We start from the raw sequence: 56,649 nt of genomic DNA, 5'->3' as shown, positions 1-56,649 counted from the left end.
TGTTACTCGCCTAGGCTGCGCACCGGCTTTTGCACAAAAGTCGCACGCTGTTGACGAGCGGCGCCGAAACCCGCTGGTCGTGGCATAATCCTCGATCTTTCATTTTCATAGGTCCAAAGGGGGGCAATTCCTTGAGTGCTTCAAGCAAAACCTTGCACCTTTTCGGCATTAAAGCCTGCGACACCATGAAAAAGGCGCGCACCTGGCTCGATGAGCACGGGGTGAGTTATGAGTTCCATGACTACAAAACGGCCGGTATCGACCGCGAACACTTGACCCAATGGTGCAATGAGCACGGTTGGCAGGTGGTTTTGAACCGTGCGGGCACCACCTTTCGCAAACTCGAAGACGAACGCAAAGCCGATCTCGATCAGTCGAAAGCCATTGAATTGATGCTCGCACAACCCTCGATGATCAAGCGCCCGGTGCTCGATCTCGGTGACAGAACCCTGATTGGCTTCAAGCCAGATAGTTATTCGGCGGCCCTCAAGTAGGCCAGCCTTCCATTTTTGTAGAGGTAACAGCATGTCCAATTCCCTGTTCAGCCTGGGCTTCGGCGTCGGCACTCAGAACCGCCAAGGTGCTTGGCTGGAAGTGTTTTACGCACAACCCTTGCTCAACCCGTCGGCTGAAATCGTTGCCGCCATCGCACCGATCCTCGGTTACACCGAAGGCAACCAGGCGATCACCTTCACCGTGAGCCAGGCCCTGCAACTGGCCGACGCGCTCAAAGGCGTCGATACCGCCCAGGCCGCTCTGCTCAGCCGCCTGGCTGAAAGCCACACGCCGCTGGTCGCGACCCTGCTGGCCGAAGACGCCGCACTGACCTCCACGCCTGAGGCTTACCTCAAGCTGCACCTGTTGTCCCATCGCCTGGTCAAGCCCCACGGCCTGAGCCTGGCCGGTGTGTTCCCGCAGTTGCCGAACGTGGCCTGGACCAGCCAGGGCGCCATCGACATCAACGAGCTGGCCGAGCGCCAACTGGAAGCGCGCCTGCGTGGCGACCTGCTGGAAGTGTTCTCGGTGGACAAATTCCCGAAAATGACCGACTACGTCGTACCGGCTGGCGTGCGTATCGCTGACGCGGCACGTATCCGCCTGGGCGCGTACGTGGGCGAAGGCACCACCGTGATGCACGAAGGTTTCGTCAACTTCAACGCCGGCACCGAAGGCCCGGGCATGATCGAAGGCCGCGTCTCGGCGGGCGTATTCGTCGGCAAGGGCTCGGACCTGGGCGGCGGTTGCTCCACCATGGGCACCCTGTCGGGCGGCGGCAATATCGTGATCAAGGTGGGCGAAGGCTGCCTGATCGGCGCCAACGCCGGTACCGGTATCCCATTGGGCGACCGCAACACCGTGGAGTCGGGCCTGTACATCACCGCCGGCACCAAGGTTGCCCTGCTGGATGAGCAGAACCAACTGGTCAAGGTGGTCAAGGCGCGCGAGTTGGCTGGCCAGCCAGACCTGCTGTTCCGTCGTAACTCCGAGACCGGTGCCGTGGAGTGCAAAACCCACAAATCGGCCATCGAATTGAACGAAGCGCTGCACGCTCACAACTAAGCAGCCACTCGATGCCACTAGCGGGCCGCACCTTCGGGGCGGCTCGCTTATACGAGTCTTGATCACCATGCTTGTGCCCTCCCCCTGGCGCGCCGACTTCCCGGCCATCGCCACCCTGCAACGGCAAGACCAGACCTATCTGGACAGCGCCGCCACCACGCAAAAACCCCAAGCCCTGCTGGATGCCATCAGTCATTACTACGCCAATGGCGCAGCCAATGTGCACCGTGCCCAGCATTTGCCCGGGGCCCATGCGACCCAGGCCTTTGAAGACAGCCGCAGCAAGGTCGCGCAGTGGTTGAACGCAGGTGACAGCGGGCAGGTCGTGTTTACCCACGGCGCAACCTCTGCGCTGAACCTCCTGGCCTATGGCCTGGAGCACTTATTCAATGCGGGCGATGAGATTGCCATCAGCGCCCTGGAACACCACGCCAACTTGCTGCCCTGGCAGCAATTGGCCAAACGCCGCGCACTCACGCTGGTGGTCTTGCCTCTGGACGCTGACGGCGTGATCGACCTGGACGCCGCCGCCAGCTTGATTGGCCCACGCACGCGCCTGCTGGCGGTGAGCCAGTTGTCCAACGTGCTCGGTGCCTGGCAGCCGCTGCAAGCCTTGCTGAAGCTGGCCCAGGCACACGGCGCCCTCACGGTGGTGGACGGCGCCCAAGGCATCGTCCATGGCCGCCACGACGTGCAGGCCCTGGGCTGCGACTTCTACGTATTTTCCAGCCACAAACTCTACGGCCCGGACGGCGTGGGCGTGCTGTATGGCCGTAATGAAGCGCTGCATCACCTGCGCCACTGGCAGTTCGGCGGCGAGATGGTGCAACAGGCCGACTACCACAGCGCCAGCTTCCGTCCTGCACCACTGGGTTTCGAAGCCGGCACTCCACCGATTGCCAGCGTGATCGGCCTGGGCGCGAGCCTGGATTACCTGAGCTCGCTGGATGCTTCGGCGGTAATCGCCCACGAAGCCGCCCTGCATGACTACCTGCTGCGTGGGCTTAAGGCTCGCAATCGCGTGCGCGTGCTGGGCTCGCCGCAGGTGGCGCTGGTGAGTTTTGTGGTAGAGGGCGTGCACAACGCCGACCTCGCCCACCTGCTGACCGAGCAAGGCATTGCCGTACGTGCCGGTCATCACTGCGCAATGCCGCTGTTGAAGGCGATGAATCTGTCAGGCGCAATCCGGGTGTCCCTGGCGCTCTACAACGATTCCGACGACCTGGAGCGCTTTTTTGAAGCGCTGGACCAGGCGCTGGACATGCTGCGATGAGCTTGCCGCTGGAGGCACACGCCGCACTGGAAGCTTTCCAGGCCGTAGGCAGTTGGGAACAGCGCGCGCGGATGCTGATGCAATGGGGTGAACGCTTGCCCGCCCTGGCTGATGAGGAAAAGGTCGACGCCAACCTGGTGCACGGTTGCGAAAGCCTGGTGTGGCTGGTGGGGCGTTTGCAGGACGGCCATTGGCAGTTTGCTGCGAGCAGCGAGGCGCGGATGATTCGTGGGTTGGTGGCGTTGCTGCTGGCGCGGGTCAATGGGTTGTCGGCAGATGAATTGCACGCGGTTGACCTGCCTGACTGGTTTAATCAACTGGGCTTGTCGCGCCAGCTATCGCCGTCGCGCAGTAATGGTTTGAATGCCGTACTGCAACGCATGCGAGACCTGACGCGTACATAGAAATAATGTGGAAGCTGGCTTACCTGCGATGGCCATAGGTAACCGACGGTAACCACGATGCGAAGCGAGTCGCTCTTGATCTTGATCTGCTTTTGATCTTAAGCGCCCCGTTAAACCACGCTGGCCGGAATTCGACAGGGATTTGGGGGGTAAACCGGCAGGGATGCCGGTTTAGCCGCCCCGCGCCATGGATGGCGCGTGGCGGCGGCCCCCCAAATCACTGGCGGATTACGGGCACACCGAGCCTAAGCGAGGTGCCGAGTGGTGGGGCAAGAGCGTTTTGCTTACTTTTGCGCTTTTCAAAAGTGAGCCGCCGTCAGGGCGGAACCCTAAGTGGCCGTTACCGCAGCAATGGATATGTACACAATCCAACTGTGTTGACTGCCAAGCCGCCTTCGCGAGCAAGCCCGCTCCCACAGTTGGATTGTGGGGTGTCAGGTGGATAGATGTCGGCTGGGAGGCCGTCATCGCAGGCAAGCCAGCTCCCACATTTGGATCGCGGGGGTGTCAGATAGAGATGCGTTGGCTGGCGGGCCGCCATCGCAGGCAAGCCAGCTCCCACAGTTTGGATCTCTGTCGAGTGGTGAGATCTAGGTCGGCTTGATGCGTTCTGAGGGACGACGCACTCCCGCCACAATCTTGTCCACCGCCTTGGTCGCCGCCACCATGCCGAACGTGGCCGTGACCATCATCACCGCGCCAAACCCTCCCGCGCAGTCCAGCTTCACACCATCACCGACAAAACTCTTCTGCAAACAGATACTGCCATCAGGCTTGGGATAGCGCAGCTGCTCGGTGGAAAACACACACGGCACGCTGTAGTGGCGGGTCACGGTACGCGAGAAGCCATAATCGCGGCGCAAGGTAGAGCGCACTTTCGAGGCCAGCGGGTCATTGAAGGTGCGGTTCAGGTCGCACACCTGGATCAGCGTGGGGTCAATCTGCCCGCCGGCACCGCCAGTGGTGATGATCTGGATCTTGCGGCGCTTGCACCAGGCAATCAGCGCCGCCTTGGCGTTGACCGCGTCGATGCAGTCGATCACGCAGTCGATAGTCGGGGTGATGTACTCGGCCATGGTGTCGCGGGTGACGAAATCTGCAACCGCGTGCACGGTGCACTCAGGATTGATACCGCGCAGGCGCTCGGCCATCACTTCGACCTTGGGCTTGCCCACGGTGCTGTCCAGGGCATGCAACTGGCGGTTGCTGTTGCTGACGCAGACATCGTCCAGGTCAAACAGCGAAATCTCGCCCACCCCACAACGGGCAATCGCTTCCGCCGCCCAGGAACCTACGCCGCCGACGCCGACAATCGCCACATGGGCGGCTTTCAAGCGCTCCAGGCCCTCAAGGCCGTACAAGCGGGCGACGCCTGCAAACCGCGGATCTTCTGTACTCATCATCATTACCCCAAAAACCGGCGCGCATTATAGGGCTACGCCGCGACAAGTTCGACGCTTGCAGCTACAAGTAAAGAACTTAAGCGGACTTTCGCAGACTAACGTCCGGCTTTTCTCTGTCTGCTGTACGCTCAGGGAAGGGCCGGTGTAGGATGCGCGCCGTTCGGCGTAGGCCGACACCTCTTTCGTTCCGCACCCTTTGGAACCCGACATAACCATGGCATCGCGTAAATTTGGACTCAACCTGGTGGTGGTGCTGGCAATTGCCGCGCTGTTCACCGGTTTCTGGGCGCTGATCAACCGCCCGGTCACCGCTCCCAACTGGCCCGATCAGATCTCCGGTTTTTCCTACTCGCCGTTCCAGCAAGGCCAGTATCCGCAGAAAGACCAGTACCCTACCGACGAACAGATGCGTCAGGACCTTGCGATCATGAGCAAGCTGACGGACAACATCCGTACCTACTCGGTGGACGGCCCCCTGGGGGATATTCCCAAGCTGGCCGAAGAGTTCGGCCTGCGCGTGACCCTGGGGATCTGGATCAGCCCGGACCTGGAACGTAACGAGCGGGAGATCCAGCGCGCTATCGAGATCGCCAACACCTCGCGCAGTGTCGTACGCGTAGTGGTGGGTAACGAAGCGTTGTTCCGGGAAGAAATCACCCCCGAAGCCCTGATCGTACTGCTCGACCGCGTGCGCGCCGCCGTGAAGGTGCCGGTGACCACCTCCGAGCAATGGCACATCTGGGAAAAGAACCCGCAATTGGCCAAGCACGTCGACCTGATCGCCGCGCACATCCTGCCGTTCTGGGAATACATCCCGATGGACAAGGCCGGCCAGTACGTCCTCGACCGCGCCAAGGACCTGAAAAAAGCCTTCCCGAAAAAGCCCCTGCTGCTGTCGGAAGTGGGCTGGCCGAGCAATGGCCGTATGCGCGGTGGCAATGAATCGTCGCCGGCCGACCAGGCGATTTACCTGCGTACGCTGGTAAACAAGCTCAACCGCCAGGGTTACAACTACTTCGTGATCGAGGCCTTCGACCAGCCGTGGAAGGTCAGCGACGAGGGGTCGGCGGGCGCGTATTGGGGTGTATTCAACGCTGCGCGCCAGCAGAAATTCAATTTTGACGGCCCGGTGGTGGCGATTCCGCAATGGCGGGTACTGGCCATTGGCTCGGTGGTGCTTGCACTGCTGTCCCTGACCCTGTTGATGATCGATGGCTCGGCCCTGCGCCAGCGTGGCCGTACCTTCCTGACCTTTATTGCGTTTCTGTGCGGGTCGGTGCTGGTCTGGATCGGCTACGACTACAGCCAGCAATACAGCACTTGGTTCAGCGTGACAGTGGGCGTGTTGCTGGCACTCGGCGCCCTGGGCGTGTTTATCGTGTTGCTGACCGAAGCCCACGAACTGGCAGAAGCAGTGTGGACCCACAAGCGTCGGCGTGAATTCCTGCCCGTGGAAGGCGACTCGGACTACCGTCCAAAAGTGTCGATCCATGTGCCGTGCTACAACGAGCCGCCGGAAATGGTCAAACAGACCCTCGACGCCCTCGCCGCCCTCGATTATCCGGACTACGAAGTCCTGATCATCGACAACAACACCAAGGACCCGGCGGTGTGGGAACCGGTGCGCGACTACTGCGAAACCCTGGGCCCGCGCTTCAAGTTCTTCCACGTTGCGCCCCTGGCCGGTTTCAAGGGCGGCGCGCTGAACTACCTGATCCCGCACACCGCCAAGGACGCCGAAGTGATTGCGGTGATCGACTCGGACTACTGCGTATCACCGAACTGGCTCAAGCATATGGTGCCGCACTTCGCCGACCCGAAAATCGCCGTGGTGCAGTCGCCCCAGGATTACCGCGACCAGAACGAAAGTACCTTCAAGAAGCTCTGCTACGCCGAATATAAAGGCTTCTTCCATATCGGCATGGTCACCCGTAACGACCGTGACGCGATCATCCAGCACGGCACCATGACCATGACCCGCCGCTCGGTGCTCGAAGAGCTGGGCTGGGCCGACTGGTGCATCTGTGAAGACGCCGAACTGGGCCTGCGCGTGTTCGAAAAAGGCTTGTCGGCGGCGTACTACCACGACAGCTACGGCAAGGGTTTGATGCCGGATACCTTTATCGACTTCAAGAAACAGCGTTTCCGCTGGGCGTATGGCGCGATCCAGATCATCAAGCGCCACACCGCCAGCCTGATACGTGGCAAAGACACCGAGCTGACCCGCGGCCAGCGCTATCACTTCCTCGCGGGCTGGTTGCCGTGGGTGGCCGATGGCATGAACATCTTCTTTACCGTCGGCGCCCTGTTGTGGTCCGCCGCGATGATCATCGTGCCGACCCGGGTCGACCCGCCGTTGCTGATTTTCGCGATCCCGCCGTTGGCGTTGTTTGTGTTCAAAGTCGGCAAGATCATCTTCCTCTACCGTCGTGCGGTAGGCGTGAACTTGAAAGACGCGTTCTGCGCGGCGCTGGCCGGGTTGGCGTTGTCCCACACCATCGCCAAGGCGGTGTTGTACGGCTTCTTCACCAGCAGTATTCCGTTCTTTCGTACACCGAAAAACGCGGATAACCACGGTTTCTGGGTGGCGATTTCCGAAGCCCGGGAAGAGATGTTCATCATGCTGCTGCTGTGGGGCGCGGCGCTGGGGATCTACCTGGTGCAAGGCCTGCCGAGCAATGACATTCGCTTCTGGGTGGTGATGTTGCTGGTGCAGTCGCTGCCGTACGTGGCGGCACTGATCATGGCGTTCTTGTCGTCGCTGCCCAAACCTTCGGCGGCGCCCGAGGCCGCACCGGCGGCGTAAAAAGTCACGCAATGCACTAAACGGCGGCCCTTGGCCGCCGTTTTGCTATAAGATAACGGCCCTTTTGCGTGTCTTACACCCATCACTGTAGGAGCGAGCTTGCTCGCGAAAATCGTTAACGATAACGCGGGCATCCTGAATGCACGCGGTGCCCTTGAGTTTTTCGCGAGCGAGCTCGCTCCTACAGTTAGAACGTCGCCGCCTCGATTTCCGGAGTTCCCCCATGACGGCCCATGCCGACCTTTCGCCGACCCTTCAACTGGCCATCGACCTGATCCGTCGCCCATCGGTCACGCCCATCGATGCCGATTGCCAGAAGCTGATGATGCAGCGCCTGGGCGACGCCGGTTTTGCGCTTGAACCGATGCGCATTGAAGACGTGGATAACTTCTGGGCCACCCACGGCAAGCACGAAGGCCCGGTGCTGTGCTTTGCCGGTCACACCGATGTGGTGCCGACTGGCCCGGTACAGGCTTGGCAGAACGACCCGTTCGATGCGTTGATCGATGACAACGGCATGCTCTGTGGCCGTGGCGCGGCGGACATGAAAGGCAGCCTGGCGGCGATGCTGGTGGCAGCGGAACGTTTCGTCACGGACTACCCGGACCACAAGGGTTCGGTCGCCTTCCTGATCACCAGCGACGAAGAAGGCCCGGCGCACCATGGCACCAAGGCCGTGATCGAACGCCTGGCCGCACGCAAGGAGCGCCTGGACTGGTGCATCGTCGGCGAACCGTCGAGCACCAGCCTGGTGGGCGACGTGGTCAAGAACGGTCGCCGTGGCTCCCTTGGCGCCACCTTGACCGTGCGCGGTGTACAGGGCCACGTGGCTTACCCGCACCTGGCGAAGAACCCGATCCACCTGGCCGCACCGGCCCTGGCCGAACTCGCCGCCGAACATTGGGATGACGGCAACACCTTCTTCCCGCCGACCAGCTTTCAGATTTCCAACCTCAACTCCGGTACCGGCGCCACCAACGTGATCCCGGGTGACCTGACGGCGGTGTTCAACTTCCGTTTTTCCACCGAATCCACCGTCGAGGGCCTGCAACAACGGGTCGCGGCCATTCTCGACAAACATGGCCTGGACTGGCACGTAGAGTGGGCGCTGTCGGGCCTGCCGTTCCTCACCGAGCCAGGCGCTCTGCTGGATGCGGTGTCGGCCAGCATCCTGGCGATCACCGGGCGTGAGACCAAGGCGTCCACCAGCGGCGGTACCTCCGATGGCCGCTTCATTGCGACGTTGGGCACCCAGGTGGTCGAACTGGGGCCGGTCAACGCGACGATCCACCAGGTCAACGAACGCATCCTGGCCAGCGACCTCGATGTGCTGACCGAAATCTACTACCAGACCCTGATCAAGTTGCTCGCCTGATGCTCGCCTGCCCCATTTGCAGCGCACCGCTCAATACCGTGGACAATGGCGTGGCGTGCCCGGCCGGGCACCGCTTCGACCGCGCACGCCAGGGTTACCTGAACCTGCTGCCGGTGCAGCACAAGAACAGCCGCGACCCGGGCGACAACCTGGCCATGGTCGAGGCGCGCCGCGACTTCCTCAACGCTGGCCACTATGCGCCAGTGGCCAAGCGCCTGGCCGAACTGGCCGCCGAACGCGCACCACAGCGCTGGGTGGACATTGGCTGTGGCGAGGGTTACTACACCGCGCAAATCGCCCAGGCTCTGCCCGATGCCGATGGCTACGCGCTGGATATCTCCAAGGAAGCGGTCAAGCGCGCATGCAAACGCAACCCGGCGCTGACCTGGTTGATCGCCAGCATGGCCCGCGTGCCATTGGCCGACGCCAGCTGCCAGTTCCTCGCCAGTGTGTTCAGCCCGCTGGACTGGCAGGAAGCCAAGCGCCTGCTCAGCCCCGGCGGCGGCTTGATGAAAGTCGGCCCCACCAGCGGTCATTTGATGGAACTGCGCGAGCGCCTGTACGACGAAGTGCGCGAATACACCGACGACAAACACCTGGCCCTGGTGCCGGATGGCATGAGCCTGGCGCACACTGAGACCCTGGCATTCACCCTGAGCCTGGCCGAGCCCAAGGACCGCGCCAACCTGCTGGCGATGACGCCCCACGGTTGGCGGGCCAGTGCCGAACGCCGCCACGAGGTGATCGAGGCGGCTGAGCCGCTGCAGGTCACGGTGTCGATGCGCTACGATTATTTCGTGCTTCAATGACCGACTTTCACCCATCCGCGAATGGATTTTCGAATCCCGCAACGAGGAACATCCATGCGCCAACCTGATATTGAAATTTACCTGAAGGACGCCGACGTCGACCACAAGGCCATCGCCGCCTGGCTGGGCGCCGCCCTGGGCCCGTGCACCGACTGGGTCCAGAAAGGCCAGACCTACAAGTGCAAGGCCGGCAACGTGCCGGTTACCTGGCTGCCCAAAGCGGTGGGCAAATGGAACAGCCTGTTCCTGGAAAGCGACCAGACCCCGTGGGACGACGACATCGCCTGCGCCCGCGCCGCGTTTGCCGCGCTGAACGTCGAAGTGCGCTGCGCACCGGGCACCTGGGTTGAAGAAGAGGGTGAAGAAAGCGCTGATCGCTGGATTCGCATCAGCGCAGATGGTGAAGAAGAGATCACCTGGAAAACTGCCTGACAGCGGATTGCTAACCCACTCAATGTGGGAGCTGGCTTGCCTGCGATAGCATCACTGTGGTCTGACTGATAGACCAAGGTGTCTGCATCGCAGGCAAGCCAGCTCCCACAGTTGATTGGGTTAGCAAAACAAAGGGGTTACAGGCCCACCACATCCTCAGCCTGCAAGCCCTTCTCGCCGGTCACCACGGCGTATTCCACCTGCTGGCCCTCGGCCAACGAGCGGTGGCCTTCACCGCGAATGGCGCGGTAGTGCACAAACACATCCTTGCCATCTTCACGCTGGATAAAGCCGTAGCCCTTTGCATCGTTGAACCACTTCACATTGCCGGTTTCGCGCGTTGTCATCTGTTCACTCCCACTGGTTTTTTTATTGTTGAGTCGCTCGCATTGAACTGCCGAGTATAAGACAGGCTCAAAAACCATCAACTCAACTTTACATCGCTGCTTTTTTGCCGATTTTCGGCGAATACGGCACACTACCCGCCCGAGCGCCTGCTCGGTTTTTTCCACTTGAAGCAGTTCGCCTATGACCCGCTCCCCGTTCCGCCGTCTGGTGTTTGGCACCTTGCGCCGACTGTTGTACCTCTGGGTTCGCTCGGAGACGATCAACCAGTCGTCCCTCACCCTTAACCTGGACCGCAGTCGGCCGGTTTTCTACGTCCTGCAATCACCTTCCCTCACCGAGTTGGCGGTGGTCGATGCCGAGTGCACCAAGGCCGGCCTGCCGCGCCCAGTGCTGCCGGTGTCGGTAGGGCCGTTGATGGAGCCTGCGGCGTTCTTCTATCTCACGCCGGATCCGGATTGGCTCGGGCGCCAAGACAAGCGTGGCGCGCCGCCCACCTTGACGCGCCTGGTCAATACCCTCACCGAACACGCCGAAGAGAATGCACAAATCATTCCGGTCAGCGTGTTCTGGGGCCAATCCCCCGAAAGCGAGTCCAGCCCGTGGAAGCTGTTATTTGCCGACAGCTGGGCAGTCACCGGGCGTCTACGCCGGTTGTTGAGCATCCTGATCCTGGGGCGCAAGACCCGCGTGCAATTCTCCGCGCCTATCAACCTGCGTGAATTGATCGAGCACAATAAAGGTCACGAACGTACCGTGCGCATGGCCCAGCGCATCTTGCGTGTGCACTTTCGTAACCTGAAGACGGCGGTGATCGGCCCCGACCTGTCCCACCGGCGTAATCTGGTCAAGGGCCTGGTGAATATGCCGCTGGTGCGCCAAGCCATTGCGGATGAAGCCGAACGCGAAAAGATCGCCCCGGAAAAAGCCAAGGCCCTGGCCCTGCGCTATGGCAACGAGATTGCCTCGGACTACACCTACACCGCGATCCGCTTCCTGGAAGTGGTATTGAGCTGGTTCTGGAACAAGATCTACGACGGCATCAAGGTCAATAACATCGAAGGCGTGCAAAAGGTGGCCCAGGGCTACGAGGTGATCTACGTGCCTTGCCACCGCAGCCATATCGACTACCTGCTGCTGTCGTACCTGCTGTTCAAGAACGGCCTGACCCCGCCGCACATCGCCGCCGGCATCAACCTCAACATGCCGGTGATCGGCAGCCTGCTGCGCCGTGGCGGTGCGTTTTTCATGCGCCGTACTTTCAAGGGCAACCCGTTGTACACCTCGGTGTTCAACGAATACCTGCACACCCTGTTTACCAAGGGTTTCCCGGTGGAGTACTTCGTCGAAGGCGGGCGCTCGCGCACCGGGCGCATGCTGCAACCGAAAACCGGGATGTTGGCGATCACCCTGCGCAGTTTCCTGCGCTCCTCGCGCATGCCCATCGTGTTCGTGCCGGTGTACATCGGCTATGAGCGCGTGCTCGAAGGCCGTACCTACCTGGGCGAACTACGTGGCGCGAGCAAGAAGAAAGAGTCGATCTTCGACATTTTCAAAGTGGTCGGCGCGCTCAAGCAGCGCTTCGGCCAAGTGGCAGTCAACTTCGGCGAGCCGATCAAGCTGGCAGAATTCCTCGACGCCGAACAACCGGACTGGCGCGCCCAGGAACTGGGGCCGAACTACAAACCGGCCTGGCTCAATGAGACCACCAATCGCCTCGGCGAACAGGTGGCGCGCCACTTGAACGAAGCCGCTGCGGTGAACCCGGTGAACCTGGTGGCGCTGGCACTGCTGTCCACCACCCGCCTGGCCCTGGATGAACAAGCCATGGCCCGCCAGTTGGACCTGTATCTGGCGCTGTTGCGCCGAGTGCCCTACTCGCCCCACACCACGCTGCCGGAAGGCGATGGCCTGGCGCTGATCAAGCACGTCAAGGACATGAACCTGTTGTCGGAGCAGAGCGATGCCCTGGGTAAAATCGTTTACCTGGATGAGCAGAATGCTGTCCTGATGACCTATTACCGCAACAACGTGCTGCACATCTTCGCCCTGCCGGCCTTGCTGGCGAGCTTCTTTCAGAGCAGCTCGCGCATGACCCGCGAACAGATCCTGCGCTACACCCACGCGCTCTACCCGTACCTGCAATCGGAGCTGTTTATCCGTTGGTCGCAGGAAGACTTGGACAGCGTGGTCGACCAATGGCTGGACGCCTTCGTTGAACAAGGCCTGCTGCGCTTCGAAAATGCCGTGTACCTGCGCCCGGCGCCGAGTTCGCGGCATTTTGTGCTGCTGACGCTGCTGTCCAAGAGCATCGCCCAGACCCTGCAACGCTTCTACATGGCGATCTCGTTGCTGCTCAACAGCGGCCAGAACAGCATCAGCGCCGAGGAGCTGGAAGACCTGTGCACGATCATGGCCCAGCGCCTGTCGATCCTGCACGGCCTCAACGCTCCGGAGTTCTTCGACAAGAGTCTTTTCCGACATTTTATTCAGACGTTGCTGGAGCAAGATGTGCTGCGCCGCGATGAAGCCGGCAAGCTGGGTTATCACGACCTGCTCGGCGAACTGGCCGAAGGCGCGGCCAAACGTGTGTTGCCGGCGGATATTCGCCTGTCGATCCGCCAGGTCGCCTTGCACCGTGTGGACGGTGCAGCCGAGGCCGCCGCCGAACCGGTTGCCGCCAACCCTGAAGAAAACCGCTAGATTGAATGAGGCGCCGGGCGGATTCCGGCGCCGTTGAAAAGGAGTTGCACCTTGAAAAAACTCATCCTCCTGGGCCTGACCGCCCTGCTTGGAGCCTGCCAATCGATGGCTCCAACCCCTAAGGCAAGCCTGGACGGCGAAGTGTTCTACCTGCAACGCATCGCCCTGCCGCCAGCCGCCACCTTGAGTGTCAGCCTGCAGGACGTGTCCCTGATGGACGCGCCGGCCGTGACCCTCGCCGAACAGAAAGGCCCGGTCAAAGGCCAGGTGCCGCTGCCGTTTCATCTGAGCTATGACCCGGCCCAGGTCAAACCGGGCCACACCTATTCGGTCAGCGCTCGCATCGAGCTGGACGGCAAGCTACTGTTTATCACCACCGAGCGGCACACTGTGCAACTCAATGGCCAGGACCCACAACCGCTGCGCCTGCGGGTGGATGCGGCGGCACACTGATCACTCCCACTTCATAAGGAAGCGCCCATGCTCCGCAAATCTCTTCGCCTCACTGCCCTGTGTGCTGGCTTGTTATTCGGCGCCAACGCCATGGCCCTGGATCTGGGCAGCCTGTCCCAGGGCGACGCCAGCGGCGGCCTCAAGGATGCCTTGACCCAAGGTGCACAGATTGCTGTGAAACAACTCGGGACGCCCGGTGGTTTCAGCAACAACCCGGACGTGAAGATCGGCCTGCCGGGCAAACTCGGCAAAGTCGCCGACAAGCTGAAAATGTTCGGCATGGGGGACCAGGTCACGCAACTGGAAACCAGCATGAACAAGGCGGCAGAAACCGCCGTGACCCAGGCCCAGCCGATCCTGGTCAACGCCGTGAAAAACATGAGCGTGACCGACGCCAAGGGCATTCTCAGCGGTGGCCAGGATTCCGCCACCCAGTACCTGAACAAAAGCAGCCGTGAAGAGATTCGCGCCAAGTTCCTGCCTATCGTCAAGGCCGCCACCGACAAAGTCGGCGTGGCCCAGCAGTACAATGCCCTGGCCGGCAAGGCCGCGGCCTTTGGCGCAGTGGATGCCAAGAGCGCCAACGTCGAGAACTACGTGACCGAGCAAGCGCTGGATGGCCTGTTCAAGATGATCGCGCAGCAGGAAGAAACCATCCGCAAGAACCCAGCGGCGGCGGCCACCAGCTTGGCCAAGAAGGTGTTTGGGGCGCTGTAAGCCCTCGGCAGTCACTGAGCCTTACGCAGCAAACACTCCGCGGATGCAGAGTGTTTGCAATGGCCCAATAGCAGACATCAGCGCATTCAGCGGCCGATTTGGGTGTTTGCATTGCTATTCGCGTTGTTGTTCGCGTTGGCAACACTGTTGTTAATCGTGATATGACTGGTCGGCTGGGGAAAATCGTATTTGAACGATTTGAGCGCGTCGGAAAGCTCACGCCGACTGACGGAGTCATTATGGGAATGTTTGGCGCAAGCGCCGCCCATTTGACCGCCGCCCAGCATCATGCCGACCCCCGTGTAAAGTTGTCCCAATGCTTGTAGGAGCATATCTATTTCGCCTCTATGAACGTTCTGGAAACGTTATCCAGGTGATAAAACCCCCGAATAACGTACCTGCGAACAGGTAACCCTGTGTGGCAAGCCTTGAAAAATGGTTCCCACCGGGCCTGCCAAAAACGCTCACTGATCTACTCCTCCTTCTTGATCCTGAACCACGCTGCGTACAACGCCGGCAGGAACAACAGCGTCAACGCCGTCGCTACGATCAACCCGCCCATGATCGCCACGGCCATGGGCCCGAAGAACACACTGCGTGACAACGGAATCATCGCCAACACCGCAGCCAACGCCGTCAGCACAATCGGGCGAAAGCGTCGCACCGTGGCTTCGATAATTGCCTGCCAAGGTGCCAGGCCAGCCTTGATGTCTTGTTCGATCTGGTCCACCAGAATCACCGAGTTGCGCATGATCATCCCTGACAGCGCGATAGTGCCGAGCATGGCGACGAAACCGAAGGGTTGGCGGAACACCAGCAGGAACAAGGTCACGCCGATCAGCCCCAAAGGCGCGGTGAGAAAGACCATCGCCGTGCGCGAGAAGCTGCGCAGTTGCAGCATCAGCAAGGTCAACACTACCACGATAAACAGCGGCACGCCGGCCTTCACCGAGTTTTGCCCACGGGCAGAATCTTCCACCGTACCGCCCACTTCCAAGAGGTAGCCGTCCGGCAGTTCGGCACGCACATCAGCGAGCGTCGGCAGGATCTGCTGCACGAGGGTCGCCGGCTGTTCCTTGCCATAGATATCGGCCCGCACAGTCACCGTGGGCAAGCGATTGCGATGCCAGATGATGCCCTCTTCGAATCCATATTCGAGGGTGGCAATTTGCGACAGCGCCACGCTTTTACCATTGTCGGTGGGCACGGCAAGGCTCGGCAGGCGCGACAGTTCGCTACGCTCATGCACGGTGCCGCGCAGGAGGATCTCGATCAATTCGTTGTCCTCCCGGTACTGGCTGACGCTGGAACCGGTCAGGGAACTCTGCAGGAATTTCGACAGGTTGGCGGTGCTCACACCCAGGGCGCGTGCACGGTCCTGATCGATATTCAGGTAGACGATTTTGCTCGGTTCTTCCCAGTCCAAATGCACGTTGACCACATGGGTATTTTCGCGAACCTTGGCCGCTACTTTGCGCGCCAGGGCACGGACTTCTTCGATGTGCTCGCCCGTCACGCGAAACTGCACCGGGTAGCCTACGGGCGGGCCGTTCTCCAAGCGCGTGACCCGCGAACGCAGTTCGGGGAACTGCTCATTGAGGGTTTCGATCAGCCAGGTGCGCAGGCTTTCGCGCTCCTCGATAGTGTCAGCCAGCACCACAAACTGGGCGAAGCTGGCAGCGGGCAATTGCTGGTCCAGGGGCAGGTAAAACCGCGGCGAACCAGTGCCCGCGTAGGCGACATAATTGTTGATGCCGGCATGCTCCTTGAGCAACGCTTCCAGGCGCTTGACCTGCTCGGCGGTGTTGCTCAGGGAAGCGCCTTCGGCCAGTTTCAGGTCGACCATCAACTCCAGGCGGCCGGAAGCCGGGAAGAACTGTTGCGGCACGAAGCGGAACAGCGCAACCGAGCCGATAAACAGCAGCAAAGTCAGCACGATCACGGTTTTACGCCGCCGCACGCACCACTCCACCCAACGTCTTACACGCTGGTAGAAGGGTGTGCCGTACGGGTCTGGACCGTCGGTGCCGTGCTTGGCGGCGTGAATCTTCGCCAGGTCGGGCAGGAGTTTTTCTCCCAGGTACGGCACAAACACCACGGCCGCCACCCAGGAGGCCAGCAGTGCGATGGTCACGACCTGGAAAATCGAGCGGGTGTATTCGCCGGTGCTCGATTGCGCGGTGGCAATCGGCAAGAAGCCAGCGGCCGTGATCAGGGTGCCGGTGAGCATGGGGAATGCGGTGCTGGTCCAGGCGAAACTCGCGGCTTTGAGGCGGTCGTAGCCCTGCTCCATTTTGATCGCCATCATTTCCACGGCGATGATCGCGTCATCTACCAGCAAGCCCAAGGCCAGGACCAAGGCGCCAAGGGAAATCTTGTGCAGGCCGATGCCCAGGTAATACATGCTGGCAAAGGTCATCGCCAGTACCAGCGGGATCGCCAGGGCGACGACCATGCCGGTGCGCACGCCGAGGGAGAAAAAGCTCACCAGCAAAACAATCGCCAACGCTTCAGCCAGCACCTGGACGAATTCGCCGACGCTGGTCTTTACCGCTGCCGGTTGGTCCGACACTTTGCGCAGTTCCATCCCTGCCGGAAGGTTCTTTTGCAGGCGTGCGAATTGCGCTTCAAGGGCCTTGCCCAATACGAGGATGTCGCCACCGTCGCGCATGGCCACGGCCAAGCCGATGGCATCTGCGCCCATGTAGCGCATGCGCGGTGCCGGTGGGTCGTTGAAGCCTCGGTGAATGTCAGCCACGTCACCGATGCGGAAGGTGCGATCACCCACGCGGATCGGAAAGTTGCGGATCTCCTCCACCGTCTTGAAATTGCCTGAAACGCGCAGTTGCACGCGCTCGGTGGGGGTTTCAAAGAAGCCGGCGGTGGACACCGCATTTTGTTCCTGCAACGCCTGCTGTACCGCGGCCAAAGGCAAGCCGAGGGTGGCGAGCTTGAGGTTGGACAGCTCGATCCAGATCTTCTCGTCCTGCAAGCCGAGCAGCTCGACCTTGCCTACATCCGGCACCCGTTGCAGCTGGATCTGGATACGGTCGGCGTAGTCCTTGAGCACCGCATAGTCAAAGCCGTCGCCGCTCAGGGCGTAGATATTGCCGAAGGTGGTGCCGAACTCGTCGTTGAAAAACGGCCCCTGGATATCCGGCGGCAAGGTGTGGCGGATGTCGCTGATTTTCTTGCGCACCTGGTACCAAAGCTCGGGAATCTGCGCCGAACGCATCGAATCACGGGCAATAAAGGTGACCTGGGATTCACCGGGCCGCGAGAACGACACGATGCGCTCATACTCACCGGTCTCCATGAGTTTTTTCTCGATGCGCTCGGTGACCTGGCGCGAAACCTCCTGGGCCGTGGCCCCGGGCCAGTTGGTCTTGATCACCATGGCCTTGAAGGTAAAGGGCGGGTCTTCGCTTTGCCCCAGCTTGGTGTAGGACAAGGTGCCAACCACGGCCAGCAGGATCATCAGGAACAGTACGATCTGGCGATTACGCAACGCCCATTCGGAAAGATTGAAACCCATGGGGACTACTCCTTGGCCGCCAGATTCACTACACGGTTGGAGCGATCCACCGGGCGCACTGGCTGGCCCTCATGGAGCACATGCACGCCTGCGGCCACCACCCAATCGGTGGCGGCCAAGCCTTCGAGTACCGGCACGGTATTTTCGCCAAACGCGCCAATGCGTACAGGCGTGCGTTTAAGGGTGTTGTCCGGTTGTACGCGCCAAACGTAGGACGCACCGTTCTCGGCACTCAGGGCAGACAGCGGTACCGATAGGGGAATGACACCCTCGGCCTGGATGAAAACCCGTGCGCTTTGGCCCAGTTCGGCGGGCACTTTGCCGCCGGTGAAGGCCACGCGCGCGGCGAAGGTGCGAGACTTGGGGTCGGCGGCAGGAGACAGTTCACGAATGCGCCCGGCGAAGCGTTGCTCTGGCTGGCTCCACAACTCCACCGACACCGACTGGCCGATCTTGAAGCGGCCAAAGCCCTGCTCGGGCAGGCTGATCAAGACTTCACGCTCGCCATCGGTGGCCAGGGTGAACACGGTCTGGCCAGCGGAGACCACTTGCCCCACCTCGACGGCACGCTTGGCGACCACACCGTCCTGAGGCGCGCGCAGCACGGCATAGCCGGCCTGGTTGCTCGACACATCGAACTCGGCCTTGATCTGCTTCAGGCGTGCTTCACCGGCTCGGTAGAGGTTTTCGGAATTGTCGTACTGGGATCGACTGACCATCTGACGGTCCATCAAGGTCTTGTAGCGATCCCGCTCCGCACGTACCAGGCTCAGATTGGCCTCTGCGGCGGCCACTTGGGCACGGGTGGCTTCCAGTTGCAGGCGCACGTCCTGGGGGTCGAGTTCGGCCAGCGGCTGGTTGGCCTTGACCCGCTCGCCCTCCTCCACCAGGCGCTTGCTGACTTTGCCGCCGATGCGAAAGGCCAGGTCCGGCTCATAACGGGCACGCACCTCACCGGGGTAGCTGTCCATCGCCTGTGCCGAAGGCTGCGGTTGCACCACCATGGCCGGGCGCACGGTGGTCTGGGCCGCTTCTTCATGGCCGCAAGCGGCCAACAGGAAGATCAGGCTGACAGGCAAAGCAAGGGGCAGGAAAGCGCTGCGCATGCTGAAGGACCTTTCGCAAATAGAGCTTGGAATAATTATACTGGCCGGTATGTTATTAATACCAAACTCACCAGTCCAGTATTAAAGGTGAAAATGTCCGACAATCCTCTGAACACCGCAAGCCCCGGGCGTCCCAAGGACATGGCAAAACGCCAGGCAATCCTCGAATCGGCAAAATCGCTGTTCTTGGGCAAGGGCTATGCAAACACCAGCATGGACGCCGTTGCCCTGGCGGCCGGGGTATCGAAACTCACGGTCTACAGCCACTTCACCGACAAGGAGACGCTGTTCACCGCTGCGGTGGTGGCCAAATGCGAAGAGCAATTGCCGGTGATGTACTTCGAACTCCCCGAAGGCATGCCCGTCGAGACGGTACTGCTTAACATCGCCCGCGGCTTTCATCGACTGATCAACAGCGAAGAGTCGGTAAACCTGCATCGCCTGATGATGACCACCGGCAATCAGGACGTGAAACTCTCCCAGATCTTCTTCAACGCCGGCCCCATGCGCATGCTGCAAGGCATGGAGCGCCTGCTCGGCAAGATTCACCAGAGCGGCGCCTTGAGTATCGACACACCGCTAAAGGCCGCCGAACACTTCTTTTGCCTGCTCAAAGGCACGGCGAACTTTCGCTTGTTGTACGGGTGTGGCGGGCAATTGAGTGCGCAAGAGGCCGAAGAGCATGTGCAGGACGTGGTGAGGTTGTTTATGCGGGCCTATCGCATCCAGGGTTTCGACACATCTGCGTAGGCGGTAGCGACCAACGGTAACCACGATGCGAAGCGAGCCGCCCTTGATCTTGATCTGCTTGTGATCTTGATCTTAAGCGCCCCGTTAAACCACGCTGGCCGAACGCAGGCTTGAATTCGTGGGTAACCCGGCAGGACGCCGGGTTAGCCGCCCCGCGCCATGGATGGCGCGTGGCGGCGGCCCACGGATTCAAGCCTGCGTTCGGGCACACCGAGCGTGAGCGAGGTGCCGAGTGGTGGGGCAAGAGCGTTTTGCTTACTTTTGCGCTTTTCAAAAGTGAGCCGCTGTCAGAGCGGAACCCTAAGTGGCCGTTACCGCAGGAATGGATATGTACACAATCCAACTGTGTTGACTGCCAGGCCGCCTTCGCGAGCAAGCCCGCTCCCACAGTTGGATCGTGGGGTGTCAGGTGGATAGGTGTCGGCTGGGAGGCCGCCATCGCAGGCAAGCCAGCTCCCACAGGTTGATCGTGGGGTGTCAGGTGGATAGGTGTCGGCTGGGAGGCCGTCATCGCAGGCAAGCCAGCTCCCACAGGTTGATCGTGGGGTGTCAGGTGGATAGGTGTCGGCTGGGAGGCCGTCATCGCAGGCACGCCAGCTCCCACAATTGGATCTCGCCGCACCCGCAAGATGAATACTGCCGCTTACGCCTTAAGCGCCTTCTTGGGATAAATATCGTAGCGGCTGGACTTGCCATCCAACGCATGGCTCGGCTTCGGCCCCTCAATACAGGGTGCCTTGCGCGGCCGCTTGACCACCACACGATGGCTGGCCAGCGCCAGAGCCGCCGCGAGCAATGCCGGTGCATCCGGATCATCCCCTACCAACGGCCGAAACAGGCGCATTTCCTTCTTCACCAGCGCAGTTTTCTCACGGTGCGGAAACATCGGGTCCAGGTAGATCACCTGAGGCGGCTCCCCCTGCCAATTGAGCATCACGTCGATGGAGTTACCCTTGAGCAACTTCATGCGCGCCACAATCGGCGCCACCTCAAAATCCTCGGCAGCGCGGGCCAGGCCATCTTCGAGCAAGGCGCCGATCAACGGCTGGCGCTCGATCAGGCTCATCTCACACCCCAGGCTAGCCAGCACGAACGCGTCCTTGCCCAAGCCCGCCGTAGCGTCCAGCACCCGCGGGCGCACGCCCTGGGCGATGCCCACCGCCTTGGCGATCATCTGCCCGCTGCCGCCGCCATACAACCGCCGATGCGCCGCGCCGCCTTCGACAAAGTCGACCCGCACCGGCCCCGGCGCATCAGGCCCAAGCTGTTGCAACTGCAAACCGTGCTCCCCCACTTGCAGGGAAAAATCCGCATCCGCCACCTGCAGAGGCAACCCCAGCAGCGAAGCCCACTGTTCAGCGCGGGCCTGGAAGCTGTCAGCCAAGGCTTGGACCTGGATGCGGCTGGCCGCTGGTTGTTCGTTCATCAATCGCCACGCTCAAAAATATTAAGGATCGGCAAACAACGGCCGATAAAAATCACAGTCAGGTATTTTGCCAGAGCTGAGCGTCGACCGAGAAAAATGTCAGACATTCTTCCCCTTTCCATCGGTGTACTGCCGACCCACAACCATTACGGCCTGCGCAATACCCAAGCGCTGGCCGGGGTGAGTCATGTGTGGCAGGACTTCTTCGCCCGTGCGTTGGCCGAACAGCTGGGTGAAACGCCAGACGCGCTCGCCGCCAAGGCGCCTGCCCCGGCAGACCCGGCGGTAGAACCCCGCGAAGGCGCCGACCTGCTGGCGCAGATTCTCACCCAGCGTGAGTGCGATGTGAAAGACACCGAGATCGCGCCGCCGGAGCCTTTGTTCCTGCCGATTGCCGAGTTCGAAACCGAGCTGCTGCCACCGGCCGCGACGCCGTTCCCGGAAGAAGAAATAGTCGCCCAGCAATGCCAGCAAGCGTTTGAGAGCGAGTGGGTGCGCCCCATCGTGCTGAGCGCCGGCCAACCGCTACCCGAGCCAGGCCCGGCGCCACAGCCACGCCCACTGCACCTGCCGATTGCCGAATTCGAGCTTGACCTGCTGCCACCGGCCGCCACGCCATACCCTGAAGAAGAATTGCTGGCGCAGCAAAAGGCCCTGGATTTCGATTACTACTGGGCGCGCCCGCTGGTGACCCACAACCTGCGCCTGGCCGCCTGAGCCTTAGCGACACACCCACCAACGCCCCATGTCCAGATGGAAATGGTTGCGATGGGCGGCGTTGTAGTCCGGGCTCAACACCACATTGAAATCATCACAGGCGCCATCGCGTACCAAACGCAGGAAACGCGCGCTGTCGCCCTGCCCTGGCCAATCCTTGAGCACGCTGATGCTGCGCCCATCCGCCAGGCGAAAACCGGCGATATCCAGGGCATTGGCCGAGGCGTGCTGGCTGAGCCTTGCGTCGGCGCGATTGTAGATATTACGGCAGGCAAAACTGCCCAAATGCTCGACGCGGCTCACCGCCTGGCCAAATACGGCCTGGGCCGCCGGTTGCAGGCTGTGGCGCTCAAACAACGCGAACGCCACCGCCAGCGGGCAACTGGCGAGAAAGCTGCTGCTCAACGCCACGTCAGCACCCTGCACACGCAGGACATTGCGCAAGGGGCACGCCGCATCGGCCGATGTATCAGCCTGGCGACTCACACGCAGACCGGAGGTGTTCAGTACCTGGTCACACAACGCTGGATCGTCCTGCAAGCGACTGAGCTTGTAGCGCGTCAACAGGTTGGGGCTGGCCCGCACATCCAAGGGCGCCCAGGGGTTCCACTCGGCCGGCATCGGCACCCAACCGCGCCAGACAGCCAGCGCAACGGCGCCCATCAACAACAGCAACACACTCAACGCCTTGACCACACCCACGGCTCAATCCTCAAAGTAGCCCGAGCTGCTCCGCCACGGGTTCTCGATGCAAGGTGGGCAGCGGCGGCAACCCTGGCAGACGCACCATCAGTTTGGCGTGGAAGCGCAGCGCCAGCTGTGCCGCAAGACGGTTGTCCGACGTGTGCAGGAACATATAGGGCGTGCGGCCTTCTTCGATCCAACTGGCAATCTTTTCCACCCAGGGAATCAGGAACGGGTCATTGGCCTCAAGGTCCGGATGCCCGATGAAGCGCACCTGGGGAAACTGCGTCAATGCCGCTGGGCGCGGTGGCACCCGGGGCTTTTTGGACTGGGCATGCAGCACCGCCTCCGAAGTAGAGGTACAGCTGAACAGGGCACGCGGATCGAGGCAGATGCGCTCGACACCGCGATCGCGCAACAGGCGGTTGAGCCTGCGCTCAGCATCACCCTTGGCGAAGAACTGTTCATGACGCACTTCCACAGCCAGCGGCCGATCGATGCCATCGAGAAATCCAGCCAGCTCCGCCAGGCGCTGCGGCGTAAAGCCCTTTGAGAGTTGCAACCACAGCGGTGAAACGCGCTCACCCAAAGGGCTCATCAAGCCGACAAAGCTTTCTGCCGCCGGCAACTGTTCACGCAAATCGCCAGCATGGCTGATATCGCCGGGGAATTTGGCGGTGAAGCGAAAATCATCAGGCATGATTTCGGCCCAGCGCTGCACAGTGGCGGCCGAGGGGCGAGCGTAAAAAGTGGTGTTGCCTTCAACGGCGTTGAAGACCTGGGAATAGAGCCCGAGGTAATCGTTGGAACGTGCATCAACCGGATACAGGTACTCGCGCCAGGCGTTTTCACTCCAGGACGGGCAGCCGATGTAATAAGGCAAACGCATCAGATATGGATATCGAGACCCAGCACTTCCATATCCCATTCGACAAAGCCGGCAGTGGTCAGGTAGCTGGCCAAGGCGGTGGCAACGCTTTTGCTCATTGAACGGGGAAAGACCATGTCTTGCTGACGGGCAGGAACGCCGCTGATGCGTGCGCTCGCGGCGCCTTGCGCTTTGGAAGGCGTATCGGAGTGTACTTCGATGAAGTCCGGTGAATCCTCGACGGATTCGTCTACCGTCACGCTCGCCTTGCGCGGCTTACGCTTGAGGGGGTAGGACTGTGAGGAAAAACCGTCTATACGCATACATGCAGACTCGGTATCAATGATGGCAATTTAGCGGCACTTTCCATGGCGCGCAAATGCTCTGGTGATAACTAGAACACATAATTTGTAAAAGGTTTAAAAACCCAGGCAAATTCTGACGATTGGCGAAATTTGCCGCGCAATGCCCACATTTCTGGCGTCAAATAATCCCGCGCTCGGCCTTGGTCTGTGCGACTTTATCGCGCAGGTACACCGGTGCTGCCTGGTCCGCTGCAACTGCCTCGCCGCGCTCGAAGGCGAAACGTGCCAACGCCAGCAGGTCTTCGGCGTGGGGCAACATCGCCGCGTCCTGCTCGGCACACGTCACCTTGATGCGTTCGCCATAACCCCAGCCTGTGCCGGCACCGAACCAATCGCCGTTGGCGTCAGCGGGCAACTGCGCCGCTTCGGGAGCCAGCACCGCTTCCGTACCGACCAGGCGCATTTCGCCCGCAGTCTCCCGGTAGCAACCCCAGTAAACCTCATCCATGCGCGCATCAATCGCCGCTGCCACTTGCGACGCACCGTGTTCACGCAACGCGCGCTGGGCCAGTACCGCCAGGTTGGACACCGGCAATACCGGGCGCTCCAGGGCAAAGGCCAGGCCCTGCACCACGCCAATGGCGATGCGTACGCCGGTGAATGCACCGGGGCCACGGCCGAACGCGATGGCGTCCACGGCCGCCAGGGTGGTACCGGCGTCTTCAAGCAGTTGCTTGATCATCGGCAACAACTTCTGCGCATGCAGGCGCGGGATCACCTCGTAGTGGCTCGTAACCTTGCCATCGTGCAGCAAGGCAACGGAGCAAGCTTCAGTCGCGGTGTCCAGGGCCAGCAGGGTGCTCATCGGTGTGGGTGTCCAAGTCGGAAAAAAGTGCGCCAGTATAAACAACAACGGCCCGCAAGCGGGCCGTTGTCTGTGCCGCCGATCACAGGATCAGCTCAGTGCTTGCAGCACCTTGGCGGTGATGGCCTCTACCGAGCCCACACCTGGGATGTGGCTGTATTTCGGCTTGCCCTGAGCTGCGGACAGCTTCTGGTAGAAGTCCACCAGGGGCTTGGTCTGGGAATGGTAGACCGACAGGCGATGACGCACGGTTTCTTCGGTGTCGTCTTTACGCTGCACCAGGTCTTCGCCGGTGACATCGTCCTTGCCTTCGACTTTCGGCGGGTTGTAGACGATGTGGTACACGCGGCCCGACCCTTCGTGAACGCGACGGCCAGCGATACGCTGAACGATCTCTTCGTCTTCAACTGCGATCTCGACCACGGCGTCCAACTCCACGCCCGCCTTCACCAGGGCTTCAGCCTGGGGAATGGTGCGTGGGAAGCCGTCGAACAGGAAACCGTTCTTGCAGTCGTCCTGGCTGATGCGTTCCTTAACCAGGTTGATGATCAGGTCATCGGAGACCAGGCCGCCGCTGTCCATCACGCTCTTGGCGATCAGGCCCAGCTCGGTGCCAGCCTTGACGGCCGCACGCAGCATGTCGCCGGTGGAGATTTGTGGAATGCCGAATTTTTCAGTGATGAACTTTGCCTGAGTACCTTTACCGGCCCCGGGAGCTCCCAGCAGAATGACGCGCATCGATGTGCTCCTCAATTTTTTATAGAGATGACGCTCGGATTCGCCGCGTGGGGCCAATCTCGTAAAAATGTGGTTCTAGGCCGATCAAACGGCCAAAGGCTGATCAAGATACACAGCGGGCCCTCACCATACAAGCCGCCAAAAGTAGGAGAAACCCGCGCCGCGCATGCGTCAGCGCCGGGGTGTGCCTGAGCGCAACCCACCCCCTCAAACGACGACCGCCCGTTTCCGGGCGGTCGTCGCGGTTTATCCGCAAGCCATTGAGTACACGCAAAAAACCTCAACCGGTGTTGCGCAAACCGGCCGCAATACCGGCCACGGACACCAGCAGCGCCTGTTCCAGAGGGCTGTCTTGGGCAGCCTCCTGCTGACGCGAACGTGCCAGCAACTCGGCCTGCAACAGGTGCAAGGGGTCCAGGTAGGTGTTGCGCAGACGGATGAACTCCAGGGTGTCGGGGCTATGGGCCAGCAGCTGCGACTGGCCGGTCAGGCCAAGCACCACGTCGCACGCCTGCGACAATAGGTCGCGTAAGTGCGCACCCAATGCCAGCAGGTCCGGCTGTACCAGGCGCTCATCATAAAGACGGGCGATATCGGCATCGGCCTTGGCCAGCACCATCTCCAGCATGTCGATGCGCGTGCGAAAGAACGGCCACTGCTCGCGCATCTGCCCCAGCAATTGACCTTCACCGCGCTCCAGCGCCTTGCTCAGTGCCGCTTCCCAGCCTAGCCAGGCGGGCAGCATCAGGCGTGTCTGGGTCCAGCCAAAGATCCACGGGATGGCGCGCAAGCTCTCAATCCCGCCCGCACGACGCTTGGCCGGGCGGCTGCCCAAAGGCAAACGGCCCAACTCCTGCTCCGGCGTGGACTGGCGGAAGTATTCGACGAACTGCGGATTTTCCCGCACCACGGCGCGGTAAGCGCTGACACCGTCTGCCGCCAATTCGTCCATCAGATGCCGCCAGGCAGGCTCGGGAGGCGGCGGCGGCAACAAGGTCGCTTCCAGTACCGCAGCCAGGTAGAGATTGAGGTTCTGCTCGGCGATATCCGGCAGGCCGAATTTGAAGCGAATCATCTCGCCCTGTTCAGTGGTACGGAAACGCCCCGCCACCGAGCCCGGCGGCTGCGACAGGATGGCCGCGTGCGCCGGGCCACCGCCGCGACCAACGGTGCCGCCGCGACCGTGAAACAACAACAGCTCCACCTGTTGCTCGCGGCAGATATCCACCAGGCGTTCCTGGGCACGGTACTGCGCCCAGGCGGCGGCCGTGGTGCCGGCGTCCTTGGCCGAGTCCGAGTAGCCAATCATCACTTCCTGCGGGCCCTGCAAGCGCGCGCGGTAACCCGGCAGTTGCAGCAGACGCTCCATCACCGGCCCTGCGTTATCCAGGTCGGCCAGGGTCTCGAACAACGGCACTACGCGCATCGGCCGTTGTACGCCCGACTCTTTCAACAGTAGTTGCACTGCCAGCACATCCGAGGCGGCGCCGGCCATGGAGATGACATACGACCCTAGTGATGCGGCCGGTGCGGCGGCGATTTCCTTGCAGGTATTGAGCACCTCGGCAGTGTCCGCCGACGGCTTGAAGTAACCCGGCAGCAACGGCCGACGATTGGTCAGTTCCTGGGTCAGGAAGCTGATACGCGCCTCTTCATCCCAGTCCTCATAACGCCCCAGGCCCAGGTAATCGGTGATTTCAGTCATGGCCGCCGAGTGACGGCTGGAGTCCTGACGCACATCCAGGCGCACCAGGAACAGGCCGAACGTCACGGCACGGCGCAGGCAGTCGAGCAGCGGGCCATCGGCGATCACGCCCATGCCGCATTCGTGCAGCGACTGGTAGCACAGCTGCAGTGGGTCGAGCAGGTCGCGGTTGTTTTGCAACACCTCGGCCGGCGCCGGGGTGGTGCTGGTCAACGAGGTGTGGGCCCACTGACGCGTGGCGCGCAGGCGTTCACGCAGTTGCTTGAGCAAGGCACGATAGGGCTCGACACTGTCGCCGACTTTGGCGTGCAGCGCCGGGCTGGCCTGCTGCATCGACAGCTCGGAAGCCAGCTGATCAATGTCGCGCAGATACAAATCCGCCGCCATCCAGCGCGCCAGCAACAGCACTTCGCGAGTGACCGGCGCGGTGACGTTCGGGTTGCCGTCACGGTCGCCGCCCATCCACGAAGCAAAGCGAATCGGCGCAGCCTCCAGGGGCAGGCGCAGGCCGGTGGCGGCGTGCAGGGCCTGGTCGGCCTTGCGCAGGTAATTGGGGATGGCGTGCCACAGCGAATGCTCGATCACCGCAAAGCCCCATTTGGCTTCATCCACGGGCGTGGGGCGCACGCGGCGGATTTCTTCGGTGTGCCAGGCTTCGGCGATCAGGCGTTGCAAGCGCTCGCGGATCTGCTCGCGCTCGGCGGTGGTGAGGTCACGGTGATCCTGCAAGGCCAGTTGCGCGGCAATGGCGTCGTACTTTTGGATCAGCGTGCGGCGGGCCACTTCGGTGGGGTGGGCGGTAAGCACCAGTTCGATGTCCAGCCGCGCCAACTGCCGGGCCAGGGACTCATTGCTGTGCCCTTCGTTTTGCAGGCGAGCCAGCAATTCTGGCAAGACCCGGGATTCGAACGGCGCAGGTTGCGATTCATCGCGCCGATGAATCAACTGATATTGCTCGGCAATGTTGGCCAGGTTGAGGAATTGGTTGAAGGCCCGGGCCACCGGCAGCAACTCCTGCTCCTGCAACTGGTTGAGGCTGGCGCTCAGCTCATCGCCAGCGGTTTTCTCTGAAACGGCTCCACGGCGGTCGGCCTTGGCGCCTTTGCGGATCTGCTCGATCTTTTCGAGGAAAGCCTCGCCGTACTGCTCTCGAATGGTGTTGCCCAACAGCTCACCCAGCAGGTGAACATCCTCACGCAAGCGTGCATCGATATCACTCATCAGCCAATCTCCAGCCAGAAATCCGGGACGCGCAGGGGGTTCAGAGTGCCGCCGACGTCGGTTTCTGACAAGGCCGAACGCAAACGACTTTAAACCTTGGCGCTTACAGCTAGTCTCAACGGTGAGTCGCCGCGTTATTCACGCAGGCGGCTGGTCACTCATCACCGCCTGCCCTCGCAGGCTTTATTGAGGTAGCCATGAAAATTCGAGAACTGGCCCAGCATTGGGAAGAAACCGCCAAGGGTCGTTTGACCAAGACTGAGTACGCGATTCATCTGGATGTAGAAGCCGCTGCCCGGCTGGCGGCCATTGCCGAGATGTACCCCAAGCGCCACGTTGAAGAACTGCTCGGCGAGCTGATTGGCGCCGCCCTGGAAGAGCTGGAAGCCAGCTTTCCTTACATCCAGGGCCAGCAGGTGATTGCCACCGATGAAGAGGGTGACCCGCTGTATGAAGACGTCGGCCCCACCCCACGTTTTCTCACTTTATCCCGTCGCCACTTGCATGATTTGTCGGCCGCTACTGACGAACAAAAGCACTGATAAACATTTATTGACGTCAATTAAACCCACGTATTCCGGGCCTTTTACAGGCCCGGAAGTACCGCCGCGCGCCGCGAAAGTTCCATTTTTTAAACACTGACCAGTCAGTCAGATATTTTTTTAGGCAAATCGCCATATCCGCTGAACTTTTGAAAAAAGCCTCCGGTCACAGCCAGTAGCCATCACGTGTGGAACGGTCGTTTGAACGGACGCCATGTGCTTTATCGACGGGCCCGAAATCGATACGCCCCGATGGATTTTGATGTTTTTCAGGAGTTATCCAATGGAGTTGAAGACGATGAACACCAGCACTGCCAAATCCTCGTTTAACCATCTGCGCGGGCTCAAATTGGCCGCGCTGGCAATCGGCACCAGCTTCGTTCTGGCTGGCTGCGCCGGCAACCCTCCAACCGAGCAGTACGCCGTGACACAATCGGCCGTCAACAGCGCAGTCAGCGCCGGCGGCACCGAGTACGCGGCGGTGGAAATGAAGTCGGCCCAGGACAAGCTCAAAGAAGCTGAGATTGCCATGCACGACAAGAACTACGACAAGGCTCGCCAACTGGCTGAACAAGCCGAGTGGGATGCCCGCGTCGCTGAGCGTAAAGCCCAGGCTGCCAAGGCTCAACAGGCTGTGAAGGACTCCCAGAAGGCTGTTGACGAACTGCGTAAAGAAGGCATGCGCCCAGCTGCAATCATGCAGAAGTAAGCCGCAGCCTCTTGACTGCATCGCACCTGATATCGAATTGAAAGGACGACACGACTATGCGTAAACAATTGATGATCCCTGCCCTGCTGGCGATGAGCGTTGCCTTGGCGGCCTGCTCCACCCCGCCTAACGCGAACCTGGAAAATGCGCGGACCAATTTCTCGTCCCTGCAAACCAACCCGCAAGCCACCAAGCTGGCCGCGCTGGAAACCAAAGACGCCAGCGACTGGCTGGACAAGGCTGACAAGGCCTACCGCGACAAAGAAGACGAGAAGAAAGTCGACCAACTGGCCTACCTGACCAACCAGCGCGTTGAAGTGGCCAAAGACACCATCGTTCTGCGCGAATCCGAAGCCAAGCTGAAAAACGCCGGTGACGAACGTGCCCGCGCCCTGCTGGACGCTCGTGATGCGCAAATCAAGCAACTGCAAAACAGTTTGAACGCCAAGCAAACCGATCGCGGCACCCTGGTGACGTTCGGTGACGTGCTGTTCGCCACCAACAAGTCCGACCTGAAATCCAGCGGCCTGGTGAACATCACCAAGCTGGCTCAGTTCCTGCGTGATAACCCAGACCGTAAAGTGATCGTCGAAGGCTACACCGACAGCACCGGTTCGGACTCGTACAACCAGAGCCTGTCTGAGCGTCGCGCCGCTTCCGTTCAACGTGCACTGGCTCAGCAAGGCGTGGATATCTCGCGCATCGTGACCCAGGGTTATGGCAAGGAATATCCGGTTGCCGATAACGGCAGCGTTTCCGGCCGCGCCATGAACCGCCGCGTTGAAGTGACCATCTCCAACGACAACCAGCCGGTCAAGCCACGGTCTTCCGTCGCTAACTGATCAATAGCCTGGTAAAAAGCCCCGTCTTATTAGGCGGGGCTTTTTCGTTACGGTCCATGAACGCGTGTTCAGGCTTTAGTCATTGAAGTATCTGAAGGTGCTGCGGTTGCCATTCTGGCCAGAGTTGATGTAACGGCTGGAATCGCCCGAGTTGCCGTTATTTCCGTAGTTGCCATAGTTACCGTAACTGCCATAGCTGGTGAAGCCTTCAGAGTGACGGTAGTTGCCCGCCCCCCTCATCATCTGGCCCATCATGTCATTGCCGTTGTGCCCATGATTTTCATAGTGGCTGCACCGGCCGCTATTACCGTTATTGCCATAGTTACCATAATTGCCATTACTGCCGCCACTCCCCCACACTCGCTGACCTGATGTGGAGTGGCGGGGTTGCTCTTCAGCATAACGTGGATGCCAAGTAACGTACTGTGCAGGTCGCGAACCAAATAGATGAGTCATTTTATCTTCCCTGTCAAACTGAAATAAGAGTGTGTGGATTTACGACACCTAAGCTGCGTGCTGCCTGGTGTGTCGCCCATTTAAGTGGGGAATCGCTGCGAGCAGTTCCACTACTAAGACTCTAAAAACCACGTCAAAATATGCGCGACAACGCAGTCGCATTGCTTGTTTCAACCTTGAAGGCGCCGAGCATGGCCACTGCCGACCGGCCTATGCCCTGTGGGCAATTGACGATTGCCGTTACTGCCGTGATTGGAATAGCCACTGTGGCTTCCGCTATTACCGTTATTGCCGTAATTGCCGAAGTTACCGTCATTCATGCTGTTATTACCGTTATTGATATGCACACCCACTTGCGCCGACCTTACGCCTCCGACCGTCACATAATTAGTATTGAATACATAAGTCACGTAGTTGATCGTAGGCGGCTGTGAAGCTGACGGCTGAGTACGAGGTGGCGGCCCCATGTAGCGAACGGTTCCACGATTCAAGGTTTGAGTACCGGCATAGTTTGGACGCCGACTCGATTGATAGCTATTGTAGTTATAGGTTTTACCCACTTGAGGGTATCGCCAACCCATACGCTGCCCCGTGACAGCGTTCCATGTATTGGACATGACCCCCATGGTATTCACGAGCGCTGTATTGACAAATGAATCTAACCTCATTCCTTGACTCCAAATGATTTTCCCACATGCCCAGGTTTAAACTCCTGGCAGCTATAGAGTGGTCGCCTACTTCTATCAGTTCCCCACGGTATAATCCTGATAACAAGTAGGGGCTCGCCTGTTGGTATCCCAAGCAGGTCGCCTATGGTTGATGGATAAAATTGAAACGAAAAAAAAACCACCGGAAACGGTGGTTTTTTTGACTAGGGAAACTTGATCTTGCGATCAGTATCTTCATCCGGCGGCGTTATCTTTTTGTTATGACGGGAGGAATCAGTTGAGCAACCTGCCAACTGATTACGCGCCTGTTCTTGCGCATCCGCCCGCTCCAACGCCTGATGCGCCCTGACCATAGCCAGCATATTGCATATCGCATCAATTCTTATCACTGCCTTCCCGCCCCCACTTCGCGTAATTACATTGCCCTTTGTGGCATCAGACGCAATTGGGTTCCAAACAATTTCGTTACGAGATCCTGGCTCGTCGATGATGTCTGTAGGGCCGCTGATATGAAAAACCGCCGCTAAAAGGCGGGCTATCGGAGGGATGCCGATCAGTAGTTGATCGAGCCTTGACTCTCTGCGCCGCCAATCTGAATTTGGCCTTGGCCCGATGCGCCACCTTCACCGCCTTGCGCACCTTGGGCCGCCTGTTTTTCTGCCAGCCGCTTCTGTAGTTTTTCGAGACTCTCATCCCCGCCAGCGCCTTGGGAACCACCGGAGCCACCCGAACCGGGAAACTCAACGGTATGTTTCATACCACGCAAAAACCCAGGCTCACTGTTGCAACTGCGGGGTTTCCTGGCCCATGCAACGCACGGCCTGCTTCTTATTGTTCACCAGCACGCCGCTCAAGCCTTTCTGTTCGGTATCAAACATCACCAACACGCCGTCAACGCACTGCGCCACTTGCGCCGCCGGGGTCAGGGAGACCTTGTAATCCTCACCCGGCACGGTCTTGAGCATGGTGAAGTCGCTGAGCAGCAACGCATCTTCCGGCTTGGCGAAGTGCAGGTAGCCGTAGTACCACAGGCAGCCAACGGTACCGATGATGGTGCCGATGCCGGTGAGAATCAGCGGGATCATGTTGCGTTCTTCGCTCATTGCGGGCTCTCTGATGAATCAACTTTAGGAATAGGGTAATTCGGAATTTCGCCCAGGCGGCGCAAGCCGTTGAAGTGCTGCGGGTCGTCCAGGTAACGCAGCATCACGGTCTGCCAGGTTTTGTCGGCAAAAGTCTGCACATGGCCGCCACGGGTCAGTTGCAACACCCTGGGCGGCGGTGCGGCCTGATACAGGCGGATGCCATTGGCCACCGGCACGATGGGATCATCCAGGCTGTGGAACAGCAGCTTGGGCACGCCGGTCAACCGAGGCATGGCATTGATCGCACTGTCGGCGTCGGGCACCAGCCACGACAGCGGCACCTGCAACGGCCAGGTTAACCAGGAAGTGCTCAAGGCGAATTGTCCTACGTCACGATAACTGGCTGGCACGCCGTCCAGTACCAGAGCTTTGAGTTGGGCTTGACGCTCCGGGTGGGCTGCCAGGTAATGCACCGCCAGTGCACCGCCCAGGCTTTGCCCAAGAATAATCAGCGGTTGACCCTGGGTTTCAGGCGCCTTGTCGATCCAGCCGAAGGCGGCGTCGATATCCTGGTAGACCGCCGGCAACGATGGCTTGCCTTCCGACAGCCCATAGCCACGATAGTCCAGCAATAGCACTTGATAACCCTGCTCCGGCAACCACCAACTTCCCCCCAAGTGCCAGGCGAGGTTACCGCCGTTGCCGTGCAAATGCAGGATGGTGCCCTTGAGCGGTACACCGGCTTTGGCCGGCAGCCACCAAGCGTGCAGCTTCACCCCGTCTGCGGTGTTGAGCGTGACGTCGCGGTATTGCAGGTGGGCTTTTTCCGGGGTGAAGGGCAGGCCGGGCTCGGGGTAGAACAGCAAGGCGCTGCAGCCGTTCAATGTGAGTAGCAGGCATAAAATGCCGAGGATTCTCATCCGTTGAAGCCTCGCGAAAGTTCTGAAGACCCATGGAGATCAAATGTGGGAGCTGGCTTGCCTGCGATAGCGGTCTATCAGTTGAATGAGTGCTGGCTGACTCACCGCTATCGCAGGCAAGCCAGCTCCCACATTTTGATTCGGTTTCGTCAGTTAAAGGATATTGGAGTAATCCGCTTCGATCCGGTCCAGGCTCAAGTGGTTGAGGAAGTTGGAGAAGCACATCCAGGCCGCCAGCGCGTTCATGTCGCGAAACTGCTCCGGCAAATACTTGGGCGGCACCACCAGGCCTTCGTCGACCAATTGGCGCAGGGTACGCATGTCTTCAAGGGTGGTCTTGCCGCAGAACAGCAGCGGCACCTGTTCCAGCTTGCCTTTGCGTACGGCGAGCTGAATGTAGTTGTAGACCATGATAAAGCCCTTGAGGTAGGACAAATCCTTGGTAAATGGCAGACCGGTGGGCACCGAACCACGGAAAACCCGGCTGGCATTCCCATAGCTTTCGGCCATTTCAAAGCCTTGCTCGCGGAAGAACTCGAACACCTGCAGGAAGTCGGCCCCCTCCTCCACCATATGGATGGCGCGTGTCCGGTTGGTGAGTTTGCGCAAGCGGCTGGGGTAGGAGGCAAACGTGATGATTTCCATCAGGATCGCCAGGCCTTCCTGGGTAACGGTGGACGACGGCGGGCCCTTGGACAGGAACGTGCAGATCGGCTGGTTCTGGCCGTTAAGGGTGGTGCCCACATGCACCAGGCCCTCATGCACTTCCAGGGCGCGCACGTCGCGGTCGTTGAACATCGCGTCGGCGCGGATCTTGATGTAGTCGGCGCCCGCCGCCGCGTCGGCGACGATGCCGTCGGACTCGAATACGCGGATGGTTTCTTCCGCCTCGCCAAACACCTTGTTCAGGCGGGTTTGCAGCAGGCTGACCGCATCTTTGGCGGTGAGGGTCTTGGCTTCGTCCTTGAGGTCGCCCCGGCCGTCGATGTTGTTCAGGTAGTCGGAGAGCATCAGGCCAAGGTCGGCCAGGGTCGGGTCACCGGCGTGGAACGCATCGGAGGCGGCGCCGTACAGCTCCTGGGAAATCAGGCCGAAGTCCTCGGTGCCGCGCGCTTCAAGCATGCGCACCACCATGCGGTATTCGCGGCACATGCGCCGCATGATCTGCCCCACCGGACTGAATTGCCCAAGGCGACGGGTAATGTCGCGCTCGATGTTCTGGAACTCCAGCTTCACCGCACTGGAATCGAACGACAGCGGCCGGTTCAGGTAGTAATCACGGTCTACGGCAGGCATCGCCTTGCCTTTGGCCTTGAGGAATCCCTGGCGAATGTTCTCGTCCCATTTCACCGCATCGAGGACGCGGATCGGTGTTTGCGCCAGCACAATGCGATCGGACAAGGTGCGTATCGTCTGCTGGTAATCGTCCACCCGGTGCTTCCTCTTTAAACGTTGAACGTTATCAGGCTTTTATCGAACGCTGTCAGACCGAGGCCAATACCAGGTGCATATAGCGCTTGAGGATTTCAAGCATCTCTTCCCCGGTCAGAGGCTCTGCGCCGCCCAACAGGCCCTGATATTCCATCCGACTGATGATAGCCGTCAACACCTTGGCATCCTGCTGCGGCTCACGGGAACCCAATACCTGGAAAAACTGCCCGGTGCCCTGCAACAGGATCTGTTGATGGGAGCGTACCAGCTCGGCCAGGCGTGGGTTGAGCAGGGCTTCCTGGCGAAAGGCCTGTTCGGCCATCAGGTATTCGCGGCGGTTGGTCAGTTGGCGCAGCACATAGTCGGCGGTCAGGCGCGCGATGTCATCGGCCAGTTGCGAGCGCGACTGCGGGCTGCCGTCGCCATAGGCGACCATTTCGCGTAACAGGCCTTCGTTACGCACCCACAGCTTGCCCATGAACGCGGCGCTGCGTTCCACGTACTGGGCGAAGGTGTCGGTGAGCAGGTCGTCGATGTCTTTGAAGTAATAGGTGGTGGCCGACAGCGGCACCCCCGCCTCTGCCGCCACTGCCCGGTGACGCACGGCCCGCACGCCATCGCGCACGACGATACGCATGGCCGCATCGAGAATGTCTTGCCGGCGTTGCTCGCTGCCCCGCCGACTGGCCTTGCGGCCCTGGTACTGAACGCTTTCAGCCACGGCAGCAGCAATGCCGGCGGCACCTTCTTGAGCTATTACGCGGTTCACCACACTTCTTCCTTTAGAGGTGACGCGGAGCGTCACAGGGTGCATTCCCACGCAGAGCGTGGGAATGATCACTGACGAACACCACTTGAACAGGCCACATAAAAAAGCCGCCTTATAAAAGGCGGCTTCGGATTTCGCTACGGTTACGCTTGTGGCCGCATGTGCGGGAACAGGATCACGTCGCGGATCGACGGCGAGTTGGTCAACAACATCACCAGACGATCGATACCGATGCCTTCACCGGCAGTGGGCGGCATGCCGTATTCCAGGGCCCGTACGAAGTCGGCGTCGTAGTGCATGGCTTCGTCATCACCCGCGTCCTTGTCGGCCACCTGGGCCATGAAACGCTCGGCCTGGTCTTCCGCGTCATTAAGCTCGGAATAGGCGTTGGCGATTTCGCGGCCACCGATGAACAGCTCGAAACGGTCGGTGACGTTCGGGTTGTCGTCGTTGCGACGGGCCAGCGGCGACACTTCGAACGGGTACTGGGTAATGAAGTGCGGCTGCTCCAGCTTGTGCTCCACCAGCTCTTCGAAAATCATCACCTGCAGCTTGCCCAGGCCTTCAAAGCCCAGCACTTTGGCGCCGGCTTTCTTGGCAATGGCACGGGCCTTGTCGATGTCGTTGAGGTCGTCAGCGGTCAGCTCGGGGTTGTACTTGAGGATCGAGTCGAACACCGACAGGCGCACGAAGGGCTCGCCGAAGTGGAACACCTTGTCGCCGTACGGCACGTCAGTGCTGCCCAGCACCAGCTGTGCCAGCTCGCGGAACAGCTCTTCGGTCAGGTCCATGTTGTCTTCGTAGTCGGCGTAGGCCTGGTAGAACTCCAACATGGTGAATTCTGGGTTGTGACGGGTCGAGACGCCTTCGTTGCGGAAGTTGCGGTTGATCTCGAACACTTTCTCGAAGCCGCCAACCACCAGGCGCTTGAGGTACAGCTCCGGCGCGATACGCAGGAACATTTCCATGTCCAGCGCGTTGTGGTGGGTTTCGAACGGCTTGGCTGCGGCACCACCGGGGATGGTCTGCAGCATCGGGGTTTCCACTTCCAGGAAGTCACGCTGCATCAGGAAGCTGCGGATGTGGGCAATGACTTGCGAGCGCACGCGGAAGGTCTGGCGCACGTCTTCGTTGACGATCAGGTCAACGTAGCGCTGGCGATAGCGCTGTTCGGTGTCGGTCAGGCCGTGGTGCTTGTCTGGCAGCGGACGCAGGGACTTTGTCAGCAGGCGCACGTTGGTCATCTCGACGTACAGGTCGCCCTTGCCGGAACGGGCCAGGGTGCCTTCGGCGGCGATGATGTCGCCCATGTCCCAGGTTTTCACCGAGGCCAGGGTTTCTTCGGACAGGGTCTTGCGGTTGACGTAGACCTGGATGCGACCGGTCATGTCCTGGATCACCATGAACGAGCCACGGTTGAGCATGATGCGACCTGCCACCTTGACCGGGATCGCAGCCTCTGCCAGTTCTTCCTTGGTCTTGTCCGCGTATTGCTTCTGCAAGGCATCGCAGTAGTTGTCGCGGCGGAAGTCGTTGGGGAAGGCGTTACCCTTGGCGCGCTCGGCAGCAAGCTTTTCCTTGCGCAGGGCGATCAGGGAGTTTTCTTCCTGTTGCAGGGCTTGCGGGTCGAGTTGTTGGTCGCTCATGTCTTTTGAAATTCCATCACAGGTACGTTTTCCCCAGCCTTCGGCTGGGGATCGCGAGCAAGCTCGCTCCTACAGGGGTATTAGAGGCCGGATTTCAGGCTGGCTTCCAGGTATTCGTCGATATCGCCGTCGAGTACCTTGTCGCAGTCGCTGCGTTCGATGTTAGTGCGCAGATCCTTGATCCGCGAGGCATCGAGCACGTACGAACGGATCTGGTGACCCCAGCCGATATCCGACTTGGTGTCTTCCAGCGCCTGGGAAGCGGCGTTGCGCTTCTGCATTTCCTGCTCGTACAACTTGGCCCGCAGCATTTTCATGGCGGTGTCCTTGTTGGCGTGCTGGGAACGTTCGTTCTGGCAGCTGACCACGGTGTTGGTCGGTACGTGGGTAATACGTACGGCCGAGTCAGTGGTGTTTACGTGCTGGCCACCGGCACCGGAGGAACGGTAGGTGTCGATCCGCAGGTCGGCCGGGTTGATCTCGATTTCCACTTTGTCGTCGATCTCTGGCGAGACGAACACCGCAGAGAATGAGGTGTGGCGACGGTTGCCGGAGTCGAACGGGCTCTTGCGCACCAGGCGGTGCACGCCGATCTCGGTGCGCAGCCAGCCAAAGGCGTATTCGCCCTTGATGTGCACGGTCGCGCCCTTGATACCGGCCACTTCACCGGCGGACAGTTCCATGATGGTCGCGTCGAAACCGCGCTTGTCAGCCCAGCGCAGGTACATGCGCAGCAGGATGTTGGCCCAGTCCTGGGCCTCGGTGCCACCGGAACCGGCCTGGATATCCAGGTAGGCGTTGTTCGGGTCCATTTCATGGCTGAACATGCGGCGAAATTCAAGCTTGGCGAGGTTTTCCTCGAGACGGGCCAGCTCGGCGACGACATCGCCCACTGCGCCTTCGTCGTTTTCTTCGACGGCCATGTCCAGCAGGTCGCGGCAATCACCCAGGCCGGTGTTCAGTTCGTCGAGGGTATCGACGATCTGTGCCAGCGCAGCGCGCTCGCGCCCCAGTTCCTGGGCGTATTCAGGTTTGTTCCAGACACTCGGATCTTCAAGCTCGCGATTGACTTCGGTCAGACGCTCATGCTTTTGATCGTAGTCAAAGATACCCCCGAATAGTTTCGGAGCGCTCGGACAGGTCCTTGATGGTGTTAAGGATCGGGTTGATTTCCATGGCGGGCAGCACTCGTTGGCGAACTTTTGAAAGCCGGCGAGTATAACGGCAAACGGCTGGAAACGGCAGCCCGCTTGGCCGAAAAGGCGGGGGTTTGTACACGATCCCAAAACCGATGAAGATTGAAATGTGGGAGCGGGCTTGCTCGCGAAAGCGCGATACCAGTCACTAAATGCGTTGACTGACCCACCGCATTCGCGAGCAAGCCCGCACACAGGAGATCTGCGCTTAACTGACGGGCATTAAGGCTTCCCCCTTCCACATTGGGGGTTGGGCGGCGCTGGGGATTACTCGATGCCCACCTGATTACGCCCATTGTTCTTGGCCGTGTACAAGCCCTTGTCCGCCGCCATGATCAGCTGCCGGCAATCGGTGCCCTGGACCGGCGTCAACGTCGACAGCCCAATACTGATGGTCAGGCTGGCACCTTCCGCCGGGGCGATGTGCGGGATTTTCAACGCCGCCACCGCCATGCGCAGTTTTTCCGCGACCAGGCGTGCGCCGCCCGGCGAGGTGTTGGGCAGGACCAGCGCGAACTCTTCACCGCCGTAGCGCGCCGGCAAATCCGAAGGACGGCTGCTGGCTTCACGGATGGTGTTGGCGACTTTGCGCAGGGCTTCGTCGCCCTCGACGTGGCCGAAGCTGTCGTTGAAGGTCTTGAAGAAGTCCACGTCGATCATCAGCAACGACAGCTGGGTCTGGTCGCGCATGGCGCGGCGCCATTCCAGCTCCAGGTATTCGTCGAAGTGGCGGCGGTTGGACAGCCCGGTCAGGCCGTCGGAGTTCATCAGGCGTTGCAGCACCAGATTGGTATCCAGCAACTGTTGCTGGCTGACCCGTAATGCGCGGTAGGCCGCGTCGCGCTGCAACAGGGTCATGTAGGAGCGCGAGTGATAGCGGATGCGCGCCACCAGCTCGATGTTGTCCGGCAGCTTGACCAGGTAATCGTTGGCCCCGGCCGCAAAGGCCGCGCTCTTGATCAGCGGGTCTTCCTTGGTGGACAGCACGATGATCGGGATATTCGCGGTGGCCGGGTGATTGCGGTATTCGCGCACCAGGGTCAGGCCGTCCAGGCCCGGCATCACCAGGTCTTGCAGGATCACCGTGGGCTTGATGCGGATCGCCTGGGCAATGGCCTGGTGCGGGTCGGCACAAAAGTGGAAGTCGATGTTTTCTTCATGGGCCAGGCCACGCCGCACGGCTTCACCGATCATGGCCTGGTCGTCGACCAGCAACACCATGGCGGCGTTTTCGTCGGTCTTGAAGTCGTCGAGCTGTAAATCATTCATGTGCAGTCACCTGAATTACTACCTGCAAGCCAGCACGGCGGGAGATTCTTGTTCATTTTGCAAAGACCTCCAGCAATCGGGGCGCAATTCTATCCAGTGGGCGAATTTCAACAGCAGCATCAATCGCCGCCGCCGCTTTGGGCATGCCATACACCGCCGAGCTCTGTTGGTCCTGGGCGATGGTCAAATATCCTTGTTCGCGCATCAGCTTGAGGCCCTGGGCGCCGTCGCGCCCCATGCCGGTGAGCAACACGCCGACGGCGTCACCGTTCCAGTAGCTGGCGACGCTTTCGAAAAACACGTCGATGGAGGGCCGGTAAATCTCGTTCACCGGCTCTGCGGTATAGGCTAGCGTGCCATTTTTCAACAAGCGAATATGGTGGTTGGTTCCGGCCAGCAATACCACGCCGGGTTGAGGCGGCTCGCCTTCACAGGCCAGGCGCACCGGCAGGCCGGAAGCGCTGCTCAACCACTCGGCCATGCCAGCAGCAAACACCTGGTCCACATGCTGCACCAGCACGATGGCGGCGGGAAAATCCCGGGGCAACCCCTTGAGCAGCACTTCCAGAGCCGCCGGCCCACCGGCGGAAGATCCAATGGCTACCAGCCGTTGACGCTTGCCGGTGACCCGCTGGGGCGGGGTTTCGGCACGCACTCGGGTACCACGCTGACCGATCAGCCAGCCAATATTGAGGATCTTGCGCAACAGCGGCGCCGCCGCATCCTTGGGGTTGCCCACGCCCAGTGCCGGGGTGTCCACCACATCCAGGGCGCCGTGGCCCATGGCTTCGAATACACGGCTGACGTTGGCCTGGCGGTCGACGGTGACGATCACGATCGCGCATGGCGTGTCGGCCATGATCTGGCGGGTAGCTTCCACGCCGTCCATCACCGGCATGATCAAGTCCATCAGGATCAGGTCCGGGGTCAGCTCGGCGCAACGCTGCACCGCTTCCAGGCCATTGCTGGCCACCCACACCACTTCGTGGGCGGGCTCGTAACTCAGGGCGCGGCGCAAGGCCTCTACGGCCAGGGGCATGTCATTGACGATCGCAATCCTCATGCCCGGGCGCCTCCAATCAGTTCAACCACGGCGTCGAGCAAGGCGTCGTCATGGAAACTGGCTTTGGCTAAATAATAGTCGGCCCCGGCGTCGAGGCCACGGCGGCGGTCTTCTTCACGGTCCTTGTAAGAAACCACCATCACCGGCAACGATTGCAGGCGACTGTCACGGCGCAAAAGTGTGACCAATTCAATACCGTCCATGCGAGGCATATCAATATCCGTGATAAGCAGGTCGAAGTCCTCGGAGCGCAATGCGTTCCAGCCATCCATGCCATCGACCGCAACGGCAACTTCATAACCACGGTTGAGTAACAATTTGCGTTGCAGCTCACGTACCGTCAGTGAGTCGTCCACCACCAGCACACGTTTGCGCGGCGCTTCGGTGGCCTGCTGGCTGCGCCGGGCGATGCGCTCCAGGCGGCCGGTGTTGAGCAATTTGTCCACCGAGCGCAGCATGTCTTCGACGTCGACGATCAACACCACCGAGCCGTCATCGAGCAAGGCCCCGGCGGAAATGTCCTGGACCTTGCCCAGGCGATCATCCAGCGGCAACACCACCAGGGTGCGCTCGCCAATAAAACGCTCCACGGCAATCCCGTACACGGCATCGCGTTCGCGGATCACCACTACTTTCAAGGTATCTGACGGGGTCTGCCCCGGCGGGCGCTGCAGCAACTGGCTGGCGGCAACCAGGCCGACATGCCGGCCCTCGTGCCAAAAGTGCTGGCGGCCTTCCAACTGCACGATGTCGTCGGCGGCCAGGTCGCACATGCGTTCGATATGCGCCAGGGGGAAGGCATAGGCTTCTTCGCCGACCTCCACCACCAGGCTGCGCACCACCGACAAGGTCAACGGCACCTCCAGGTGGAAGCGGCTGCCCTGCCCTGCTGTCTGTTCCAGCACCACCGCGCCGCGCAACTGGCGAACCATATGCTGCACCGCGTCCAGGCCCACACCGCGCCCGGACACTTCGGTGACCTTGTCACGCAGGCTGAACCCCGGCAGGAACAGAAACGTGAGCAGTTCTTCTTCGCTCAGGCGCAGGGCCGTTTCCACCGGCGACAAATTCCGGTCGACGATGGTGCCGCGCAGGCGCTCGAGGTCGACACCGTTGCCGTCATCGCTCAGCTCCAGCACCAGCAGCCCGGCCTGATGGGACGCACGCAGGCGAATCAAGCCTTCGGCCGGTTTGCCCGCCAGCACGCGCTGCTCAGGGGTTTCGATGCCGTGGTCGACCGCATTGCGCAATAAATGGGTGAGCGGTGCTTCGAGTTTTTCCAGCACGTCACGATCGACCTGGGTCTTTTCGCCCTCAATCTCCAGGCGCACCTGCTTGCCCAGGCTACGACCGAGGTCACGCACCATGCGCACCTGCCCGGCCAGCACGTCGGCAAACGGCCGCATGCGGCAGGCTAATGCGGTGTCGTAAAGCACCTGGGCACGCTGGCCAGCCTGCCAGCCGAACTCATCCAGCTCGGCGTTTTTTTCCGCCAGCAGAGCCTGGGCTTCACTCAGCAGGCGACGGGTATCGGCCAGGGCTTCCTGGGCTTCCAGGTTCAGATCCAGGGATTTGAGCTGGCCATCCAGGGCGTCGAGGGCACGCAAGCTGTTGCTCTGAATGCGCTTGAGCCGCTGCAGGCTGGCCAGGTACGGCTTGAGCCGCTGGGTTTCCACCAGGGATTTGCTGGACAAGTCCAACAGGCTGTTCAAGCGCTCGGCTGTGACCCGCAGCACCCGCTCGCCGCCTTCGGTCATGCGTTTGTTCTGGCGCGGGGCTTCGCTACTGACCGCTGGGGCGGGCTCCAGCTCAGGCTCCAGCAGCAAGGCGTCTACCTGCGGCACAGAGAGGGGCTCGGGTTTTGGCAGCGGCGTGGCAATCGGCTGCGAGGGGTCGAGCAAGCGCTCCATCAGCGCTACGTACGCTTCGATATCCGCCGGCCCCACATCGTTGCCCGGGGTGGCGATACGCATCAGCAGGTCGGTGCCTTGCAGCAACGCGTCGATATGTTCAGGTTGCAGGTACAGGCGGCCCTCCTGGGCGCTGACCAGGCAATCTTCCATGACATGGGCCACGCTGACCCCGGCATCCACGCCGACAATCCGCGCCGCCCCTTTGAGTGAATGCGCGGCGCGCATGCAGGCTTCGAGCTGGTCGGCCTGGGTCGGGTTGCGCTCCAGCGCCAGCAGGCCTGCGCTCAACACCTGGGTCTGCGCATCGGCTTCCAGGCTGAACAGTTCCAACAGCGAGGCATCGCGCATCTGGTCGGGGGTCATGCGAGGCTCCGGGTCACGGCGGACAACAATTGCGCTTCGTCCAGCCAACGCAGGCTGCGGCCTTTCCACTGCAACACGCCTTGGGTGTAGCGGGCGCTGGCCTGGGTGCCGGACACCGACGCGGCCTGCAGGGTGCGCTCATCGATGGCGTGGATGCCGTCTACTTCATCCACCGGCACCACGACCGGGCCGTCCTGGGCAGCGATGATCAGCATGCGCGGCATGATCCGCCCGCCGCTCGCGCCGGTACTGGTGCTGTCCAGGCCCAACAGTTCCACCAGTGACAGGCATGCCACCAGCGCCCCGCGTACATTGGCCACGCCCAGCAGCGCCCGGGAGCGCTGGTGCGGCAGCGAGTGAATTGGCTGCAACGGCGCCACTTCCACCAGGCAGCGGGTGGCTATACCGAGCCATTCTTCGCCGAGGCGGAACATCAATAGCGAACGGGTGACCACCTCGTTATCCGCTTCGGCAGTTGCCTGCGCGTGATGGTCGTCCTGTTGCAGCGCGTAGCGGTCAAGCAGGCGCGTTGCAGCGGCGGAATACACCGAGCAATTGCGGCAGTGGATGTGCTCAGCCAACAACGGGCAGGACTTGTCGCCATGGATACCGATGCGGTTCCAACAGTCGTCAATGGCTTGGGTGTCAGTCAGCGTCAGGTCCAGGCCTGCGGTGTCGAGCACGTCAGGGCTACTCATCGTTTGGACTCACTGTCAGCTCGCTCGCTACGGGCGGCGCGTGCCTGAAGACGACGCGCGCCGGCACTGTCGCCCTGGGACTCGAGCAAAGCGGCCAGGTGCATCAGGGCCTGGGGATGCTGCGGTTCCAGATACAGGGCTTTTCGATAATACCCTTGCGCCTCCAGGGCACTGCCAGCCACATCGCTGAGCAGCCCCAGCCAATAAAACACCTGGGCGGCCGGTGGGTGGCTGCTCAAATAGCGCTCGCAGGCCGCACGGGCTTCGGCACTTTTGCCCTCGTTGGCCAGGGTTGCGATCTGGCTAAGCAAATCCCCGGCATCGGTAGGCACCCCTTTGACCGGTGGCACGCTGGGGCTGACCGTACTGAACGGCCGCGGCTTGAGCGGTATCGGCGCCGCCCTGCGCTGCGGTAGCGGCGCGGGCGTCGGTTTGACCACAGGTGCTGGCGGCGGGGTCGGTTCTACATGACGACTGAAAGCGAAGGACTGCGGCACGCCGATGGAGCGCATACCGTGGCGCCCCAGCAGGCTGCCCTCGGCTGGGCCGATAAACAGCACGCCGTCCACGTGAGTCAATGCCTTGAGCACATCAAACACTTGTTTCTGGGTCGGCTGGTCGAAGTAGATCAGCAGGTTGCGGCAGAACACAAAATCGTAGGTTGGCTCGTTCGCCAGCAATGCCGGGTCCAGCAAGTTGCCGACTTGCAGGCGCACTTGTTCGCGCACTCGGTCGGCGATGCGATAGCTGCCTGCGTCTTCAGTGAAGTGGCGGTCGCGAAATTCAAGGTCGGCGCCGCGAAACGAGTTCTTGCCGTACACACCCCGCCGCGCCCGCTCCACCGACAGCGGGCTGACATCCATGCCCTGCACTTTGAACTGGTGGGGCGCCAAACCCGCATCAAGCAAAGCCATGGCAATCGAATAGGGCTCTTCGCCGGTCGAACACGGCAGGCTGAGAATACGCAGGGCGCGCATCTGATTGATCTCGGCCAAACGTGCTTGGGCCAAGCGAGCCAGGGTGGCAAAGGATTCGGGATAGCGGAAAAACCAGGTCTCGGGGACGATCACCGCTTCGATCAGCGCCTGCTGCTCGTCATGGGAGGTTTGCAGGTGCTGCCAGTAAGCCTCTGCCGACGGCGACTGGGACGACTGGCAGCGCTGGCGCACCGCGCGTTCGATGATCGCCTCGCCCACCGAAGCGACGTCCAGGCCGATGCGTTCTTTCAAGAACGCGAAAAACCGCGGGTCATTGCTCATAGGCTCAACTCGGCGCAGAACAACAAGGCGCGCACTGGCGCGGTCAACAGATCCGCGACGCCAATCCACTGCATCAAGCCCTGGGCATCCTCACGCACCGGCCCCAGGTACGGCGCCTGCTGGTTGTCCAGGCCATAAGGCTGGAACTCGGCGGGGTCGCAACGCAGGGTGTCGGTGGCCTGCTCCAGGATCAGCCCTAGCCAACGCGCCTCACTCCAGGGCTGCGGCTGGTAATTGACCAACACCAGGCGCGTACTGGTACGCGCCTGGGCCGAAGTGCCGAAGGTCAGCGCGCTCAAGTCGATGACCGGCACCAGCACCCCACGATGGGCGAAGATACCCGCCACCCATAAGGGCGCTTGGGCGATAGGTTTGAGCGCCAGGCGCGGCAGCACCTCGGCCACTTCGGTGGCCTTGAGGGCAAAGCGTTCATTGCCGATGCGAAACACCAGGAACAACGCCTTTTTCGCTGCCGGGACGGCACCGCGTTTAGCCGCGAGCTCGCTCATCAGACTTTGAAACGCGAGACGCCGCTGCGCAGACCGACCGCAACCTGGCTCAGTTCATCAATGGCAAAGCTGGCCTGGCGCAGGGATTCGACGGTCTGGCTGCTGGCATCGCCCAATTGCACCAGCGCGTGGTTGATCTGCTCGGCGCCGGTGGCCTGGGCCTGCATGCCTTCGTTGACCATCAACACCCGCGGCGCCAAAGCTTGTACCTGATGGATGATCTGCGACAGTTGCTCGCCCACTTGCTGCACCTCAGACATGCCCCGGCGCACCTCCTCGGAAAACTTGTCCATGCCCATCACCCCCGCCGACACCGCCGACTGGATCTCGCGCACCATCTGTTCGATGTCGTAGGTCGCCACGGCGGTCTGATCGGCCAGGCGACGCACTTCGGTGGCAACCACGGCAAAGCCGCGCCCGTATTCACCGGCTTTCTCTGCCTCGATGGCCGCATTGAGGGACAACAGGTTGGTCTGGTCGGCCACCTTGACGATGGTCACTACCACCTGGTTGATGTTGCCAGCCTTCTCATTGAGGATCGCCAGCTTGGCATTGACCAGGTCGGCGGCGCCCATCACCGAGTGCATGGTCTCTTCCATGCGAGCCAGGCCCTGCTGGCCGGAACCTGCTGCCACCGAGGCCTGGTCGGCGGCGGTGGACACTTCGGTCATGGTGCGGACCAAGTCCTTGGACGTAGCGGCGATTTCGCGGGATGTGGCGCCGATTTCGGTGGTTGTCGCCGCGGTTTCTGTCGCGGTGGCCTGTTGCTGCTTGGAGGTCGCGGCAATCTCGGTGACCGAGGTAGTGACCTGTACCGATGAACGCTGCGCTTGGGACACCAGTGCAGTCAGCTCGGTCATCATGTCGTTGAAGCCGGTTTCAACTGCGTTGAATTCGTCCTTGCGCTCCAGGTTCAGGCGCTTGCTCAGGTCGCCGGTGCGCATGACTTCGAGGATTTGAACGATGCGCTGCATCGGCGCCATGATCGCGCGCATCAGCAACAGGCCGCACAGCGCGGCGGCGAGAATTGCCAGCAGCAGCGAGACGCCCATGCTGATCTTCGCGGCCGCTACCGCATCATCGATGGCGGCGGTGGCGTTGTCGGCGACCTGTTTGTTCTCGTTGATAATGTCGTTGAGCTTCATGCGGCCTGCGGTCCAGGCGGGGGTCAGTTGTTCGTCGAACAACTTCAATGCTTCGGCTGAGTTGTTGCTCTGATGGGCTTCCAGGACTTGGGCGAGAATCCGGTTGTAGTTCTGGTGGAGCTTTTCGAAGGTATCGAACTCGGTACGGTCCTGATCGATATTGATCGTCCCAGCATAGCTGGCCATGTGCTGTTCGAGCCGTGATTCAAACGACTTGTAGTCTTGCTTGTCGACTTCGGAAATGCCCTGGTTCTTGTGGATCCCGATCAACTCCTGGGTTTGCAGGTAGCTGTCGACCCAGGCGCTGCGAATCATCGAGCTGAAAAATACCCCGGGCACTGCATCGTCGCGAACTGAGTTTTCGCTGACTTCGATTTTCAGCAGGCGTGAATACGAGACTACGACCATCAGGAGCATGATCGCGATAATTACCGCAAAGCTCGCCAAAATCCTTTGGCGCAGGGTCCAGTTCTTCACAGTAATTCCTCGCAGGGCCATTCAAATGGAGGGGAGTATAGCTGAGCGGCTGCGCGCTTTTATCAAGGCTTTTGATGTGCAGTGCACAGAATGCAGATGTGCTTGCGTTGGCCACAGCTATCTACACAATTTTGCGTGCGACGCGGGGCCTGTGGCGAGGGAGCTTGCTCCCGTGGCTGCCTGACAGCCGACGCCTATCCACCTGCCCCCCCCACAATCTAAATGTGGGAGCTGGCTTGCCTGCGATGGCGGCCTCCCAGCCGACAACTATCTACCAGACACCCCAACGATCCAACTGTGGGAGCGGGCTTGCTCGCGAAGGCGGCCTGGCAGTCAACACAGTTGTATTGTCTGCATATCCATTTCTGCGGTAACGGCCGCTTAGGGTTCCGCCCTGACGGCGGCTCACTTTTGAAAAGCGCAAAAGTAAGCAAAACGCTCTTGCCCCACCACTCGGCACCTCGCCTAGGCTCGGTGTGCCCGTAATCCGCCAGTGATTTGGGGGGCCGCCGCCACGCGCCATCCATGGCGCGGGGCGGCTAAACCGGCATCCCTGCCGGTTTACCCCCCAAATCACTGGCGAATTACAGCCAGCGTGGTTTGACGGGGCGCTTAAGATCAAAAGCAGATCAAGAGCAAGAGCGGCTCGCTTCGCATCGTGGTTACGGTGTGGGTACCTATGCCGCGATGGGGTGAGTCAGTCGGAAATAGAGTGACTGGTCTAGCGCATTCGCGGGCAAGCCCGCTCCCACAGGTTTGACTGGGGTGTGGCCCTATTTAGGCGTTTAGCCGTACTTGTTTTTCCAACTCCAGCTTCAAGCCTGGTTCAAGTTTCAGTTGGCGGGCCAGTTCGTCCAGGTAGGCTTTTTCCATGAAGTTTTCTTCGTCTACCAGCATCACGCTGGCGATGTACATTTCGGCGGCCATTTCCGGGGTGCTGGCGGCGCGGGCGACGTCGGTGGGGTCCAGGGGTTTGTTGAGTTCGGCGTGCAGCCAGTGTTGCAGTTCCTGGTCGTTATCCAGCTTGGTAAATTCGCCTTCGATCAAGGCGCGCTCGCGCTCATCCACATGCCCGTCAGCCTTGGCTGCGGCCACCAGTGCCTTGAGAATGCCTTGGCTGTGTTGTTCGACCTGGGCCGGTGGCAGGCGGTCGATGGTTTGCGGCTCGCCTTGGGGCGCGCTGGCCTGCTGGGCTTGCCAGTTGCCGTAAGCCTTGTAGGCAATCACACCGAGTGCGGCCAAGCCGCCGTAGGTGAGCGCCTTGCCGCCGAATTTGCGGGCTTTTTTGTTGCCCAGCAGCAAGCCCATGGCTCCCGCTGCCAGGGCGCCGCCGCCGGCACCACCGAGCATGCTGCCGAGCCCGCCACCGTTGAGTAAGCCGCCAAGGGCGCCCTTGTCATTGGACTTGCGTTGGCCGCCGGCCTTGTTTTGCAACATGTCCTGGCCAGACTTGAGCAGTTGATCGAGCAATCCACGGGTATTCATTCGTAGCCTCCAGACACTTGGGTTCGTAGGACCAATAGGCCTCCAGCGTAAAACTAAGTGCCAAAAAGCCGTGATCTAGAGTGCTTCCAGATGTAACGCTCAGTTGCGATGCTGGAAATGTCTTGTTGCACATGCAACGCCATCATCCCGCCATCAATCAATTTGCCTCGCTCATCGAACCGCTTAAGCTATCCGGCGTCTGTTTATTGTCCGTTGCGTTTGGCCGAAGGCATGTCCGAACCGTTATTTCTGATCCGTTACGTGCCAGGAACGGCGCGGGATTTGCTCACGACAGGTTGTCTCTATGCACCGCAGGAATTTGCTCAAAGCATCCATGGCCATTGCGGCTTACACCGGTTTGTCGGCCAGTGGCCTGCTGGCCGCGCAGGCCTGGGCAGGAAACCGGGCTGCCGATGGCAAGGCCGTGGCGTTCGATTTCGAATCGCTCAAGGCCCAGGCCAAGCAATTGGCCACCCGTGGCTACCAGGACACTAAGCAGGTGCTGCCGCCGACCCTGGCCACCATGACCCCGCAGAATTTCAACGCCATCGGCTATGACCGTAACCATTCGCTGTGGAAGGAGTTGAACGGCCAACTGGACGTGCAGTTCTTCCACGTCGGCATGGGTTTCAAGACGCCGGTGCGCATGCACAGCGTCGACCCCAAGACCCGTGAAGCCCGCGAAGTGCACTTTCGCCCTTCGCTGTTCAACTATGAAAAAACCACGGTGGACACCCAGCAATTAACCGGCGACCTGGGTTTCTCCGGCTTCAAGCTGTTCAAGGCGCCGGAACTGGACCGCCATGACGTGCTGTCGTTTCTGGGCGCCAGCTACTTTCGCGCAGTGGATTCCACCGGCCAGTACGGCCTCTCGGCGCGTGGCCTGGCGATTGATACCTACGCGAAAAAACGCGAGGAATTCCCTGATTTCACGCAGTTCTGGTTCGAAACCCCGGACAAGAACGCCACGCGTTTTGTGGTCTACGCCCTGCTCGACTCGCCAAGCGCCACTGGCGCCTATCGCTTCGACATCGACTGCCAGGCCAACCAAGTGGTGATGGCGATCGACGCGCACATCAATGCGCGCACCGCCATCGAACAACTGGGCATCGCGCCCATGACCAGTATGTTCAGCTGCGGCACCCATGAGCGCCGCATGTGCGACACCATTCACCCGCAAATCCACGACTCGGACCGCCTGGCCATGTGGCGCGGCAACGGCGAATGGGTCTGCCGGCCCCTGAACAACCCGGCCAAGCTGCAATTCAACGCGTTCGCCGACACCGACCCCAAAGGCTTCGGCCTGGTGCAGACCGACCATGAGTTCGCCAGCTACCAGGACACCGTCGACTGGTACAGCAAACGCCCAAGCCTGTGGGTTGAACCGACCACGGCCTGGGGCGAAGGCTCGATCGACCTGCTGGAAATCCCTACCACCGGGGAAACCCTGGACAATATCGTGGCCTTCTGGACCCCGAAAAAGCCCGTGGCCGCGGGTGATTCGCTCAACTATGGCTACAAGCTGTACTGGAGCGCACTGCCGCCAGTGAGCACGCCGCTGGCACAGGTCGACGCGACCCGTTCGGGCATGGGCGGCTTTACCGAAGGCTGGGCACCCGGGGAGCATTATCCGAAGGTATGGGCGCGGCGTTTTGCCGTGGACTTCAAGGGCGGCGGCCTTGATCGCCTGCCGGCGGGCACCGGCATCGAGCCGGTGGTGACTTGTTCCCACGGTGAGGTGAAGGATTTCAGCGTGCTGGTGCTGGATAACATCAAGGGTTACCGCATCCTGTTCGACTGGTACCCCACCAGCGACAGCGTGGAGCCGGTCGAGCTACGCCTGTTTATTCGCACCCAGGACCGCACCCTGAGTGAAACCTGGCTTTATCAGTACTTCCCGCCTGCGCCAGAGCAACGCAAGTACACCTAATGCCACACTGCACGATCATTCCCACGCAATAACGTGGGAATGATCGGATTTGGCTCAGAACCGCGACACGCTTTTCATCGCGCCAATCAGATAGCGCATCGCCACCTGATCACTCTCGGTCAGCGCCCGATATTGCGCCAGCAACTCCATTTCATCTGAACTCAACCTTCGACCCCGCAAGGACATCCGGCGGCTCAGAAAAGACGCCACCGCACCCGCTACGCCATAGGACTTGGCCATGGACCGCTACTCCTGATATCAGTCAAATACTCCTGGTGCCCATTTCCCAACTCCCGAGAAGCGCAACGGCTTCGCGGACCAACCGCCTGTCTCCCTGGGCCAGAAGTCGGGCTTACCCTTAGCGTAGAAACTATCTCACCATTCGTGGGATTTTTTTAGAGTATTAACTTAAAAAATAACGTCGGTAATAAAAACCTACAGCGATTGCTCACGCAGTGGCCGATATCGGCTGCGCAACGCCTACAACGCGCGCAAGAAAAAACCCACCGTGTCAGGGTGGGTTTGGCACAGAGGTGAGCAGGATCAATCCCGCAGGTCCGACTCATGAATCGGCTGGTCCCGATGGGTCGCCCGCTGGTATTGCGCAGGCCAGGTTGCCTTGCGCCCACCCAAGTCATCGTCGGCGTGCAGTGGCCAGTAGGGGTCACGCAGCAGTTCGCGGGCCAGGAAGATAATGTCGGCCTGGCAGGTACGCAGGATGTGCTCTGCTTGGGCGGGTTCGGTAATCATGCCGACGGTGCCAGTGGCCATGCCCGACTCCTTGCGCACGCGCTCGGCGAAGCGCGTCTGGTAGCCGGGGCCAGTAGGAATCTCGGCATTGGCGGCGGTGCCACCGGAGGACACGTCGATCAGATCCACCCCCAGGTCTTTCAGGCGGCACGCCAATTCCACGGTTTCATCCGGGTTCCAGCCGTCTTCCACCCAATCGGTGGCCGACACGCGCACAAACAGCGGCAACTCCTCAGGCCACACGGCACGCACGGCCTTGGTCACTTCCAGCACCAGGCGAATGCGGTTTTCGAAAGAGCCGCCGTAGTGGTCTTGACGCTGGTTGCTGATCGGCGAGAGGAACTGGTGCAGCAGGTACCCGTGAGCGGCATGGATTTCCACCACTTCAAAGCCTGCGGTCAAGGCGCGCTTGGCGGCGGCGACAAAGTCGGCGATCACTTGCTGGATCTGTGTTTCGTCCAGTGGCTTGGGCTGGGTGTGATTGGGGTCGAAGGCAATCGGCGAGGGCCCCACTGGCACCCAGCCGCCCTCCTCCGGTTTGACGCTGCCGTGTTTGCCGATCCATGGCCGATGAGTGCTGGCCTTGCGCCCGGCATGGGCCAACTGAATCCCGGCCACTGCGCCCTGGGCCGCGATAAAACGCGTGATGCGGCGCAACGGTTCGATCTGGGCGTCGTTCCACAGGCCCAGGTCCTGGGCGGTGATGCGGCCGTCGGCGGTCACCGCCGTGGCCTCGGTAAAAATCAGCCCGGCGCCGCCCACGGCTCGGCTGCCGAGGTGCACCAGGTGCCAGTCATTGGCCAGGCCATCGTCGCTGGAGTATTGGCACATGGGTGAAACCGCGATGCGGTTGAGCAGGGTCAATTGGCGCAGGGTGTAAGGTTCGAGCAGCTGACTCATGGCGCACCTCTTCTGGGCTTCATAGGCATTTTTGTAGGAGCGAGCTCGCTCGCGAAGGCCTCACAGGGGTCGCGTTTATCCAGGATTAACGCGTGATCGTTGACGTTTTTCGCGAGCAAGCTCGCTCCTACCAGCCTAGTCGACAACCATCGTTTGCACAGGGTTCAGAAAGGAAAGCGGGAGCCGATTGCCGGCTCCCGGTAGGCAGCACCTTACATCTCGACCTGGGTGCCCAGCTCGATCACACGGTTGACCGGCAGTTTGAAGAACCGCAGGTTGCCGTTGGCATTTTTCAACATGAAGGCAAACAACACTTCGCGCCAACGGGCCATGCCTTTGATGCGCGAGGCGATCACCGTTTCACGGCTAAGGAAATAGGTGGTGCGCATCGGGCTGAAGTCCAGATCATCCAAGTGGCACAGTTTCAACGCTTCGGGTACGTCCGGTTCATCGGTGAACCCGAAGTGCAGGATCACCCGGAAGAAGCCTTCGCCGTAGGCATCCACCTCGAAGCGCCGCGCCGCTGGCACCCGTGGAATGTCTTCGTAGACCACGGTCAGCAGCACCACCTGCTCATGCAGCACCTGGTTATGCAACAGGTTGTGCAACAGCGCATGGGGCACGGCGTCGGGCCGCGCGGTGAGGAACACCGCCGTGCCCTGCACGCGATGGGGCGGCTGTACGCGGATACTGCTGATAAAGATCGGCAATGGCAGGCCACCCTCGTCGAGACGGCCGACCAGCAATTGCTTGCCGCGCTTCCAAGTGGTCATCAGCACAAACAGCACGATCCCCGCCAACACCGGGAAGGCCCCGCCCTGGAGGATCTTCGGCGCGTTGGCCGCAAAGAACAGGCCGTCTACCAACAGGCAGCAGAGCAACAGCGGCACGGCCAGCACCGGTGGCCATTTCCACAGCAGCAGCATGACCGCCGATACCAGAATGGTGGTCATCAGCATGGTGCCTGTAACAGCTACGCCGTAGGCCGAGGCCAGGGCACCGGAGGATTCGAAACCCAGCACCAGCAGGATCACGCCGACCATCAGCGACCAGTTCACCGCACCGATGTAGATCTGGCCCTGTTCGGCACTGGAGGTGTGCTGGATATGCATGCGTGGGATGTAACCCAACTGGATCGCCTGGCGGGTCAACGAGAACGCGCCGGAAATCACCGCCTGGGAAGCAATCACCGTGGCCATGGTGGACAAGCCCACCAATGGGACCAGCGCCCAGCTTGGCGCCAACAGGTAGAACGGGTTGCGCGCCGCCTCCGGATCGCCCAGCAGCATCGCGCCCTGGCCGAAATAGTTGAGCACCAGCGCCGGCAGCACCAGCAGGAACCAAGCGCGGGCGATAGGTTTGCGGCCAAAGTGGCCCATGTCGGCGTAGAGCGCTTCTGCGCCGGTCAAGGCCAGCACCACCGCGCCGAGGATCGCCACGCCAATACCCGGGTGAACCATAAAGAAGCGCACGCCCCACGCCGGGTTGAGCGCATTGAGCACTTCGGGTTGCTGCAGGATGCCGTACACACCTAGGCCGCCCAATACCAGGAACCAGGTGACCATCACCGGGCCGAACAGCTTGCCGATGCGGTCGGTGCCGTGTTTCTGGATCAGGAACAGCGCCACCAGCACCACCAGGGCAATGGGCACCACCCATTTTTCCAGGCCATCGAACGCCAGTTCCAAGCCTTCGATGGCCGACAACACTGAAATCGCCGGGGTGATCATACTGTCGCCGTAGAACAGCGCCGCGCCACACAGGCCACATACCACCAAGAAACCGCGTAATTTGGCCCGCGTGCCGGCGGCTCGCCGCGCCAACGCGGTGAGCGCCATGATCCCGCCCTCGCCCTGGTTATCGGCACGCAGCACGAACAGCACGTACTTGATCGACACCACCCAGATCAGCGACCAAAAGATCAGCGCCAGGATCCCCAAAACACCGTCATGGTTGACCTGCACGCCATAACCACCGTTGAACACCTCTTTAAGGGTGTAGAGCGGGCTGGTCCCGATATCGCCATAAACCACCCCGACCGCCGCCACCAGCATGCCAATCGGCTTGGCTTTTGAATGCTCGGCACCTGCTGCCTGACTACTTGCCTGACCCATCAACCACTCCTGCCCTTTGACCTGAGGTCTTTTATAAACAGCGCTTCTAAGCTGACCCTAGCATGCGCTGTTTTACTTCTCGTAACAGACGTTTTATTGACCCAAGGGCTTTACCCGTGCGTAACGGCGCGAAGCATAGCGCAGCACTCGTCGTATTTCCCCGTTCAAGTGAACGGGGTGTCGTTTTAGGCAATCAGTCATAGAGGCCACAGCAGCACTTTGGCGCCTTTTTGCCTGCATTGATCACATTTACGGCCAACCGTATATTCCTGGCCCGGCTCAGTCGTGCTGCTTGGGTGGTGTGAGCAGGAGCGCCTTGCCGGATTACCTGATCGGTCAATCGTGCATTCGCATGGCGCGCAGTCGATATAAAAACTCAATTATCGAGCTGTCTCTTTTAAGGTACATTCCTCATGTACGAAGTGAAACACGTACTGTCAATCAACGGCGTGGATATCTACCAGGCTTGGCTGGATACAGTGCAGGACACGCGTTCGAAAGCAAGAATCACCACCAGAGTGGATCGGGCGTCCCTTGGTCACTTTGGCATTACCGAGCCAGTGGGTGATGGGGTCTTTGAGATGAAGCTCGATTTCGGCCCGGGGTTTCGCGTGTATTACGCAGTCCAGGATCGAAAAATCATTTTCCTATTGGGCGGTGGTTCGAAGGCCAGACAGCAGAACGATATCGATCAGGCCAAGGCTCTCTGGAAATCTTACAAGGTGCAGCAAAAATGACCATTCGTACCCGCCCGCACGAAGATAGCGTTCTGGAAATGCTTCGCAACGACGAGGCATTTGCCCTCGAATATTTGTCTGTCGCGCTTGAGGAAATAGATGAAGCCGGTGGCGAGGACGCTTTCCTTGTTGCTATCCGTCGAGTGGCGGAAGCCCGTGGTGGGATGCTCAGCTTGTCGCAGAACACCGGACTCAATCGAGCAAACCTCTACAGGTCCATCGGCGTCGGCGGCGATCCTAAGCTCTCTACTTTGCTTAAAGTCCTCCAGGCGTTAGGTGTGGGCATGTCTAAAGTGGTATCGCACCGAACCGAACAAGACATCCAGGCTTAAGCGCGCGCCAGTGTGGCTATGGGGATGACCCGGCGCAGCACTCGTCGTATTTCCCTGCATAAAGCTGGTCAACTGCGTTGCCCACCGATAGAATTGCGCACTTTTTGATCAGAGGCGCACCAAGCGCCCATCCGTTGCCTTGTCGTGCACGACCGGCAGCGTCATTCAATACCGAGGTTAGACATGTCCACCACCATCGCAAAAGCCAACCCCAAGGTTGGCTTTGTTTCCCTGGGTTGCCCGAAGGCGCTTGTCGACTCCGAGCGGATCCTCACGCAATTGCGTATGGAAGGCTACGACGTCGTGTCCACGTACCAGGACGCCGATGTGGTGGTGGTCAACACCTGCGGCTTCATCGACTCGGCCAAGGCCGAATCCCTGGAAGTGATCGGCGAAGCCATCAAGGAAAACGGCAAAGTCATCGTGACCGGCTGCATGGGCGTGGAAGAAGGCAATATCCGCAACGTGCACCCGAGCGTGCTGGCCGTGACCGGCCCGCAGCAGTACGAGCAGGTGGTCAACGCTGTGCACGAGGTGGTGCCGCCACGCCAGGATCACAACCCGCTGATCGACCTGGTGCCGCCTCAAGGCATCAAGCTGACCCCACGCCACTACGCGTACCTGAAGATTTCCGAAGGCTGCAACCACAGCTGCAGCTTCTGCATCATCCCGTCGATGCGCGGCAAACTGGTGAGCCGCCCGGTGGGTGACGTGCTCGACGAGGCCCAGCGCCTGGTCAAGTCTGGCGTCAAGGAGCTGCTGGTGATCTCCCAAGACACCAGCGCCTACGGCGTCGATGTGAAATACCGCACCGGTTTCTGGAACGGCGCGCCGGTGAAAACCCGCATGACCGAACTGTGCGAAGCCCTCAGCAGCCTGGGCGTGTGGGTGCGCCTGCACTATGTTTACCCGTACCCGCACGTGGACGAGCTGATCCCGTTGATGGCCGCCGGCAAGATCCTGCCGTACCTGGACATCCCGTTCCAGCACGCCAGCCCGAAAGTGCTCAAAGCGATGAAACGCCCGGCGTTCGAAGACAAGACCCTGGCACGCATCAAGAACTGGCGCGAGATCTGCCCGGAGCTGATCATCCGCTCCACTTTCATCGTCGGCTTCCCCGGCGAGACCGAAGAAGACTTCCAGTACCTGCTGGACTGGCTGACCGAAGCGCAGCTGGACCGCGTCGGTTGCTTCCAGTACTCGCCGGTGGAAGGTGCTCCGGCCAACCTGCTGGACCTGGC

At 60.7% G+C, this 56,649-nt stretch carries 52 protein-coding genes (1 of these 52 only partly in view); 21 read left to right on the top strand and 31 right to left on the bottom strand.

The genetic code is table 11. The features are described 5' to 3' along the window. The first annotated feature begins 185 nt into the window (after window positions 1–185). The 4 genes from ACWHXD_RS07220 to ACWHXD_RS07205 all read left to right on the top strand — a co-directional run bounded on the left by ACWHXD_RS07220 (window position 186) and on the right by ACWHXD_RS07205 (window position 3,237). Entirely contained in the window at window positions 186–494 is a 309-nt protein-coding gene (locus ACWHXD_RS07220; RefSeq protein WP_229999207.1) for an arsenate reductase, read from the top strand. A 31-nt stretch (window positions 495–525) separates the two neighbouring features. Continuing rightward, complete coding sequence (gene dapD / locus ACWHXD_RS07215) at window positions 526–1,560, top strand: 2,3,4,5-tetrahydropyridine-2,6-dicarboxylate N-succinyltransferase (RefSeq protein ID WP_032893202.1); 1,035 nt, start codon at window positions 526–528, stop codon at window positions 1,558–1,560. 67 nt (window positions 1,561–1,627) lie between these two features. Continuing rightward, on the top strand, window positions 1,628–2,833 hold the full coding sequence (locus ACWHXD_RS07210) for an aminotransferase class V-fold PLP-dependent enzyme (protein ID WP_138761438.1): 1,206 nt from the start codon (window positions 1,628–1,630) through the stop codon (window positions 2,831–2,833). Continuing rightward, window positions 2,830–3,237 carry a SufE family protein gene (locus tag ACWHXD_RS07205; protein ID WP_032893204.1) on the top strand — a complete coding sequence of 136 codons (408 nt, stop codon included), beginning with the start codon at window positions 2,830–2,832 and terminating at the stop codon, window positions 3,235–3,237. The genes ACWHXD_RS07210 and ACWHXD_RS07205 overlap by 4 nt, the downstream gene beginning before the upstream one ends. Window positions 3,238–3,827: 590 nt before the next feature. On the opposite strand, the gene tcdA is transcribed toward ACWHXD_RS07205, so the two are convergent. Next, entirely contained in the window at window positions 3,828–4,637 is an 810-nt protein-coding gene (tcdA, locus tag ACWHXD_RS07200; protein ID WP_370874601.1) for a tRNA cyclic N6-threonylcarbamoyladenosine(37) synthase TcdA, read from the bottom strand. Between the two features lie 217 nt (window positions 4,638–4,854). On the opposite strand from tcdA, the gene ACWHXD_RS07195 reads away from it, so the two are divergent. The 4 genes from ACWHXD_RS07195 (at window position 4,855) to ACWHXD_RS07180 (ending at window position 10,062) form a co-directional block, all read left to right on the top strand. After that, window positions 4,855–7,446, top strand: coding sequence for a glycosyltransferase (locus tag ACWHXD_RS07195; RefSeq protein WP_003189139.1), 2,592 nt, complete (start codon window positions 4,855–4,857; stop codon window positions 7,444–7,446). A 223-nt stretch (window positions 7,447–7,669) separates the two neighbouring features. Further along, the gene (gene dapE, locus ACWHXD_RS07190) at window positions 7,670–8,821 is read left to right on the top strand and encodes a succinyl-diaminopimelate desuccinylase (RefSeq protein ID WP_098949360.1); all 1,152 of its coding nucleotides are present in this window, start codon (window positions 7,670–7,672) and stop codon (window positions 8,819–8,821) included. Continuing rightward, entirely contained in the window at window positions 8,821–9,630 is an 810-nt protein-coding gene (locus tag ACWHXD_RS07185) for a putative RNA methyltransferase (protein WP_138761437.1), read from the top strand. Before dapE ends, ACWHXD_RS07185 begins: the two co-directional genes overlap by 1 nt. Window positions 9,631–9,684: 54 nt before the next feature. Then, the gene (locus tag ACWHXD_RS07180; RefSeq protein ID WP_032893208.1) at window positions 9,685–10,062 is read left to right on the top strand and encodes a hypothetical protein; all 378 of its coding nucleotides are present in this window, start codon (window positions 9,685–9,687) and stop codon (window positions 10,060–10,062) included. A 137-nt stretch (window positions 10,063–10,199) separates the two neighbouring features. Here the strand turns inward: ACWHXD_RS07180 and ACWHXD_RS07175 are convergent, their stop codons facing one another. Next, the gene (locus ACWHXD_RS07175) at window positions 10,200–10,409 is read right to left on the bottom strand and encodes a cold-shock protein (RefSeq protein WP_003189131.1); all 210 of its coding nucleotides are present in this window, start codon (window positions 10,407–10,409) and stop codon (window positions 10,200–10,202) included. A 181-nt stretch (window positions 10,410–10,590) separates the two neighbouring features. On the opposite strand from ACWHXD_RS07175, the gene plsB reads away from it, so the two are divergent. The 3 genes from plsB to ACWHXD_RS07160 are packed head-to-tail and all read left to right on the top strand — an operon-like array spanning window position 10,591 to window position 14,280. Beyond that, a complete protein-coding gene (plsB, locus tag ACWHXD_RS07170) occupies window positions 10,591–13,110 on the top strand; it encodes a glycerol-3-phosphate 1-O-acyltransferase PlsB (protein WP_138761436.1) in 2,520 nt (839 codons plus the stop codon). A gap of 51 nt (window positions 13,111–13,161) precedes the next feature. Beyond that, window positions 13,162–13,563, top strand: coding sequence for a YbaY family lipoprotein (locus tag ACWHXD_RS07165; protein ID WP_057711538.1), 402 nt, complete (start codon window positions 13,162–13,164; stop codon window positions 13,561–13,563). A gap of 27 nt (window positions 13,564–13,590) precedes the next feature. Further along, a complete protein-coding gene (locus ACWHXD_RS07160) occupies window positions 13,591–14,280 on the top strand; it encodes a DUF4197 domain-containing protein (RefSeq protein ID WP_003189124.1) in 690 nt (229 codons plus the stop codon). 86 nt (window positions 14,281–14,366) lie between these two features. Here the strand turns inward: ACWHXD_RS07160 and ACWHXD_RS07155 are convergent, their stop codons facing one another. From ACWHXD_RS07155 to ACWHXD_RS07145, 3 genes are all read right to left on the bottom strand, one after another. Continuing rightward, a complete protein-coding gene (locus tag ACWHXD_RS07155) occupies window positions 14,367–14,612 on the bottom strand; it encodes a type III secretion protein (protein ID WP_138761435.1) in 246 nt (81 codons plus the stop codon). Window positions 14,613–14,752: 140 nt separating this feature from the next. Beyond that, a complete protein-coding gene (locus tag ACWHXD_RS07150; RefSeq protein WP_138761434.1) occupies window positions 14,753–17,815 on the bottom strand; it encodes an efflux RND transporter permease subunit in 3,063 nt (1,020 codons plus the stop codon). Between the two features lie 5 nt (window positions 17,816–17,820). Beyond that, complete coding sequence (locus tag ACWHXD_RS07145) at window positions 17,821–18,921, bottom strand: efflux RND transporter periplasmic adaptor subunit (protein ID WP_138761433.1); 1,101 nt, start codon at window positions 18,919–18,921, stop codon at window positions 17,821–17,823. 93 nt (window positions 18,922–19,014) lie between these two features. Between ACWHXD_RS07145 and ACWHXD_RS07140 the strand changes: the two genes are divergently transcribed. Then, window positions 19,015–19,671, top strand: a complete 657-nt coding sequence (locus ACWHXD_RS07140) for a TetR/AcrR family transcriptional regulator (RefSeq protein WP_138761432.1) — start codon at window positions 19,015–19,017, stop codon at window positions 19,669–19,671. Between the two features lie 643 nt (window positions 19,672–20,314). On the opposite strand, the gene ACWHXD_RS07135 is transcribed toward ACWHXD_RS07140, so the two are convergent. After that, window positions 20,315–21,097, bottom strand: coding sequence for a class I SAM-dependent methyltransferase (locus tag ACWHXD_RS07135; protein ID WP_056790197.1), 783 nt, complete (start codon window positions 21,095–21,097; stop codon window positions 20,315–20,317). A 96-nt stretch (window positions 21,098–21,193) separates the two neighbouring features. On the opposite strand from ACWHXD_RS07135, the gene ACWHXD_RS07130 reads away from it, so the two are divergent. Then, complete coding sequence (locus ACWHXD_RS07130; protein ID WP_138761431.1) at window positions 21,194–21,814, top strand: energy transducer TonB; 621 nt, start codon at window positions 21,194–21,196, stop codon at window positions 21,812–21,814. Between the two features lie 3 nt (window positions 21,815–21,817). On the opposite strand, the gene ACWHXD_RS07125 is transcribed toward ACWHXD_RS07130, so the two are convergent. The 6 genes from ACWHXD_RS07125 to ppc form a co-directional block, all read right to left on the bottom strand. Beyond that, on the bottom strand, window positions 21,818–22,477 hold the full coding sequence (locus ACWHXD_RS07125) for an extensin-like domain-containing protein (protein WP_050499533.1): 660 nt from the start codon (window positions 22,475–22,477) through the stop codon (window positions 21,818–21,820). Between the two features lie 49 nt (window positions 22,478–22,526). Beyond that, window positions 22,527–23,387, bottom strand: a complete 861-nt coding sequence (locus tag ACWHXD_RS07120; RefSeq protein WP_032893220.1) for a DUF72 domain-containing protein — start codon at window positions 23,385–23,387, stop codon at window positions 22,527–22,529. Continuing rightward, on the bottom strand, window positions 23,387–23,689 hold the full coding sequence (locus tag ACWHXD_RS07115; protein WP_138761430.1) for a hypothetical protein: 303 nt from the start codon (window positions 23,687–23,689) through the stop codon (window positions 23,387–23,389). Before ACWHXD_RS07115 ends, ACWHXD_RS07120 begins: the two co-directional genes overlap by 1 nt. Before the next feature lie 160 nt (window positions 23,690–23,849). Beyond that, complete coding sequence (tsaB, locus tag ACWHXD_RS07110) at window positions 23,850–24,536, bottom strand: tRNA (adenosine(37)-N6)-threonylcarbamoyltransferase complex dimerization subunit type 1 TsaB (RefSeq protein WP_138761429.1); 687 nt, start codon at window positions 24,534–24,536, stop codon at window positions 23,850–23,852. Between the two features lie 90 nt (window positions 24,537–24,626). Then, on the bottom strand, window positions 24,627–25,274 hold the full coding sequence (gene adk / locus ACWHXD_RS07105) for an adenylate kinase (RefSeq protein ID WP_032893225.1): 648 nt from the start codon (window positions 25,272–25,274) through the stop codon (window positions 24,627–24,629). Between the two features lie 280 nt (window positions 25,275–25,554). Further along, entirely contained in the window at window positions 25,555–28,200 is a 2,646-nt protein-coding gene (gene ppc, locus ACWHXD_RS07100) for a phosphoenolpyruvate carboxylase (RefSeq protein WP_138761428.1), read from the bottom strand. A 197-nt stretch (window positions 28,201–28,397) separates the two neighbouring features. On the opposite strand from ppc, the gene ACWHXD_RS07095 reads away from it, so the two are divergent. The 3 genes from ACWHXD_RS07095 to lptF all read left to right on the top strand — a co-directional run bounded on the left by ACWHXD_RS07095 (window position 28,398) and on the right by lptF (window position 30,293). After that, window positions 28,398–28,742, top strand: a complete 345-nt coding sequence (locus ACWHXD_RS07095; RefSeq protein WP_120247592.1) for a pilin assembly protein — start codon at window positions 28,398–28,400, stop codon at window positions 28,740–28,742. A gap of 283 nt (window positions 28,743–29,025) precedes the next feature. After that, a complete protein-coding gene (locus tag ACWHXD_RS07090) occupies window positions 29,026–29,451 on the top strand; it encodes a DUF4398 domain-containing protein (protein ID WP_003189094.1) in 426 nt (141 codons plus the stop codon). Between the two features lie 56 nt (window positions 29,452–29,507). After that, window positions 29,508–30,293, top strand: coding sequence for a lipotoxin F family OmpA-related lipoprotein LptF (gene lptF / locus ACWHXD_RS07085; protein ID WP_003189093.1), 786 nt, complete (start codon window positions 29,508–29,510; stop codon window positions 30,291–30,293). A 75-nt stretch (window positions 30,294–30,368) separates the two neighbouring features. Here the strand turns inward: lptF and ACWHXD_RS07080 are convergent, their stop codons facing one another. Beyond that, window positions 30,369–30,749, bottom strand: a complete 381-nt coding sequence (locus ACWHXD_RS07080; protein WP_138761427.1) for a hypothetical protein — start codon at window positions 30,747–30,749, stop codon at window positions 30,369–30,371. Window positions 30,750–30,940: 191 nt separating this feature from the next. Here ACWHXD_RS07080 and ACWHXD_RS07075 point away from each other — a divergent pair, with 191 nt between their 5' ends. Beyond that, the gene (locus ACWHXD_RS07075) at window positions 30,941–31,183 is read left to right on the top strand and encodes a hypothetical protein (protein ID WP_138761426.1); all 243 of its coding nucleotides are present in this window, start codon (window positions 30,941–30,943) and stop codon (window positions 31,181–31,183) included. Between the two features lie 787 nt (window positions 31,184–31,970). Here ACWHXD_RS07075 and ACWHXD_RS07070 read toward each other — a convergent pair. The 15 genes from ACWHXD_RS07070 to ACWHXD_RS07000 all read right to left on the bottom strand — a co-directional run bounded on the left by ACWHXD_RS07070 (window position 31,971) and on the right by ACWHXD_RS07000 (window position 48,645). Then, a complete protein-coding gene (locus tag ACWHXD_RS07070) occupies window positions 31,971–32,174 on the bottom strand; it encodes a hypothetical protein (RefSeq protein ID WP_032893230.1) in 204 nt (67 codons plus the stop codon). A gap of 19 nt (window positions 32,175–32,193) precedes the next feature. Further along, window positions 32,194–32,520 carry a PA3694 family proteiin gene (locus ACWHXD_RS07065; RefSeq protein ID WP_003189087.1) on the bottom strand — a complete coding sequence of 109 codons (327 nt, stop codon included), beginning with the start codon at window positions 32,518–32,520 and terminating at the stop codon, window positions 32,194–32,196. Beyond that, a complete protein-coding gene (locus tag ACWHXD_RS07060; RefSeq protein ID WP_138761425.1) occupies window positions 32,517–33,422 on the bottom strand; it encodes an alpha/beta hydrolase in 906 nt (301 codons plus the stop codon). Before ACWHXD_RS07060 ends, ACWHXD_RS07065 begins: the two co-directional genes overlap by 4 nt. A 153-nt stretch (window positions 33,423–33,575) precedes the next feature. After that, window positions 33,576–34,853, bottom strand: coding sequence for a flavohemoglobin expression-modulating QEGLA motif protein (locus tag ACWHXD_RS07055; RefSeq protein ID WP_014717201.1), 1,278 nt, complete (start codon window positions 34,851–34,853; stop codon window positions 33,576–33,578). Window positions 34,854–34,905: 52 nt separating this feature from the next. Beyond that, window positions 34,906–35,622: a TetR/AcrR family transcriptional regulator gene (locus ACWHXD_RS07050; protein ID WP_138761424.1), complete on the bottom strand. Its 717-nt coding sequence runs from the start codon at window positions 35,620–35,622 to the stop codon at window positions 34,906–34,908. Window positions 35,623–35,765: 143 nt separating this feature from the next. Next, on the bottom strand, window positions 35,766–37,268 hold the full coding sequence (gene lysS / locus ACWHXD_RS07045; protein WP_003189082.1) for a lysine--tRNA ligase: 1,503 nt from the start codon (window positions 37,266–37,268) through the stop codon (window positions 35,766–35,768). Window positions 37,269–37,348: 80 nt separating this feature from the next. Then, window positions 37,349–38,444, bottom strand: a protein-coding gene (prfB, locus tag ACWHXD_RS07040; RefSeq protein WP_096001736.1) for a peptide chain release factor 2 whose coding sequence is annotated in 2 segments (ribosomal slippage) — window positions 37,349–38,371 and window positions 38,373–38,444 — 1,095 coding nt in all. Because the reading frame shifts where the segments join, the coding sequence is not laid out codon by codon here. 287 nt (window positions 38,445–38,731) lie between these two features. Beyond that, a complete protein-coding gene (locus tag ACWHXD_RS07035) occupies window positions 38,732–39,733 on the bottom strand; it encodes a response regulator (RefSeq protein WP_014717198.1) in 1,002 nt (333 codons plus the stop codon). A 52-nt stretch (window positions 39,734–39,785) separates the two neighbouring features. Next, window positions 39,786–40,796 (bottom strand): chemotaxis response regulator protein-glutamate methylesterase, encoded by a 1,011-nt coding sequence (locus ACWHXD_RS07030; protein WP_032893232.1) that lies wholly within the window; start codon window positions 40,794–40,796, stop codon window positions 39,786–39,788. After that, window positions 40,793–43,072, bottom strand: a complete 2,280-nt coding sequence (locus tag ACWHXD_RS07025) for a hybrid sensor histidine kinase/response regulator (RefSeq protein WP_499083737.1) — start codon at window positions 43,070–43,072, stop codon at window positions 40,793–40,795. The genes ACWHXD_RS07030 and ACWHXD_RS07025 overlap by 4 nt, the downstream gene beginning before the upstream one ends. After that, window positions 43,069–43,770, bottom strand: a complete 702-nt coding sequence (locus tag ACWHXD_RS07020; RefSeq protein ID WP_044272240.1) for a chemotaxis protein CheW — start codon at window positions 43,768–43,770, stop codon at window positions 43,069–43,071. The genes ACWHXD_RS07025 and ACWHXD_RS07020 overlap by 4 nt, the downstream gene beginning before the upstream one ends. After that, window positions 43,767–45,029 (bottom strand): CheR family methyltransferase, encoded by a 1,263-nt coding sequence (locus ACWHXD_RS07015; RefSeq protein ID WP_138761422.1) that lies wholly within the window; start codon window positions 45,027–45,029, stop codon window positions 43,767–43,769. Before ACWHXD_RS07015 ends, ACWHXD_RS07020 begins: the two co-directional genes overlap by 4 nt. Continuing rightward, window positions 45,026–45,538: a chemotaxis protein CheW gene (locus ACWHXD_RS07010; RefSeq protein ID WP_003189072.1), complete on the bottom strand. Its 513-nt coding sequence runs from the start codon at window positions 45,536–45,538 to the stop codon at window positions 45,026–45,028. Before ACWHXD_RS07010 ends, ACWHXD_RS07015 begins: the two co-directional genes overlap by 4 nt. Beyond that, on the bottom strand, window positions 45,538–47,160 hold the full coding sequence (locus ACWHXD_RS07005; protein ID WP_032893237.1) for a methyl-accepting chemotaxis protein: 1,623 nt from the start codon (window positions 47,158–47,160) through the stop codon (window positions 45,538–45,540). The genes ACWHXD_RS07010 and ACWHXD_RS07005 overlap by 1 nt, the downstream gene beginning before the upstream one ends. Before the next feature lie 777 nt (window positions 47,161–47,937). Further along, window positions 47,938–48,645 carry a tellurite resistance TerB family protein gene (locus tag ACWHXD_RS07000; RefSeq protein WP_044272228.1) on the bottom strand — a complete coding sequence of 236 codons (708 nt, stop codon included), beginning with the start codon at window positions 48,643–48,645 and terminating at the stop codon, window positions 47,938–47,940. Between the two features lie 304 nt (window positions 48,646–48,949). On the opposite strand from ACWHXD_RS07000, the gene ACWHXD_RS06995 reads away from it, so the two are divergent. Next, window positions 48,950–50,575, top strand: coding sequence for a glucan biosynthesis protein D (locus ACWHXD_RS06995; protein ID WP_056790149.1), 1,626 nt, complete (start codon window positions 48,950–48,952; stop codon window positions 50,573–50,575). A gap of 54 nt (window positions 50,576–50,629) precedes the next feature. On the opposite strand, the gene ACWHXD_RS06990 is transcribed toward ACWHXD_RS06995, so the two are convergent. The 3 genes from ACWHXD_RS06990 to ACWHXD_RS06980 form a co-directional block, all read right to left on the bottom strand. Next, window positions 50,630–50,815 carry a hypothetical protein gene (locus ACWHXD_RS06990; RefSeq protein WP_003189066.1) on the bottom strand — a complete coding sequence of 62 codons (186 nt, stop codon included), beginning with the start codon at window positions 50,813–50,815 and terminating at the stop codon, window positions 50,630–50,632. Between the two features lie 303 nt (window positions 50,816–51,118). Beyond that, window positions 51,119–52,225 (bottom strand): NADH:flavin oxidoreductase/NADH oxidase, encoded by a 1,107-nt coding sequence (locus tag ACWHXD_RS06985; protein WP_138761420.1) that lies wholly within the window; start codon window positions 52,223–52,225, stop codon window positions 51,119–51,121. A 212-nt stretch (window positions 52,226–52,437) separates the two neighbouring features. Then, complete coding sequence (locus ACWHXD_RS06980) at window positions 52,438–54,339, bottom strand: potassium transporter Kup (protein ID WP_032893242.1); 1,902 nt, start codon at window positions 54,337–54,339, stop codon at window positions 52,438–52,440. A gap of 413 nt (window positions 54,340–54,752) precedes the next feature. Here ACWHXD_RS06980 and ACWHXD_RS06975 point away from each other — a divergent pair, with 413 nt between their 5' ends. The 3 genes from ACWHXD_RS06975 to rimO all read left to right on the top strand — a co-directional run. Then, on the top strand, window positions 54,753–55,076 hold the full coding sequence (locus ACWHXD_RS06975) for a type II toxin-antitoxin system RelE/ParE family toxin (RefSeq protein ID WP_098949382.1): 324 nt from the start codon (window positions 54,753–54,755) through the stop codon (window positions 55,074–55,076). Continuing rightward, complete coding sequence (locus ACWHXD_RS06970) at window positions 55,073–55,408, top strand: addiction module antidote protein (RefSeq protein WP_032893244.1); 336 nt, start codon at window positions 55,073–55,075, stop codon at window positions 55,406–55,408. Before ACWHXD_RS06975 ends, ACWHXD_RS06970 begins: the two co-directional genes overlap by 4 nt. Window positions 55,409–55,591: 183 nt before the next feature. Continuing rightward, on the top strand, window positions 55,592–56,649 hold the 5' portion of the coding sequence (rimO, locus tag ACWHXD_RS06965; protein WP_003231334.1) for a 30S ribosomal protein S12 methylthiotransferase RimO. It continues 283 nt past the right edge of the window; the window shows 1,058 of its 1,341 coding nt (coding positions 1–1,058); it begins with the start codon at window positions 55,592–55,594; its stop codon lies beyond the right edge, outside the window.

This window comes from Pseudomonas fjordensis (assembly GCF_976987115.1).
Note: the sequence above shows the minus strand (reverse complement) of the source record. Positions and strands in the feature narration are given on the sequence as shown.

Excerpts from the sequence above, each read along its gene's own strand:
- ACWHXD_RS07220 (WP_229999207.1), top strand. The coding sequence starts at position 186 with ATGAAAAAGGCGCGCACCTGGCTCGATGAGCACGGGGTGAGTTATGAG.
- dapD (WP_032893202.1), top strand. The coding sequence starts at position 526 with ATGTCCAATTCCCTGTTCAGCCTGGGCTTCGGCGTCGGCACTCAGAAC.
- ACWHXD_RS07210 (WP_138761438.1), top strand. The coding sequence starts at position 1,628 with ATGCTTGTGCCCTCCCCCTGGCGCGCCGACTTCCCGGCCATCGCCACC.
- ACWHXD_RS07205 (WP_032893204.1), top strand. The coding sequence starts at position 2,830 with ATGAGCTTGCCGCTGGAGGCACACGCCGCACTGGAAGCTTTCCAGGCC.
- tcdA (WP_370874601.1), bottom strand. The coding sequence starts at position 4,637 with ATGAGTACAGAAGATCCGCGGTTTGCAGGCGTCGCCCGCTTGTACGGC.
- ACWHXD_RS07195 (WP_003189139.1), top strand. The coding sequence starts at position 4,855 with ATGGCATCGCGTAAATTTGGACTCAACCTGGTGGTGGTGCTGGCAATT.
- dapE (WP_098949360.1), top strand. The coding sequence starts at position 7,670 with ATGACGGCCCATGCCGACCTTTCGCCGACCCTTCAACTGGCCATCGAC.
- ACWHXD_RS07185 (WP_138761437.1), top strand. The coding sequence starts at position 8,821 with ATGCTCGCCTGCCCCATTTGCAGCGCACCGCTCAATACCGTGGACAAT.
- ACWHXD_RS07180 (WP_032893208.1), top strand. The coding sequence starts at position 9,685 with ATGCGCCAACCTGATATTGAAATTTACCTGAAGGACGCCGACGTCGAC.
- ACWHXD_RS07175 (WP_003189131.1), bottom strand. The coding sequence starts at position 10,409 with ATGACAACGCGCGAAACCGGCAATGTGAAGTGGTTCAACGATGCAAAG.
- plsB (WP_138761436.1), top strand. The coding sequence starts at position 10,591 with ATGACCCGCTCCCCGTTCCGCCGTCTGGTGTTTGGCACCTTGCGCCGA.
- ACWHXD_RS07160 (WP_003189124.1), top strand. The coding sequence starts at position 13,591 with ATGCTCCGCAAATCTCTTCGCCTCACTGCCCTGTGTGCTGGCTTGTTA.
- ACWHXD_RS07155 (WP_138761435.1), bottom strand. The coding sequence starts at position 14,612 with ATGCTCCTACAAGCATTGGGACAACTTTACACGGGGGTCGGCATGATG.
- ACWHXD_RS07150 (WP_138761434.1), bottom strand. The coding sequence starts at position 17,815 with ATGGGTTTCAATCTTTCCGAATGGGCGTTGCGTAATCGCCAGATCGTA.
- ACWHXD_RS07145 (WP_138761433.1), bottom strand. The coding sequence starts at position 18,921 with ATGCGCAGCGCTTTCCTGCCCCTTGCTTTGCCTGTCAGCCTGATCTTC.
- ACWHXD_RS07140 (WP_138761432.1), top strand. The coding sequence starts at position 19,015 with ATGTCCGACAATCCTCTGAACACCGCAAGCCCCGGGCGTCCCAAGGAC.
- ACWHXD_RS07135 (WP_056790197.1), bottom strand. The coding sequence starts at position 21,097 with ATGAACGAACAACCAGCGGCCAGCCGCATCCAGGTCCAAGCCTTGGCT.
- ACWHXD_RS07130 (WP_138761431.1), top strand. The coding sequence starts at position 21,194 with ATGTCAGACATTCTTCCCCTTTCCATCGGTGTACTGCCGACCCACAAC.
- ACWHXD_RS07125 (WP_050499533.1), bottom strand. The coding sequence starts at position 22,477 with ATGGGCGCCGTTGCGCTGGCTGTCTGGCGCGGTTGGGTGCCGATGCCG.
- ACWHXD_RS07120 (WP_032893220.1), bottom strand. The coding sequence starts at position 23,387 with ATGCGTTTGCCTTATTACATCGGCTGCCCGTCCTGGAGTGAAAACGCC.
- ACWHXD_RS07115 (WP_138761430.1), bottom strand. The coding sequence starts at position 23,689 with ATGCGTATAGACGGTTTTTCCTCACAGTCCTACCCCCTCAAGCGTAAG.
- tsaB (WP_138761429.1), bottom strand. The coding sequence starts at position 24,536 with ATGAGCACCCTGCTGGCCCTGGACACCGCGACTGAAGCTTGCTCCGTT.
- adk (WP_032893225.1), bottom strand. The coding sequence starts at position 25,274 with ATGCGCGTCATTCTGCTGGGAGCTCCCGGGGCCGGTAAAGGTACTCAG.
- ppc (WP_138761428.1), bottom strand. The coding sequence starts at position 28,200 with ATGAGTGATATCGATGCACGCTTGCGTGAGGATGTTCACCTGCTGGGT.
- ACWHXD_RS07095 (WP_120247592.1), top strand. The coding sequence starts at position 28,398 with ATGAAAATTCGAGAACTGGCCCAGCATTGGGAAGAAACCGCCAAGGGT.
- ACWHXD_RS07090 (WP_003189094.1), top strand. The coding sequence starts at position 29,026 with ATGGAGTTGAAGACGATGAACACCAGCACTGCCAAATCCTCGTTTAAC.
- lptF (WP_003189093.1), top strand. The coding sequence starts at position 29,508 with ATGCGTAAACAATTGATGATCCCTGCCCTGCTGGCGATGAGCGTTGCC.
- ACWHXD_RS07080 (WP_138761427.1), bottom strand. The coding sequence starts at position 30,749 with ATGACTCATCTATTTGGTTCGCGACCTGCACAGTACGTTACTTGGCAT.
- ACWHXD_RS07075 (WP_138761426.1), top strand. The coding sequence starts at position 30,941 with ATGGCCACTGCCGACCGGCCTATGCCCTGTGGGCAATTGACGATTGCC.
- ACWHXD_RS07070 (WP_032893230.1), bottom strand. The coding sequence starts at position 32,174 with ATGAAACATACCGTTGAGTTTCCCGGTTCGGGTGGCTCCGGTGGTTCC.
- ACWHXD_RS07065 (WP_003189087.1), bottom strand. The coding sequence starts at position 32,520 with ATGAGCGAAGAACGCAACATGATCCCGCTGATTCTCACCGGCATCGGC.
- ACWHXD_RS07060 (WP_138761425.1), bottom strand. The coding sequence starts at position 33,422 with ATGAGAATCCTCGGCATTTTATGCCTGCTACTCACATTGAACGGCTGC.
- lysS (WP_003189082.1), bottom strand. The coding sequence starts at position 37,268 with ATGAGCGACCAACAACTCGACCCGCAAGCCCTGCAACAGGAAGAAAAC.
- ACWHXD_RS07035 (WP_014717198.1), bottom strand. The coding sequence starts at position 39,733 with ATGAATGATTTACAGCTCGACGACTTCAAGACCGACGAAAACGCCGCC.
- ACWHXD_RS07030 (WP_032893232.1), bottom strand. The coding sequence starts at position 40,796 with ATGAGGATTGCGATCGTCAATGACATGCCCCTGGCCGTAGAGGCCTTG.
- ACWHXD_RS07025 (WP_499083737.1), bottom strand. The coding sequence starts at position 43,072 with ATGACCCCCGACCAGATGCGCGATGCCTCGCTGTTGGAACTGTTCAGC.
- ACWHXD_RS07020 (WP_044272240.1), bottom strand. The coding sequence starts at position 43,770 with ATGAGTAGCCCTGACGTGCTCGACACCGCAGGCCTGGACCTGACGCTG.
- ACWHXD_RS07015 (WP_138761422.1), bottom strand. The coding sequence starts at position 45,029 with ATGAGCAATGACCCGCGGTTTTTCGCGTTCTTGAAAGAACGCATCGGC.
- ACWHXD_RS07010 (WP_003189072.1), bottom strand. The coding sequence starts at position 45,538 with ATGAGCGAGCTCGCGGCTAAACGCGGTGCCGTCCCGGCAGCGAAAAAG.
- ACWHXD_RS07000 (WP_044272228.1), bottom strand. The coding sequence starts at position 48,645 with ATGAATACCCGTGGATTGCTCGATCAACTGCTCAAGTCTGGCCAGGAC.
- ACWHXD_RS06995 (WP_056790149.1), top strand. The coding sequence starts at position 48,950 with ATGCACCGCAGGAATTTGCTCAAAGCATCCATGGCCATTGCGGCTTAC.
- ACWHXD_RS06990 (WP_003189066.1), bottom strand. The coding sequence starts at position 50,815 with ATGGCCAAGTCCTATGGCGTAGCGGGTGCGGTGGCGTCTTTTCTGAGC.
- ACWHXD_RS06985 (WP_138761420.1), bottom strand. The coding sequence starts at position 52,225 with ATGAGTCAGCTGCTCGAACCTTACACCCTGCGCCAATTGACCCTGCTC.
- ACWHXD_RS06980 (WP_032893242.1), bottom strand. The coding sequence starts at position 54,339 with ATGGGTCAGGCAAGTAGTCAGGCAGCAGGTGCCGAGCATTCAAAAGCC.
- ACWHXD_RS06975 (WP_098949382.1), top strand. The coding sequence starts at position 54,753 with ATGTACGAAGTGAAACACGTACTGTCAATCAACGGCGTGGATATCTAC.
- ACWHXD_RS06970 (WP_032893244.1), top strand. The coding sequence starts at position 55,073 with ATGACCATTCGTACCCGCCCGCACGAAGATAGCGTTCTGGAAATGCTT.